General features: G+C 62.9%; 45 protein-coding genes and 1 tRNA gene (1 of these 46 running past the window's edge). 30 read left to right on the top strand and 16 right to left on the bottom strand.

The annotated features are described in order from the left end of the window. From QZZ02_RS03235 to QZZ02_RS03190, 10 genes are all read left to right on the top strand, one after another. Nucleotides 1–1,597 carry the 3' portion of a carboxylesterase family protein gene (locus QZZ02_RS03235; protein WP_291842318.1) on the top strand. 122 nt of this gene lie to the left of the window's left edge, so the window shows 1,597 of its 1,719 coding nt (coding positions 123–1,719); its start codon lies beyond the left edge, outside the window; the stop codon is at nt 1,595–1,597. A 116-nt stretch (nt 1,598–1,713) separates the two neighbouring features. Then, nucleotides 1,714–3,588: a cation:proton antiporter gene (locus QZZ02_RS03230; RefSeq protein WP_291842316.1), complete on the top strand. Its 1,875-nt coding sequence runs from the start codon at nt 1,714–1,716 to the stop codon at nt 3,586–3,588. Between the two features lie 219 nt (nt 3,589–3,807). Beyond that, on the top strand, nt 3,808–5,307 hold the full coding sequence (locus QZZ02_RS03225; RefSeq protein WP_291842314.1) for a L,D-transpeptidase family protein: 1,500 nt from the start codon (nt 3,808–3,810) through the stop codon (nt 5,305–5,307). 332 nt (nt 5,308–5,639) lie between these two features. Then, nucleotides 5,640–6,722, top strand: coding sequence for an OmpA family protein (locus tag QZZ02_RS03220; RefSeq protein WP_291842312.1), 1,083 nt, complete (start codon nt 5,640–5,642; stop codon nt 6,720–6,722). A gap of 230 nt (nt 6,723–6,952) precedes the next feature. Further along, nucleotides 6,953–8,239: a cystathionine gamma-synthase family protein gene (locus tag QZZ02_RS03215; protein ID WP_291842310.1), complete on the top strand. Its 1,287-nt coding sequence runs from the start codon at nt 6,953–6,955 to the stop codon at nt 8,237–8,239. A 79-nt stretch (nt 8,240–8,318) separates the two neighbouring features. Next, nucleotides 8,319–9,584: a hydrolase gene (locus QZZ02_RS03210; protein ID WP_291842308.1), complete on the top strand. Its 1,266-nt coding sequence runs from the start codon at nt 8,319–8,321 to the stop codon at nt 9,582–9,584. A gap of 19 nt (nt 9,585–9,603) precedes the next feature. Then, nucleotides 9,604–10,620, top strand: coding sequence for an arginine N-succinyltransferase (locus QZZ02_RS03205; protein ID WP_291842305.1), 1,017 nt, complete (start codon nt 9,604–9,606; stop codon nt 10,618–10,620). A gap of 4 nt (nt 10,621–10,624) precedes the next feature. Further along, nucleotides 10,625–12,079 (top strand): succinylglutamate-semialdehyde dehydrogenase, encoded by a 1,455-nt coding sequence (gene astD / locus QZZ02_RS03200; RefSeq protein ID WP_291842303.1) that lies wholly within the window; start codon nt 10,625–10,627, stop codon nt 12,077–12,079. Continuing rightward, nucleotides 12,076–13,416, top strand: a complete 1,341-nt coding sequence (gene astB, locus QZZ02_RS03195) for an N-succinylarginine dihydrolase (protein WP_291842301.1) — start codon at nt 12,076–12,078, stop codon at nt 13,414–13,416. The genes astD and astB overlap by 4 nt, the downstream gene beginning before the upstream one ends. 101 nt (nt 13,417–13,517) lie before the next feature. Then, on the top strand, nt 13,518–13,949 hold the full coding sequence (locus QZZ02_RS03190; protein WP_291842299.1) for a response regulator: 432 nt from the start codon (nt 13,518–13,520) through the stop codon (nt 13,947–13,949). 3 nt (nt 13,950–13,952) lie between these two features. On the opposite strand, the gene phhA is transcribed toward QZZ02_RS03190, so the two are convergent. From phhA to QZZ02_RS03175, 3 genes are all read right to left on the bottom strand, one after another. Next, nucleotides 13,953–14,834, bottom strand: a complete 882-nt coding sequence (gene phhA / locus QZZ02_RS03185; RefSeq protein ID WP_291842297.1) for a phenylalanine 4-monooxygenase — start codon at nt 14,832–14,834, stop codon at nt 13,953–13,955. Between the two features lie 163 nt (nt 14,835–14,997). Beyond that, the gene (locus QZZ02_RS03180) at nt 14,998–16,209 is read right to left on the bottom strand and encodes a beta/gamma crystallin-related protein (protein ID WP_291842295.1); all 1,212 of its coding nucleotides are present in this window, start codon (nt 16,207–16,209) and stop codon (nt 14,998–15,000) included. A 103-nt stretch (nt 16,210–16,312) separates the two neighbouring features. Beyond that, on the bottom strand, nt 16,313–18,439 hold the full coding sequence (locus QZZ02_RS03175) for an AsmA family protein (protein WP_291842292.1): 2,127 nt from the start codon (nt 18,437–18,439) through the stop codon (nt 16,313–16,315). 130 nt (nt 18,440–18,569) lie between these two features. Here QZZ02_RS03175 and QZZ02_RS03170 point away from each other — a divergent pair, with 130 nt between their 5' ends. Continuing rightward, nucleotides 18,570–19,370 carry a M48 family metallopeptidase gene (locus tag QZZ02_RS03170; protein WP_291842290.1) on the top strand — a complete coding sequence of 267 codons (801 nt, stop codon included), beginning with the start codon at nt 18,570–18,572 and terminating at the stop codon, nt 19,368–19,370. Nucleotides 19,371–19,515: 145 nt separating this feature from the next. Beyond that, nucleotides 19,516–19,592 (top strand) — tRNA-His (locus tag QZZ02_RS03165). On the opposite strand, the gene QZZ02_RS03160 is transcribed toward QZZ02_RS03165, so the two are convergent. Then, the gene (locus QZZ02_RS03160) at nt 19,571–20,305 is read right to left on the bottom strand and encodes a hypothetical protein (protein WP_291842287.1); all 735 of its coding nucleotides are present in this window, start codon (nt 20,303–20,305) and stop codon (nt 19,571–19,573) included. The genes QZZ02_RS03165 and QZZ02_RS03160 overlap by 22 nt on opposite strands. Nucleotides 20,306–20,592: 287 nt before the next feature. Between QZZ02_RS03160 and QZZ02_RS03155 the strand changes: the two genes are divergently transcribed. The 5 genes from QZZ02_RS03155 to QZZ02_RS03135 all read left to right on the top strand — a co-directional run bounded on the left by QZZ02_RS03155 (nt 20,593) and on the right by QZZ02_RS03135 (nt 25,977). Further along, nucleotides 20,593–20,829 carry a hypothetical protein gene (locus QZZ02_RS03155; protein WP_291842285.1) on the top strand — a complete coding sequence of 79 codons (237 nt, stop codon included), beginning with the start codon at nt 20,593–20,595 and terminating at the stop codon, nt 20,827–20,829. 3 nt (nt 20,830–20,832) lie between these two features. Further along, nucleotides 20,833–22,065 carry a polysaccharide biosynthesis/export family protein gene (locus tag QZZ02_RS03150; RefSeq protein ID WP_291842282.1) on the top strand — a complete coding sequence of 411 codons (1,233 nt, stop codon included), beginning with the start codon at nt 20,833–20,835 and terminating at the stop codon, nt 22,063–22,065. Nucleotides 22,066–22,142: 77 nt separating this feature from the next. Further along, nucleotides 22,143–23,531, top strand: coding sequence for a hypothetical protein (locus QZZ02_RS03145; RefSeq protein ID WP_291842280.1), 1,389 nt, complete (start codon nt 22,143–22,145; stop codon nt 23,529–23,531). After that, entirely contained in the window at nt 23,486–24,787 is a 1,302-nt protein-coding gene (locus QZZ02_RS03140) for a hypothetical protein (RefSeq protein ID WP_291842277.1), read from the top strand. Before QZZ02_RS03145 ends, QZZ02_RS03140 begins: the two co-directional genes overlap by 46 nt. After that, on the top strand, nt 24,784–25,977 hold the full coding sequence (locus QZZ02_RS03135) for a glycosyltransferase family 4 protein (protein WP_291842275.1): 1,194 nt from the start codon (nt 24,784–24,786) through the stop codon (nt 25,975–25,977). The genes QZZ02_RS03140 and QZZ02_RS03135 overlap by 4 nt, the downstream gene beginning before the upstream one ends. 21 nt (nt 25,978–25,998) lie before the next feature. On the opposite strand, the gene QZZ02_RS03130 is transcribed toward QZZ02_RS03135, so the two are convergent. Genes QZZ02_RS03130 through QZZ02_RS03120 form a run of 3 tightly spaced genes read right to left on the bottom strand, consistent with a single transcriptional unit; the run spans nt 25,999 to nt 29,194 of the window. Next, nucleotides 25,999–26,988 (bottom strand): glycosyltransferase family A protein, encoded by a 990-nt coding sequence (locus QZZ02_RS03130; RefSeq protein WP_291842273.1) that lies wholly within the window; start codon nt 26,986–26,988, stop codon nt 25,999–26,001. Continuing rightward, on the bottom strand, nt 26,985–27,923 hold the full coding sequence (locus QZZ02_RS03125) for a glycosyltransferase (RefSeq protein WP_291842271.1): 939 nt from the start codon (nt 27,921–27,923) through the stop codon (nt 26,985–26,987). Before QZZ02_RS03125 ends, QZZ02_RS03130 begins: the two co-directional genes overlap by 4 nt. Further along, the gene (locus tag QZZ02_RS03120; RefSeq protein ID WP_291842270.1) at nt 27,920–29,194 is read right to left on the bottom strand and encodes an oligosaccharide flippase family protein; all 1,275 of its coding nucleotides are present in this window, start codon (nt 29,192–29,194) and stop codon (nt 27,920–27,922) included. The genes QZZ02_RS03125 and QZZ02_RS03120 overlap by 4 nt, the downstream gene beginning before the upstream one ends. 302 nt (nt 29,195–29,496) lie before the next feature. Here QZZ02_RS03120 and QZZ02_RS03115 point away from each other — a divergent pair, with 302 nt between their 5' ends. The 3 genes from QZZ02_RS03115 to QZZ02_RS03105 all read left to right on the top strand — a co-directional run bounded on the left by QZZ02_RS03115 (nt 29,497) and on the right by QZZ02_RS03105 (nt 34,895). Next, on the top strand, nt 29,497–30,957 hold the full coding sequence (locus QZZ02_RS03115; RefSeq protein WP_291842268.1) for a WecB/TagA/CpsF family glycosyltransferase: 1,461 nt from the start codon (nt 29,497–29,499) through the stop codon (nt 30,955–30,957). Nucleotides 30,958–31,146: 189 nt separating this feature from the next. Beyond that, on the top strand, nt 31,147–33,489 hold the full coding sequence (locus tag QZZ02_RS03110) for a PAS domain S-box protein (protein ID WP_291842266.1): 2,343 nt from the start codon (nt 31,147–31,149) through the stop codon (nt 33,487–33,489). Beyond that, on the top strand, nt 33,486–34,895 hold the full coding sequence (locus tag QZZ02_RS03105) for a sigma-54 dependent transcriptional regulator (protein ID WP_291842264.1): 1,410 nt from the start codon (nt 33,486–33,488) through the stop codon (nt 34,893–34,895). Before QZZ02_RS03110 ends, QZZ02_RS03105 begins: the two co-directional genes overlap by 4 nt. A gap of 7 nt (nt 34,896–34,902) precedes the next feature. Here the strand turns inward: QZZ02_RS03105 and rpoN are convergent, their stop codons facing one another. Then, complete coding sequence (gene rpoN / locus QZZ02_RS03100; RefSeq protein ID WP_291842262.1) at nt 34,903–36,216, bottom strand: RNA polymerase factor sigma-54; 1,314 nt, start codon at nt 36,214–36,216, stop codon at nt 34,903–34,905. Between the two features lie 280 nt (nt 36,217–36,496). On the opposite strand from rpoN, the gene galE reads away from it, so the two are divergent. Next, nucleotides 36,497–37,489: a UDP-glucose 4-epimerase GalE gene (gene galE, locus QZZ02_RS03095; RefSeq protein WP_291842260.1), complete on the top strand. Its 993-nt coding sequence runs from the start codon at nt 36,497–36,499 to the stop codon at nt 37,487–37,489. A 283-nt stretch (nt 37,490–37,772) separates the two neighbouring features. Here the strand turns inward: galE and QZZ02_RS03090 are convergent, their stop codons facing one another. Continuing rightward, nucleotides 37,773–38,258 (bottom strand): DUF6491 family protein, encoded by a 486-nt coding sequence (locus QZZ02_RS03090; protein WP_291842258.1) that lies wholly within the window; start codon nt 38,256–38,258, stop codon nt 37,773–37,775. 250 nt (nt 38,259–38,508) lie between these two features. Between QZZ02_RS03090 and QZZ02_RS03085 the strand changes: the two genes are divergently transcribed. Both QZZ02_RS03085 and QZZ02_RS03080 read left to right on the top strand, forming a co-directional pair. Continuing rightward, nucleotides 38,509–39,312: a hypothetical protein gene (locus QZZ02_RS03085; RefSeq protein ID WP_291842257.1), complete on the top strand. Its 804-nt coding sequence runs from the start codon at nt 38,509–38,511 to the stop codon at nt 39,310–39,312. Between the two features lie 84 nt (nt 39,313–39,396). Then, on the top strand, nt 39,397–40,533 hold the full coding sequence (locus QZZ02_RS03080; protein WP_291842255.1) for a DUF2336 domain-containing protein: 1,137 nt from the start codon (nt 39,397–39,399) through the stop codon (nt 40,531–40,533). 85 nt (nt 40,534–40,618) lie between these two features. Here the strand turns inward: QZZ02_RS03080 and QZZ02_RS03075 are convergent, their stop codons facing one another. The 4 genes from QZZ02_RS03075 to QZZ02_RS03060 form a co-directional block, all read right to left on the bottom strand. After that, on the bottom strand, nt 40,619–41,116 hold the full coding sequence (locus tag QZZ02_RS03075) for an Hpt domain-containing protein (RefSeq protein WP_291842253.1): 498 nt from the start codon (nt 41,114–41,116) through the stop codon (nt 40,619–40,621). Between the two features lie 11 nt (nt 41,117–41,127). Next, a complete protein-coding gene (locus tag QZZ02_RS03070; protein ID WP_291842251.1) occupies nt 41,128–41,586 on the bottom strand; it encodes a response regulator in 459 nt (152 codons plus the stop codon). Between the two features lie 68 nt (nt 41,587–41,654). Continuing rightward, nucleotides 41,655–42,419 (bottom strand): NAD kinase, encoded by a 765-nt coding sequence (locus QZZ02_RS03065; RefSeq protein ID WP_291842332.1) that lies wholly within the window; start codon nt 42,417–42,419, stop codon nt 41,655–41,657. Nucleotides 42,420–42,459: 40 nt separating this feature from the next. Beyond that, a complete protein-coding gene (locus QZZ02_RS03060; RefSeq protein WP_291842249.1) occupies nt 42,460–43,518 on the bottom strand; it encodes a DUF2336 domain-containing protein in 1,059 nt (352 codons plus the stop codon). Between the two features lie 95 nt (nt 43,519–43,613). On the opposite strand from QZZ02_RS03060, the gene egtB reads away from it, so the two are divergent. The 3 genes from egtB (at nt 43,614) to QZZ02_RS03045 (ending at nt 46,506) form a co-directional block, all read left to right on the top strand. Then, nucleotides 43,614–44,891 carry an ergothioneine biosynthesis protein EgtB gene (gene egtB / locus QZZ02_RS03055; protein WP_291842247.1) on the top strand — a complete coding sequence of 426 codons (1,278 nt, stop codon included), beginning with the start codon at nt 43,614–43,616 and terminating at the stop codon, nt 44,889–44,891. A gap of 68 nt (nt 44,892–44,959) precedes the next feature. Continuing rightward, entirely contained in the window at nt 44,960–45,727 is a 768-nt protein-coding gene (locus tag QZZ02_RS03050) for a class II aldolase/adducin family protein (RefSeq protein WP_291842244.1), read from the top strand. A 23-nt stretch (nt 45,728–45,750) separates the two neighbouring features. Beyond that, a complete protein-coding gene (locus QZZ02_RS03045) occupies nt 45,751–46,506 on the top strand; it encodes a hypothetical protein (protein WP_291842242.1) in 756 nt (251 codons plus the stop codon). Nucleotides 46,507–46,512: 6 nt separating this feature from the next. Here the strand turns inward: QZZ02_RS03045 and QZZ02_RS03040 are convergent, their stop codons facing one another. Then, on the bottom strand, nt 46,513–47,040 hold the full coding sequence (locus tag QZZ02_RS03040; protein ID WP_291842240.1) for a cytochrome c family protein: 528 nt from the start codon (nt 47,038–47,040) through the stop codon (nt 46,513–46,515). A 226-nt stretch (nt 47,041–47,266) separates the two neighbouring features. Here QZZ02_RS03040 and QZZ02_RS03035 point away from each other — a divergent pair, with 226 nt between their 5' ends. Genes QZZ02_RS03035 through QZZ02_RS03025 form a run of 3 tightly spaced genes read left to right on the top strand, consistent with a single transcriptional unit; the run spans nt 47,267 to nt 51,345 of the window. Continuing rightward, nucleotides 47,267–48,079: a sulfotransferase family protein gene (locus QZZ02_RS03035; RefSeq protein ID WP_291842239.1), complete on the top strand. Its 813-nt coding sequence runs from the start codon at nt 47,267–47,269 to the stop codon at nt 48,077–48,079. Between the two features lie 2 nt (nt 48,080–48,081). Then, nucleotides 48,082–49,512, top strand: a complete 1,431-nt coding sequence (locus tag QZZ02_RS03030) for a sulfotransferase family protein (protein ID WP_291842237.1) — start codon at nt 48,082–48,084, stop codon at nt 49,510–49,512. Nucleotides 49,513–49,518: 6 nt separating this feature from the next. Then, nucleotides 49,519–51,345, top strand: a complete 1,827-nt coding sequence (locus QZZ02_RS03025; protein ID WP_291842235.1) for an ABC transporter ATP-binding protein — start codon at nt 49,519–49,521, stop codon at nt 51,343–51,345. A 52-nt stretch (nt 51,346–51,397) separates the two neighbouring features. Here QZZ02_RS03025 and QZZ02_RS03020 read toward each other — a convergent pair whose 3' ends face one another. Together QZZ02_RS03020 and QZZ02_RS03015 are read right to left on the bottom strand one after the other, a co-directional pair. Next, nucleotides 51,398–54,460: a TonB-dependent receptor gene (locus QZZ02_RS03020; protein WP_291842233.1), complete on the bottom strand. Its 3,063-nt coding sequence runs from the start codon at nt 54,458–54,460 to the stop codon at nt 51,398–51,400. Between the two features lie 392 nt (nt 54,461–54,852). Next, the gene (locus QZZ02_RS03015) at nt 54,853–55,656 is read right to left on the bottom strand and encodes a LytTR family DNA-binding domain-containing protein (RefSeq protein ID WP_291842231.1); all 804 of its coding nucleotides are present in this window, start codon (nt 55,654–55,656) and stop codon (nt 54,853–54,855) included. A gap of 577 nt (nt 55,657–56,233) precedes the next feature. On the opposite strand from QZZ02_RS03015, the gene QZZ02_RS03010 reads away from it, so the two are divergent. Beyond that, nucleotides 56,234–57,043, top strand: coding sequence for a LytTR family DNA-binding domain-containing protein (locus QZZ02_RS03010; protein WP_291842230.1), 810 nt, complete (start codon nt 56,234–56,236; stop codon nt 57,041–57,043). Nucleotides 57,044–57,671 lie beyond the last annotated feature (628 nt).

The following is a 57,671-nucleotide window of genomic DNA, read 5'->3' as shown; positions in this document are numbered from 1 at the left end:
CGAGATTGCCGGCTTCGAGACAGAGACTGGCGCCGCAGCCTGGATGGCGGTGCCCTATGCCGCTCCGCCGGTTGGAGATTTGCGTTGGCGTGCACCGCGTCCGCCGCAGGTCCTGGAGGCGCGCCTCGAGGCGTTGAGCGCCGGCCCTGTCTGTCCGCAGGTGACCAATAACCTGTCGGCCGGCGAGCTGTATGAAGTCGGCGAGCTGATCGGCTCCGAGGACTGCCTGACGCTGGATATCTATGCCCCGCGCGACGCGCGACCCGGCGATGCGCTTCCGGTGATGGTGTGGATCCATGGCGGCGCCAATGTCTGGGGCTCGTCTTCGGCCTATGACGGGTCCAGCCTGGCCAGCCAGCAGGGCGTCATCATTGTCAGCGTGCAATACCGGCTCGGGCCACTGGGTTTCCTGGCCCATCCCGCGCTGCGGGCAGATCCCGGCGTGCCCGACGATGCGGCTGCCAATTTTGCGCTGCTCGACCTGGTCGCGGCGCTAGACTGGGTCAGCGTCAATATCGGGACATTCGGTGGCGATGCCGGTCGGGTGACGATTTTCGGCGAGAGCGCAGGGGCCTATAATATCGCAGGATTGATGGCGACGCCGCAGGCTCGCGGCCTGTTCCATCGTGCCATCATGCAAAGTGGCGGCACAGAGACGGTGCCGCTCGAAATCGCCGAGCAGGGTGGCGGTACGGACGCGGTGGCCGGTCTGGCTGCGGCGGCGTCGATTGCCGGTCCGGAGGCTGATGGCGCGGCTTTGCGCGCGGCGCCGCTGGCGACTGTCTTTGCGGCCTATCGTGACGAGAGCGGGGAACTGACCTCCCTGCCACGCATGATCGAGGACGGGGTGACGCTGCGTGAGGGTGGCATTCTCGCTGCGGCCGAAGATCCGGACGGGTTCGCGCCGGTTCCCTTGATCACCGGCACCAATCGCGACGAGATGAAGCTCTATACGGTGTTTGATCCGCGATTGACCCGGCGGCTGGGTCCACTTGTCTGGTTGCGTGATCACGATGTCTATGAGGCCGCCGTTGAATACCCCAGCCGCAATTGGCGCTACAATGCTGTCGATGGTCTGCTGAACCGGCTCGCCGCGCACGGTCGCAGCGATCTTTGGGCTTACCGCTTCGACTGGGATGAAGGCGGTTCGGTCCTGGTGACCGATACGGGCGACTTGCTCGGGGCCTCGCATGCCATGGAAATTCCCTTCGTGTTCAATCATTTCGAGCTGTTTGGTTCATTCGACCGCATCCTGTTCAACGACCGCAATGAGGTCGGACGCCTGGAACTGGCAGGCACGATGGGGGCCTACTGGGCACAATTTGCGGCGACCGGTCAGCCGGGTGACGGTATCGGCATGGGTCCGGAATGGCCGCAATGGACCGATACCGGCGCTGCGCTGCGTTTCGATACCCGCGAAGGCGGCGGTCCGGACATCATGTCGCGGATCGAAAGCCCGCTGGCCATCGCGGCAGATCTCGCGGCGGATGACCGCGTCGACGACGAGGTGCGCTGCCGGATCGCGCGCGGAATGACCGCGCGTCAGCCGGCGTTGACGGATGTGTTCGACAGCGTGCTGGATTGTTCGGCGAACTAGCGCGATCGCGGTATTCGGCCGGACGCTGCGTCGCAACAAGCCACTGGTGACGCGCGCCCTGCGCGTTATGCTGTTCGGGGCGGGACATTCGGTCCGGTCGTGATTCGGCGGGTGGCATGGACTCACTCCTGTTGCAGGCAGCCATTTATCTCGGCGCCGGCGTGATCGCCGTGCCGATTGCGCACCGGCTCGGGCTGGGCTCGGTGCTTGGCTATCTGCTGGCCGGAGTTGCGATCGCGCCGGTGCTTGATCTGGTGGGTTCCGACCCTGAAAGCGTTCAGCACTTCGCCGAGTTCGGTGTGGTGATGATGCTCTTTCTGGTCGGGCTGGAATTGCAGCCGCGTCTCTTGTGGGACCTGCGTGTGCGATTGTTCGGGCTTGGTGGCCTGCAGGTGGGTGTCACCGCGCTGGCGGTGGCGGCTTTCTGTCTTGTCATCGATCTGGATCTGCGCCTGTCGATCGCGCTCGGCCTCATCTTTGCTTTGTCCTCGACCGCCATCGTCCTGCAGACGCTGGGTGAAAAGGGCTGGCTGCGCACGGATGGCGGGCAGTCTGCCTTTTCGGTCCTGCTGTTCCAGGATATCGCCGTTATCCCGATGCTGGCCCTGATGCCGTTTCTGGCGCTGCCGGGTGTCGAGGCAGCCGGTGCGGACGTGGCCGCTGCGCATGCCGGCGGGGACACGCCATTCGCGCATCTGCCGGCCTGGGCCCAGGGCCTGGTGACACTCGGCGTCGTCGGCGCCATCGTGCTCGGCGGACGCTACCTGACCCGTCCGGCCTTTCGCATCATCGCGAGGACCGGCCAGCATGAGCTCTTCCTGTCTGCAGCGCTGTTCCTTGTGATCGGGATCGCGGTGCTGATGAGCATGGTCGGCCTGTCGCCGGCGCTGGGCACGTTTCTCGCCGGTGTCCTGCTGGCCGAGAGCGAATACCGGCACGAGCTGGTAAGCGATCTCGAACCGTTCAAGGGGCTGCTGCTCGGCGTCTTCTTCATCACGGTCGGTGCGAGCATGGAATTCGCCGTGCTCGCGGATCAGCCCGGCTTGATCATCGGCCTCACCCTGGCGCTGATCGGGCTCAAGGGGCTGATCCTGCTGGGGCTTGCCTTCGCTTTCCGCATGAAGGGACGGGCCCGCTGGCTGTTCACCTTCTCCCTTGCCCAGAGCGGTGAGTTCGGTTTTGTGCTGCTGGCCTTTGCCGGCGGTGTCAACGTGGTGCCCGGGCCTGTGGCGCAGATTGCCGGCCTCGTCGTCGCCCTGTCGATGATGGCAACGCCGTTGATCATGATCGTCTTCGAGCGCTTCGTCTCACCGCGTGTCCGCCGTCCGGCCTCGCCGGAGCGTGAGGCTGACACGATTGAGGAAGAGGCGCCTGTGATCATTGCCGGGATGGGCCGGTTCGGACAGATCGTTCAGCGCTTGCTGGTGATGGATGGCTACAAGCCGGTCGTGCTGGACAATTCCGCCGCGCATATCGAAGGGCTGCGAAAGTTCGGCATCCAGGTCTATTACGGCAATGCCATGCGACCGGGGCTCCTCGAGGCGGCCGGGATTGCGCGGGCGCGTTTGCTGGTTGTCTGTACGGACAGCCGGGATCGCGCGGTCGAACTGGTCAATCACGTCAAGCAACGCTACCCGCATGTCTATGTCATAGCGCGAGCCGCCAGCCGCGAGCACGTCTACCAGCTGCGCGCGGCCGGTGCCGACCTGGCAATCCGCGAGATGTTCGGCTCCTCGCTCGACGCCGCCAGGCGTTCGCTGGAAGTGCTCGGCGAAGCGCCGGAGCGCGCCCGCCGCAAGACCGAGGCCTTCGCCCGTCATGACGAGGAAAGCCTGCAGCAATTGTTCGAGGTCTGGGACGCGGACACCAATGTCTATGACAACGAGGCCTACATGGAAAAGGCCAGGTCGCGTGTCGTTTCACTGGCCGAGATCATGGCCGAGGATATCGGTGATCCCGAAGGAAAGCCCGGGCATGACGAGGCTGAATAGCGGGATTTCGCGTTGTTATGAAACGCGCGCTCGCGGAGGTTACACGCCCGGCTAAATTGGTTAACGTGGGGACGGAAACAAAGGGGCGTTCTGGTGATTCTGTGCAGCATTCGCACCGCGGTGTCCGCCGCTCTGTGGCTGGTTCTCGCTTGTTCACCCGCCTGGAGCGTCCGGGATAACCTTCCGCCCGGTTCTGACACGGCCGGCGAAGCGGCCGAAATGATCCCGCTCGCTGCTCCGGTCCTTCCCGTTGCCGACCTCGAACGCTGGGCCTCGAGGATAGAGGGGTGGACCGGCGCGCACCGTGAAGCCATCGGTATCCGCCTGTTCGATGCGCCCAGTCACGGCCTGCCGGACCTGGATGCCTATGCGCAGGCCATTCTTGACGAACAACGCCCCGAAGCGGAACGCAACCACCTGGCCGGGCTCGCCTATCTGCGGTTTGCCGGCTGGCTTGAGTTCGGCCTGATCGATTCTGAAACACATGATCGCCGGCCATTGCTCGACAGCGAAGCGGCGCTGCTTGTCCGTCGCCTCGGCTGGGCCTTCGAGGCGGGTGATGCCGCGCAGGCGATTGATGAAAGTGTCCCGCGGGTCCGGGACTATGAGGCGCTGCGTCTCGAGATGATGCGGGTCCTGGCCGTGACGCCGATCTGGGCCGGTGTGTCAGCCGGCCCGTCCCTGGTGCCGGGTGATCACGGGCCGCGCGTTGACCAGCTGCGAACCCGCCTGACCTCTGAAGGCCTGCTGGATGCGAACTGGGAAGAGGGCGCCCCCTATGACCTGCGCCTCGAGACCGCGGTGCGTCGCTATCAGGGGCGGGCCAATCTTGCGCCGACCGGCCGCATGGACCAGGCCACGCTGCGCCAGCTGAACCTGCCGCCGGACCGGCGTGTCGGGCAACTCATGGCCAATCTCGAGCAGCGCCGTTGGCGAACACGCGAGCTCGGGCAGCGTCATATCTGGGTCAATCTCGCCGAATTCCGTCTGGAAGCCTGGCAGGATGGCGAGCTGGTCCGCGAACACGAGGTCATGGTCGGGACGCAGGCCAGTTCGACGCCCGAATTCTCCGAGGAAATGCAGTATATCGTGCTCAATCCCTGGTGGGGACTCCCGGCCGGTTCGGCGCGACCGCGATTCCAGTCCTTCCGACGCAATCCGGGCCTGGTCCGCGAGCATGGATTCCAGATCTACAATGCTGCCGGAGCGCCGGTCTCGGTCTATGAAATCGACTGGAGCCGGTGGGGCAATGACTGGCCTTACCGCATGTCGCAACCGCCGGGGCCGACAAATCCGATGGGTGAGGTGAAATTCATTTTTCCCAATCGCCACAATGTCTACATCCATGACACGACCGAGCGGGACCAGTTCGTGAGAACCCGTCGCGACTTCTCGGCCGGGTGTATTCGTGTCCGTGACCCGCTGGCCCTGGCTGCCTGGGTTCTCGAGGGCCAGGAGGGCTGGGATCGTGGCCGCATCGACGCTGTCACCGCCGGCAGTTCGCCGACCGTTGTCTGGCTGGATGATCGAATTCCCGTCCATATTGCCTATTGGACAGTTGTCGGGGATGGCGAGGGGCGGGTGCGGTACCTCAATGATCTCTACCGGCGCGATGGTAGCGTTATCGACTCCTATCTTGCGGCCTACGAAATCGGAGCCGGGGACGTGCCGCGGGTCACACGCGGGCCTTCCGGTGCCTTTGCTGCCAGTTTTGATTGAGTCCGCAGCGTCGCATGTGAAAGCGATGTAATCTTGCTACAGGTTTGGCCTCCTGAAATCTGGGGTCCGGCCTCGCGTATCGGGCTTAAGTCTTTGATAAGGCGGTTTAATCGACAAGTGATGCCACACGACGACAAATTGACTGTATCATCGTTGCAACGGGTTCGAATTTTTGCACCAAATGCTTGATTTGCCTCGCTGCGGTATGGCGCTCGCGATCTAATTGTAGTAGAGAAATTCCTAGGATTTGCCCGTGTGGGCAGTCTCCTCGTGTTCGGCATTCGGTCGAAAACGGTCAGTCACACCAAGGGAGCCTCGCTCCCGGAGGGGGAATGATGAAGAAACGGCTTTTTACGGCGGCCGCCGTTGGGGCCTTCCTGGTAGCGGGCCCCGCGTTCGCTGACGAAGGCTGGTATGTGCGTGGCGCCGTCGGTTACGGTGGCCCGGGTGACACGGATGTCTCCGGTTCGCTGAATGGTGAAATTCAGGGCGAAGGCAATTTCCGCGAAGCGGTTGCTCTCGGCTATGAATGGATGGACGGGTTCCGCCTCGAAGGCGAACTGGCGCATCGTTATAACGATACGGGCGCTGTTGGTGGCTTCGAGGACAGCCTCAGCGACTTCCAGATTTGGGCGCTGATGGCGAACGCTATCTTCGACTTCAATCCGGATGGTTCCTACCACCCATATGTCGGCCTTGGTCTCGGTCTTGCCGAAACCAGCGGCACGCTTGCTGGTTGGACGACGGGCACCATGCCTGCGAACCCGACTCCGGCGGATTACGTACTTGCCCAGGACAGCGATAACCCGTTCGCTTGGCAGGTTATGGCCGGTGTCGGTTGGGATCTGACCCAGCGTCTGACCCTGGACACGGAATACCGCTACTTCTCCACCGGCAGCAGCGATTACGCGCCGGGCGTGAGTGTCGATGGCCTTGGTGGTCACGAAGTGTGGGTTGGTCTGCGTTATTCCTTCGCAGCTCCGCCGCCTCCGCCGCCTCCGCCGCCGCCTCCGCCGCCGCCTCCGCCCCCGCCGCCGCCTCCGCCGCCGCCTCCGCCTCCGCCTCCGCCGGCGTGTGACGATGTCAGCTTCCCGGTCTACTTCGAGTGGGATAGTTCGACGCTTACGGCCCAGGCGCGTTCGGTTGTGGCCCAGGCTGCCAACCAGCGTGGTTCCTGTGACGTCACTCGTGTGACGGTTGCCGGCTTCACGGACCGTTCCGGTGCAGCATCCTACAATGTGGGTCTGTCCGAGCGCCGTGCCCGCGTTGTCCGCGACGAGCTGGTTCGCCTTGGCGTCCCGGCCAGCACGATCTCGATGGAAGCCTTCGGTGAGACGCGCAATGCGCGCGCCACTGCCGATGGTGTCCGCGAGCCGCTGAACCGTCGTACGGAAGTGGTTATCGTCCTCGATTAATCGTCGGGAACGGACACTGAAATGAGAGCGGCCCGGTGTTTGTCACCGGGCCGCTTTTTTTTGTTCCGAGCCAAGGCTTGGAAATATAATGCGCAAGCAGGGCGGTCCAGGGGCATGATTGGGCGGATTTCCCGCCATGCTGAGGACAGGCTTGACCCGCCCGGCAGCGCGGTACAAACCGGCTGAAATCTTTCGCGCCATCAGGGCGGCGAAGTGTCGGGAGAAGAATGATGAGCAAGCCGGACAAATCCTATCGCAAACGCCAGGTCGGCGGCCACACGCTGAGCCCGGAAACCCAGATGATGAGCTATGGCTATGATCCAAAGCTCTCTGAAATGTCGATCAAGCCGCCGATCTTCCTGACTTCGACCTTCGCCTTCGCGAGCGCCGAGGACGGCGCCGCCTTCTTCCGGGTGACGCTCGGTCAGGCCGAAGAGGGGGATCCCGAAGCCGCCGGCCTGATGTATTCGCGCTTCAACAATCCCAACATGGAGGTCTTGGAAGACCGCCTTGCACTCTATGATGGTGCTGAAGAAGCGGCCGTTTTCTCCTCCGGCATGGCGGCGATTTCCACGACCCTGATGGGGCTGGCACATGCGGGCTCGGTCATCCTGCAATCGACGCCGCTCTACGGCGGTACCGAAAGCCTGATCCGCAAATTCCTGCCAAATTACGGCATCAAGTCCGTCGACTTCTTTGCCGGTGCGCGCGAGGACGAGCTTCGCGAGGCGGCCGAGGCCGCGATGGCGCAAGGTGAGGTTTCGGTCATCTACACCGAGACACCGACCAATCCCACCAATGACCTTGTCGACCTCGCGGCCTGCCGCCGGATCGCCGACATGATCAAGGAGAAGCAGGGCAAGCGGCCCTGGATCGTGGTCGACAACACCTTCCTCGGACCGGTTGGGCAGGCGCCGCTGGCGCTCGGTGCCGACGTCGTCATCTATTCGCTCACCAAGTATATTGGCGGCCATTCCGACCTGATCGCCGGTTCGGCATCCGGCTCGAGCGCGGCGATGGCCCAGATCCGCGGTCTTCGCGGATATCTCGGTACCAATCTGGATGCCCATACTTGCTGGATGTTGTTGCGCTCGCTCGAGACGGTGAAAATCCGCATGGAGGCAGCCGCTCTTGGGGCCCGCAAGGTCGCGGAATACCTGCGCGACCATCCCAAGGTCGGCCGTGTCCGCTATCTCGGCTTCCTCGAAAAAGGCACGCGCGACGGTGACGTATTCCACGCGCAGTCCACAATGGCGGGCTCGACCTTCGCCTTCGACCTCGCCGATGAGAAAGCGGCCTTCCGCATGCTCAACGAGCTGCAGGTGATGAAGCTGGCGGTCAGTCTCGGTGGTACCGAAACCCTGATCTGTCACCCCGGCTCGACCACGCACCGCGGCGTCGATCCGGAGCTGCGCAAGCGCCAGGGTTTCTCCGAAGGCCTGGTCCGAATTTCGGTCGGCATCGAGAACCCGGACGATCTGATCGCAGACCTCGACCAGGCCCTCCAGAAGGTCTGATAGCGCGACCATGCGCCCCGGCCGGCATAACCTGTCGGCCGGGGGTGGACGGCTCCGTTTAAACGGCTATCACTGGCTCATGCACAACAAGCTGGACCTCAATCCGGACGAACGCGCCGTACTCGACTGGATCGATACGCGTGCCGACGGCATGATCGAAACGGTCAAGGCCTGGTCGGCGATCAATTCAGGCAGCCGCAATCCGGACGGTCTCGAGGCCATGCGACGCGAGCTCGAAACGGCCTTCGCCGAGACCGGTGGCGAGATCAGTGCGGTCGCGCTGCCGCCGACGACAGTCGTTGATCCCGACGGCACCGTTCGCGAACAGGCCTTCACGCCGTCATTTCATTGCCGCATCCGGCCCCAGGCCCCGATCCGGATCGTCATGACGGGCCATCACGACACCGTCTTTCCTGCCGACAGCCATTTTCAGGGCACGACCCTGTGGGACGACGACACGCTGAACGGGCCTGGCGTGGCCGACATGAAGGGCGGCATCCTGGTAATGCTGCACGGCATTCTCGGGCTGGAACGTTCGCCCTGGAAGGACCAGATCGGTATCGATGTCCTGATCAGCCCCGATGAGGAAATTGGCTCGCTTGGCTCCGGCCCTGTTCTTGCCGAGCTGGGAGCGGGCGCCGATATCGGCATGACCTACGAGCCCGCCTTGGCAGATGGCTCGCTGGCGGGCGCCCGCAAGGGCTCGGGAAACTGGTCCCTGAAAGTGTCCGGCCGGGCTGCCCACGCCGGGCGCGAGCATCATCTCGGCCGGAATGCCCTGGCTGCGGCCTGCCAGTTCGGGCTCGGGCTTGATGCCCTCAATGGCAAGCGACCCGACGTCACATTCAACCTCGCGCGGATCGATGGTGGCGGTCCGCCGAATGTTGTGCCGGACAATGCCGTTGCACGCTTCAACGTGCGTGTGAAAACCGAGAATGACCGGGTCTGGGTCGAAGCCGAGCTCGAGCGGCTCGTTGACGAAATCCGGGTTCGCGACGGTATCGAGGCGGAGCTGCATGGCGGCTTCACCCGCCCGCCCAAGCCCATGTCGCCCGCCAATGCGAAGATGTTCGAGTGGACGAAGGCAGCCGGATCTGCGCTCGGGCTCGATATCCGCTGGCAGGATACCGGCGGGGTCTGCGAGGGCAATAATCTGTGGGCCGCCGGCTGTCCCAATGTCGACACGCTGGGGGTACGGGGCGCCGATATCCATTCCGATCGCGAGATCGTCAAACTGTCCAGCTTTGCCGAGCGCGCCAAATTGTCAGCCGTGATGCTGATGAAGTTTGCGCAAGGCCAATTTGACGCGCGGGAAGCGCGCGCCCTGGCCAAGGGCCGGGTCTGAAAACTGATCGGGAGGGATCATGCTGATCGTACGTGCGGCCAAGCGGTCGGACCTGGATGCGCTGGTGCGACTGGCCGAGGAAGCCGGTACCGGTTTCACCTCGCTGGCCGTTCCGCCTGAAGTGCTCGAGGCGCGTCTCGCCAAATCTGTCGCTGCCTTTGCCGGACCCGGCGACAAGCAGACCGAGGATACCTATCAGCTGATGCTGGAGGACACGGAAAGCGGCCAGATCGTTGGCTGTTCGGCCGTCAAGGCAATGGTCGGAGTCTCGAAGCCCTATTGGGATTTCAAGATCATGACCCTGGCCCAACACTCCAAGGAAGCGAATCGCCGTTTCGACATGGATGCCATGCTGCTGGTCAATGACTTCGCCGGCGCGTCGGAAGTGGGAACCCTGTTTGTGTCCGAGGCCGGACGCGGAACAGGCGCCGGTCGCCTGGTTGCCCAGTCGCGCTATCTCCTGATTGCCGCCGGCCCCGACCGGTTCGGCGAGAAGGTTCTGGCGGAGCTGCGTGGTGTTGTTCACGATGATGGCTCATCGCCCTTTTTCGACCACGTCTCGCGTCCCTTTTTCCGCATGGATTTCGATGATGCGGACCGCCTGTCGGCAGCGACCGACAACCAGTTCATCCTCGATCTTGGCCCGCAACACCTGATCTATGTCGACCTGCTGCCCGAGGCCGCCCGGGCCGTGATCGGCAAGACCCACAAGGATGGCGAGGGCGCCTACAACCTGCTCAAGTGGGAAGGTTTCCACTATGATCGCTATGTCGACATTTTCGATGGTGGCCCGCTGGTCTCGACCTGGACAGAGAATATCCGCACCCTGCGCGAAAGCCGAGAAGTGACGGTGCGTGCCGCGACAACGGCTGGCGGGGCCGAGGGCATTCTTTCGACCGACCGCTTTGAAGACTTCCGGACCTGTCAGGCCCAGGTGGTCGATGATGGCGAGGTCGTGGGCGTTTCGTATGACACCATGCAGGCACTCGACCTGCACGAGGGCGACCGCGCCCGTTTCTGGCGACGCAAGAGGTAGGACCATGAATTTCATCAATGGCGAATGGCGCGACGGAACCGGCGCGAAGCTGGTCTCTCACAATCCGGCCGATGACAGTCAGGTCTGGTCGGGTCGAACCGCTTCTCCGGCGGAAGTCGATCACGCGTTTGCGGCGGCGCGTTCCGCCTTCCCGTCCTGGGGGCGTCGCCCGCTCGCCGAGCGCATCGCGATCGCCGAGCGTTTCAAGGCCGTGCTGGAAGACCGCAAGGCCGAGATCGCCGATCTGATCTCGCGCGAAACCGGCAAGCCGCGCTGGGAAGGTCTGGCAGAGGCCGGCGCCATGATCGGTAAGATCGATATTTCCGTGAAGGCCAATGCGGAGCGGGCTTCCGGGCACCAGACCGAGATGCCGTTTGGTTATGCGCGGCTGGCGCACAAGCCGCTTGGCGTCATGTTCGTTCTCGGCCCGTACAATTTTCCCGGCCACCTGCCCAATGGTCACATCGTGCCAGCGCTGATTGCTGGCAATACGATCGTGTTCAAACCGTCGGAAATCACGCCGGGCGTTGCAGAGGCGATGGTCAAGGCCTGGGAATCTGCCGGCCTGCCGGCGGGCGTGCTCAATCTGGTCCAGGGCGCGCGCGAGACCGGCGCGGCCGCCCTCGAAAACGGCGAACTCGACGGGGTTTTGTTCACCGGGTCATGGGGCACGGGCAAGTTCATCCACGAGAAGTTCGCCGGTCGGACCGGCATCCAGCTGGCGCTTGAAATGGGTGGCAATAACCCGCTCGTTGTCTGGGGCGCCGAGGATGCCGAGGCTGCTGCACGAATCGCCGTGCAGTCGGCCTATGTCACCGCCGGTCAACGCTGTTCCTGTGCCCGCCGACTGATCCTGCCTGAAGGCGAATTCGGTGAGGCCGTGATTGCAGAAATCATCCGTATTGCCGGTGCGCTTTCGATCGGTCGCTGGGATGATGAGGTCGAGCCCTTCATCGGCCCGCTTGTCTCGGCACGCGCCGCGCAGGGCGTGCTGGATGCCCAGGCTGATCTGATCCGACGCGGGGCCCGACCGATCCTGGAGGTTTCGCGCGTGCCCGGACTTGGCGATGCTTTCCTGCGACCCGGCCTGCTCGACGTGACCGGCGTTGACGTGCCGGACGAGGAAGTCTTCGGACCGTTGCTCCAGGTCACACGCGTGGCCAGTTTCGAGGCCGCCATCGCCGCTGCCAATAACACTGCCTATGGCCTGTCCTCGGGCCTGGTGTCTGATGATGAGGATCTGTGGGACCGGTTCTGGGTCGAGAGTCGTGCCGGGATCGTCAACTGGAACCGGCCGACCTGCGGCGCTGCCTCGAACATGCCGTTCGGTGGCCCCGGTCAGTCCGGCAACCTGCGGCCGAGCGCCTATTATGCGGCCGATTATTGTGCCTATCCGGTTGCCACCCAGGCGGCCCGTACGCCCGAGCGCATGGCGGTGAAAGGGGTCGACGGGGCATGACCGCGCGTGAAGCGAATTTCGACGGGCTGATCGGACCGACCCATAATTATGGCGGGCTGTCGGACGGCAATCTGGCCAGTGCCAGGAATGAAGGTCTCGTTTCCTCGCCGCGCGAAGGCGTGCTGGAAGGCCTCGCCAAGATGAAGCGGCTGGCGGATGCGGGCCTTGTGCAAGGTCTGCTGCCGCCGCATGAGCGTCCCTTCCTGCCATTGTTGCGTCGTGCCGGCTTCTCCGGCTCTGATTCACATGTCATCGAGACTGCCTGGCAGCAGGCGCCGGGCCTGGTGCGCAAAGCCAGCTCCGCCTCGCCGATGTGGGCAGCCAATGCGGCGACCGTGTCGCCGTCAGCCGATACTGCAGACCGGCGGCTGCATTTTACTCCGGCCAATCTCCTGACCACGCTGCACCGCTCGATCGAGGGGCGGCAGACGCAGCGCGCCCTGTCATGGGCCTTTGCGGACAGCACTCGCTTCGCGGTTCACGATCCGCTTCCCATGCAGGCCGACTTTGCGGACGAAGGCGCGGCCAATCACGTCCGGCTGTGCGCGGAGCAGGGCGGTGAGGGGGTGGAGATTTTCGTCTATGGCCGCACGGCTGACGAGAATTGGGCCGGCAGCTTCCCGGCCCGCCAGACGCTGGAGGCCAGTCAGGCCGTCGCGCGCTCGCACGGACTCGATCCGAAGCGCTGTGTCTTCCTGCGGCAGTCGCAAGCCGCGATTGATGCGGGCGCCTTTCACAATGATGTCGTGTGTGTCGGAACCCGCACGACGCTCTTCTTTCACGAACTGGCTTTCGAGAATCGTCAGGCGGCGCTCGATGCGATTCGTCGTGCAGCGGACGGGCTGTTCGAACCGGATTTTGTGGAAGTGGCCCAATGCGATGTCCCGATCGGCGATGCGATCACCAGCTATCTGTTCAATTCACAGCTCCTGGAGTGGCCGGGCGAGCGGCGTCTTGCCCTGATCGCGCCGAAGGAGACGCAGGAGACGCAATCGACGCGGGATTATTGCGCGGACATGGTCGCCGGCAACGGCCCGATCGGCCGGGTCGAGTATGTCGATGTCCGTCAGTCGATGCGCAATGGCGGGGGTCCGGCCTGTCTGCGGTTACGGGTCACCCTGACAGATGAGGAATTTTCCGCCGTCACACCTACTGCCCTGATGACCGATGCGCTTTACGTCGAGCTTACAACCTGGGCGCACAGGCATTATCGTGAGCGGCTGGCACCGGGCGAGCTTGGCGATCCTGCATTGCTGTCCGAGTCGCGTGCGGCGCTTGATTCCCTGACGGAAATCTTGCGGCTGGGCAGCGATTTCTACCCGTTCCAGCGCGTTTAAGGCATCGTGGAGATTGCAGAATATTCCTATTCTTCAATGCGCTACCCAAACGGGAATTTCGTGATAGTTTGCGGCGTTCATCACCTAGGGGGAGGACGTAGTTGACTGAAGCCAAGCCTGTTCCGGTAATTCTCGTTGATGATGATCCGGACGAGCACTTCCTGTTCAAGGCTGACCTTGAAGATGCGGGAATTGATTTCGAGTTCAACGGCTTTACCCGGCCCGAGGACGCGATGGGGCATCTGCGCGCGCGTGCCGGGGAGCCTGTGCTTGTGCTGTGCGATCTCAGCCTCGCTGGTAGCGACGCTCTGGCCTTCATCGGCGACACGCAGCCGTTTCTGGGAGGTGGCGCGATCGGCGTGTATTCCGGTGCGCGCAATCCCGAGATTGAAGAGAAATGCCGCGCGGCCGGCGCGACCTTTTACATCGTCAAACCGGTCTCACGGGCAAAGCTTGTTGATGCGCTGGCCAAGGGCGGCCGGATAAAGCTGGCCGAGCAGGGCAATGGCCGGGTGACGCCGGTCCTCCTGTGAGCCTCAGACCGCTTCGGCCTTGCCGGTCAGGCCGCCTGCCAGGGCGTATTCCTGGCTGCCACGCGAATACACGCGGTCACCCTCAACGACATCCGACGGCCGGTAATCCGACAGGGTCGGCAGCCTTTCGTATAGCGGCGCGAAGTCGGCATAAGTCGCCTCCATCAACTCCTCATAGCTGTCGATGACGAAATAGGACTGCTGGAAGTCGTCATAGCGATAATCGGTGCGCATGATGCGCTCGAGATCGAAGTGGATCCGGTTGGGTGATCTTGCTTCAAGGCTGAAGATCGACTCCGCCCGTGAGGAAACGATCCCGGCACCATAGATGCGGCGACCCTCGGGCGTGTTGATCAGGCCGAACTCGACCGTATACCAGTACAGCCGGGCCATGTTCTTGATCGCGTCAAATTCCAGCGAGCGCAGCCCGCCCTTGCCATAGGCCTGCATATAGTCGGCGAAGACTGGCTGGGTGAGCAGCGGCACATGCCCGAACACGTCATGGAAGATGTCGGGCTCGGGGAGGTAGTCCAGCTTTTCACCGTCTCGGATGAAGCGCCCCGACACGAAGCGCCGGTTGGCGAGATGCTCGTAGAAATCCTTCTCGGGGATCAGGCCGGGAACGGTCACGACAGTCCAGCCGGTCAGCTTTTCCAGCTTCTCGTTGACGCGGCGGAAGTCGGGAATGCCACCCTCGTTGAGATTGAGCATTTTCAGTCCGGCGAAGTGTTCCGGCGCGGCACGCCCGTTGAGCACCTTCATCTGTCGCTCATAGAGCGTGGTCCAGATCGCATGCTCCTCGGAGGAATAGCGGTCCCACTTCTGATCAATGGTGAAGTCTGCGGCGGGCTCTTGTTCAGCAACAACGGGATCGTTCACGGGCATGGTTCAGCTCCGGTCGCGCCGGGGCGCGAATTAGTTTCATATGAAACTAATATACGGCAAATCCGACGCGGACCCAATATCGCTTTTGCACGAAGTCAGCGACCCGCGCATGAAAAACGCCGCCCCCGGCCCGGGAGCGGCGCATTCATGCCACGCGGGTGGATCAGTCCGTGCAGAGCACGTCAACCAGCGCGGCGCACTGGCCCGACGAGCAGGCGCGGTTCTGGCCAATGAACCAGGTCCGGGTGCGATTGTAGCGGTCGACGCTGTAGTGAGCAGCCTGACGCATGCCGGCAGCCTGGCACATGCGATCTGCTGCCTCCTGGTCACAGCGGGCACCGTAGCCGCCGAGGCAGCGGTCAACCGCATAGCCATTGATCTCGGGGCGGGGGAAGAAGAGGCTTTCGACGCCGCGCGTGCCGCCGCGGATATCGAGACGCCCTCCGCCCGGTCCGGGATAACCACCGCCTGGGCCGCCCCAGCTGTCATCGACGCGGCGCAGCGAGGTAATCCGGTTGCGCAGGCCCAGGCTGGTGAGGTCGCGGACCTCGCCCTGAACACGCTGGCAACTGTCGGTGAAGCCTTCATCGTCGCAGACGATCCAGGTTTCACCCCGGGCCACAATCAGGCTGTCGGCGCGATCATTGAAGCCCATGCGGGACAGGTTGGAGATGTCGGCATCCACGGCGACGCGCTGGCCGTCAAAATTCACCCCGTCGAACAGGAAGACGCCGGAGCGCGGACGATCGGCTCCACCGGGTCGGCCCGGCCGGCTGGGCCTACCGGCATAATCCGGTTCAGCCGAGCTGATTTCGCCGCCCATCCCGCCACCGATATTGGCGATATCGCCATCGATCACCATGCAGGCGCCGTCGAAATTGGCATGCTGGCAGGCTACCCAGGCACCACGGCCGCTGTGGCGGACGGAGCGGGCCTGGTCGTTGAAATTGATTCGGGAAAAGTCCGGCGTGCTGGTCGAGACCACGACAGAACGCCCGGTATAGTTGGGGCCGGAATAGAAAGTCAGAGAGGGGCCGCCATAACCGCCGCCGGGACGCCCCGCCGCGACCGGGCGCAGGGAGGTGAGCTGGTCATTCATCCGGCCCATCGACGCCTGGTCGGATGAGTGGATCTCGCAGGTTCCGTTATAGTCATCGTGCTGGCACAGCTCCCACTGACCCGACACGATCCGGAAGGATGAGGTTCGATCATTGAATCGGACAGAATCGAGATTGCGGACATCGCTCGTTATCTGAACCTGGCGGCCGCGATAATTGCTGTCCTCAAACAGGATGATCGACTGCGCGGCCGCCTGGCCCGCGAGCCCTGTCAGCAGCAAGGCGATCGCCGCCTGTCCCAAGCGTTTCATGGTCATTTTTGTCTCCCCTCATACGGGTCTGCTCGTCACAGGCTCGACCCTCGCATAGCGATTGTGAATACCCGCCGGACGGTCAATTCATCCGGCATTCACCTGCGGCTTACTGCGGATCCTGTGCTGGTTGCGGATCCTCGGTGGTGTCCTGATTGCGGCTGCGGCGCTGATTGAGCAGGTTTCGGAGCAATTGTTCGGCCGGATCGCGCGGCTCGGTGCGGGTGTCACCGTCCGCGCTGGCCGCGTCGCCACCGCCTTCATTTCCAAGACCAATGGCGTCCATCAGGCCCTCGCGCAGCGCGTCGCGCGGATTGGTGGAGCTGTCACGGCCGAGCGCATTGTTCAGCGCGCCCTGCAACAGGGCCTGGCCGACGGCTTCTGTGTCGACGCCGACCGAGACATTGTTGAAACCACCACGCATGCGAATCGGGACTGTGATGCCACGCAGGTCGCGCGAGCCGCCCTGTCCCTCGATCGAGGCGACCGCCCGGGGGCGCAGCCGGTAGTCAAGCGACTGGCCGGGCAGGTTGACCGAACCGGCGCCTTCAACGCGCAGCAAGGGCGAGAGCATCAACAGGTCCTGTTGCGAAATCTGACCGCTGGCGATGGTGAAACTCCCTGTGAGCGAGGAGAAGTCGGTCGCCTGTTGCGCGCCGGTGCTGGCCGCTTCCTGGTCCTCGGTTTCGCCCGTGGTCTGGCTGCCGCCGACCAACCGGCTCACATTGCGGATTGTCTGCGCGATGTTGATGCCGACAATGGCTCCGTCGGCAAAGCTGAAATTCCCGGTCCCGCCCAGCGAGTTCATGATCGCGGCCTGGCTGTTGCCGCTGGCGGTCAGATCCAGGGTAACGGACCCGGTCCCGCGCAGTTTGTCGAAACCGGCGGCGGCTTCAAGGAAAGGCCCGGCATCCAGTCCGTCCAGGCTGGCATTGAGCGAAAAGCTGGGCCGGTTGCCGCGGGCATTGGCAACCACGCTGGCGCGGCCCTGGCCGTCATAGAGCGCGATGTTTTCCAGCGTCACCTCAAGGCGGCCATTGCGCAATTGCGCGCGCAGACGGGCATCGTTGATCTCCATGGCCTGGACCAGCAGGCGTCCAACCTCCAGACGCAGATCGGCATCAACAATCCCCAGACCGGCCAGGTCGATCGGGTCCTCGCTCCAGGGCGGCACGCCGCCACCGCTCGTCGGGGCCGGGCTTTCCGCCGGGGCCGGCAGATAGGGGTTCACGTCCAGCTCGGCCAGGGTGAGCGAGCCGGTCAGACGCGGACGATCACCGGTGAGATTGGCGGTGAGCGCGGCGGAGCCGGAGAGCGCATCAAATTCCAGGCGCGAGGCTTCGAGCCCGATTTCGCCCGGCGCGCCGGTCAGCTGGCCGACGGCCCGGAAACGCTCGATATTCTCGCCCGGAGGCAGGGGCGCGCCGGCAAAGGCGGCCAGGGCCCGGATCGAGGGTATGGTGGCGTCAAGGGCGCCGCCATAGGCCAGGCTCTCGCCCTCAAGGATGTATCCGTCAAAGCTCAGATCGGCCAGGCGACCGCCCAGCCCGAAGCTGACTGGCGTCTCGCGCCCTTCGAAGAAGTCGCGGATCGAGCCGATGACGGCATTGAATGCCAGGCTTTCTCCATCGGCATTGAGCGCTCCGGTGAGGCGGGTCTCAGCGTCCAGCGAGGGCAGGGAGACTGACAGGTCGAGCCCCGTGATGGCGCGCGATTGGGTGCCGTCGGTGAAGTAGAGGGCGCCGTTCTCGATGCGCACATCCCCCAGGCTGGCCTCGATGGGCAGGGCCCCTTCGCGGCGGACAAAGCCTTCGGACGCGGCGGGTGTCGCCGGGGTCCCGGCTGCTTCGGCGGCGGTGAAGGTCCAGTTATTGCCGGCGCGGTTCTGGGCCAGGCGGATGGTCGGCTCGACCAGCACGAATTCGGTTATCTCGACACGCCGGCTCAGGAGCGGGATGAGTCGCACGCCGACCCGCATCTCGCGCATCTCGGCGAAAGCCTCCTCGCCAAAACCGTCTGCATTGGCGATCGACACCTCGCTGGCACGGATCTGCAGGCTCGGGAAGACCTGCAGCGAGATGTCGCCTCCCAGCGAGACATCGCGATGCAGCGCGTCGCGGGCCGCGGCCTGGACCGGCTCCCGATAGGTCGCGGCGGGAATCACCGCCGGCAGGACAAAGACGGCGGCAACCGCGAGGACGACGATCAGACCGAGGGCGACAGCGATGCGTTTCATGGGAAGGAAGCTCCGAAATGGCTGAATAAACACGCTAGCAGGCGTGTTTGTCGCTTTCTTGGCGAGACGCGAAAAACACTCTGCGCTAAGATTATCGCTGATTGCGACAACACCAAAGGGGGGAAAACTCATGTCGGCAAAACCACCAGTCGATCTCGTAAGGCGTCGTGAATTGATCATGGGGCTCGCGGCCGGGACCGTTCTGCCTTTCGTCGCCGGCTGTGCCGACAATGCTGCCCTCGGGCGCAGCCAGCTCATGCTGGTCTCCGACGGCCAGCTCGCCCAGCTCTCCAACCAGGCCTGGCGCGACAGCCTGCAGCGCGAGCGCGTGTTGCGGGACCCGTCCTATCAGCGGCGCCTGCAGCGCGTGGGCGACCGGGTTGTCCGGGCATCCGGCCAGTCGCATCTCGATTGGGAATTCGTCGTCTTTGACAGCGACACGGTGAATGCCTGGGTCCTGCCCAACGGCAAGGTCGGCTTCTACAAGGGCATTCTGGACATCATGGAGACCGATGATCATGTCGCCACGGTGATGGGGCATGAAGTCGGCCATGTCGCCGGTCGCCACTCGGCTGAACGCGCCAGCCAGCAGATGGCGGCCCAGATGGGCGTGTCGCTTCTGGCCAGTGCGATCGGGTCGTCGGGCGGCGAGTATGCCCAGTACAGCCAGGATATCGGTGCCGCGCTTGGCATGGGCGTCACCTATGGCGTGATCCTGCCCTATTCGCGTGAGCATGAGTACGAGGCCGACCGGCTCGGCGTCGATTTCATGGTTGGCTCCGGCTATGATCCGCGCCAGGCCATCGATTTCTGGGTCGGCATGTCGGCGATGAATGATCACAATGTCGCGGAGTTTGCCTCCACCCACCCGTCGGACGATAATCGTGTCGCGGCCATGCGGGCGCACATCCAGGCGCGGGGGTATTCCTGATCCTGGCCGCGTGGTTGCGGCGCTGTGACGGCGCCTGCAAAAGCCCTGACAGGACGGTTGCCAGAGGGGGGCGGGGAGGCTAGTTTCCCGCGCCTCACGACCCGGTTCGCCGGGGCGGCCGCGTTATGGCCCCGTGACATCGAGTGCCGCCTTAGCTCAGTTGGTTAGAGCGCTAGATTGTGGATCTAGAGGTCTCCCGTTCAATCCGGGAAGGCGGTACCATTTTTCTTCAAAGCGATCCCACCTCGATTACCCGTGTCGTGAAGCCTCCTGGCAACTGTTTGAGCGAGCACTAGCAATCCAAACATCTCGAGCGTCTCCTCCAGCGTTGCGAGGAGGTCGCGTGTTCGGTTCGTCACGCCGAGATGGTCGGGATCGATGTGGGCGAGATACTGGCCGGTGATGAGCTCCACGCCGACGGCGCCGCTCAAATAGATCACGCCTGAGAGAATGAGATACATCGCCTGGGCGCGCTCGAGCGCGAAGAACCAGCGCCAAAGGGCCCCCCCGAGAGCGGCAACGCCGAGCACATAAGGGATCGGCCAGGCGGCGTAGGGCAGGAGCTCGGAGCCTAGATAGTAACGCAACGCCGCGTCCACGCGCTCGTGGATCGAGGCGAACTCGTCGATCGCCAGCAAGGCCAGGACGACCGACACGATGATCCATCCGGTTCTGAGGCGAGTCTCTTGAGGTGACACTTCGGCCTGCAGAAATGCCAAGCCGCTCGATGCGAGGATCAGGAGGACCGAAAAAAGGGTTGGCAGGTTTTGTTCCCGATCGAAGTGGAAGAGCGTGACAAGGCCCCATGCGTCCTCAATGTCGGCGTAATGGACAAGGCTGAGGGCGAGGGCGTTGCCGATACAGAGCGCCACGAAGGCGGTCCACGCCAGTCTGCTGGCGAGGGGGATGGGAATTGAGAGCTCGATCCGGGCCATGCTGTTTCCTGAAACTGACTGGTAGACACAGCTTCAAGTTCAGGGCCGGACTGCCTGAGCGCCTTTGGAAAAATAAGTGACGGAAAAGGTAGAGAAAAGTCGCGCGCTGGCGTCGAGGCAAATGCGCGTCTCGCAAAATGCGAGGCTTCTTCCTCGATTTGCAGTCTGCAATCCGCAACTTGCGAACAAGCTCGCGCCGCACGAATCTAAGTCGTTGAAATTATGAATCTCTGGGATCGGTCAGCGCTGGCCCCGAGCTTGCGCCTCCTAAACCCAGGAGGTTCGTCATGCGTACAGATTTCAAAATCACATCGCCCCGCCAATCGCGCCAATTCGACCGCGCCTTGTTCGACTATCTCAAGCTTGCTTACGAGCGACCGGCATCGCGCAGCGTTTTCGTGGAAGGTCGTCCCGACGGCGAAACGACGATTAAGACTATTGACTGCAATTGCCCAAAGATGGCGCGCGAACTTGCCGCCTATATCGCCGACGCCCTGGCGAGCCGACCGGCCCACGGGATCTGATCGATGTGCCGCCGCCTCATCCCGATCCTCGCCCTTGCGCTTGCATCCTGCGCGACTGCCTTCGAGGAGCCACGCAACACTGTCGATCTGACAACGCAAGGCTATACCTCGGCTCGCCGCCCGATGACCGGTGTTCGCGAGATTCCGCTCAGCGGGCAGGGGCGCTACGGCGATCTCGCTGGCTGCGCGGATGCGGATTTACCGATGTCCCCCCCGGAGAGCGTGGCCTTTGCGGCAAGCGCCGCATTGGCCATGCCTCCACTCTCGCCCGGCGACATGCTGCGGATGACATTGCCGGCCGGAGAGGCGTTCGAAGGGACGTATATCGTGGCGCCAGACGGCACACTGACCGTGCCGCACCTTCCACCGATCCGGGCCGCCGGCTTCACAGTTGAAGTGGTCGAGGCGCTCGTCGCGCGGATGTTCGTGGAAGAAGGGATGTACCGTGCCGGCTTCCTTCAGCTCGACCTCGATGTAGCGCAATGGGCACCGGTCCAGGTGCATGTCTCCGGCGCGGTTTTTCAGCCCGGTGATCTCTTGCTGAACGATCGCAATGCCGAGCTGGTGCAAAACTCCCGCGTCGAAGCCCAAGGCGATGTCACCTCCGGTCGAACGCTGGTTTCTGCGCTGTCTTCAGCCGCGGGCCTTCGTCCTGATGCGGATGTCCGTCATGTTGTGCTCGTGCGCGACGGCCAACGGCAGATCTACGACCTGTCCGGCGCTTTCACGGGCCAGCGCGTGGCCGATCCGATGCTGGCGACCGGCGATCAGATTCATGTCCCCTCGCGCGGCTGTTTCCAGGAAGCCTTGGCGCGCCCGAGCCGCATCACTGTGCCGGGTATCCGGGTCTTCATGTCCAACCTGACGACACCCGCTTCGTCGAACTCCCAGTCCGCGATCAATAGCCAAAGCACCAGCCTGCCCTATGGAACGCGCTTCCTGCAGGCGCTGGTGACGGCGAATTGCGTCGGCGGTACTCAGGCGACCAATGCAGATCGCTGGGCGGTACTGATCTCGCGCAATCCAATCACCGGCCAAAGCGAAGTCATAGCGCGGTCGATAGAGGGCCTAGTGCGCCGTGCCGACCGCGACGCGTTCAACCCGATCTTGCTGCCGGGCGATGCGCTGGCTTGCTATGACAGCCACGTTACCAATGTGCGTGATGTCATTAGCGCCTTCAGCGGCGTTCTGACTCCGGCCATCAATCTGACTATTCTCAGCGGTGCCGCGCGATGAAGCGCCCGCTGATTCCCAATCCGCCGGAGCCACCGCCTCACGCCGACCCTCGCAATTCGCAGCGTGAGACGGACTACATGATCGCGCGCAGATCGCTCTTAGGGCGCCTGATCGTGGGCTCCGGCGGACCCCGCCGCTGGCTCAGATATCTGTTTGTGCTCGTCGTGGGTGCGGTCTTTTTCGGTGGTATCGCTGCGACCTATTACGTCACCTCGCCGCGCACCTATGTCAGCGGCTTCACCCTCATCCTTCCCGGATCCGGCGCCGGGGCGAGCGTCAATCTGACCGACCTCGGCCAGGCCACATCGGCGACGTCCTCCGCCTTCTCCAGCGCCTCCTTGAGCCCGACGGAAAACTACAAGCGGCTACTTCAGTCTGACCGCGTGCGCGGCGCCGCCGCTGCGGAATCCGGTATGCCTGCCCGAGACTTTGCGACGGCTCGTGTTCGTCTGGTCGATCAAACGCCGCTGATCTACGTGCGCATGACAGAGACAGATCCCGACCGGGTCTATGCGTCCGCCAACGCCCTTTTGTCGGCCTTCCAAGCCAATCTCGATGCGCTTCGCCAGGAGGAGCTGGATGCGCGGGATTCGGCGTATCAAGAAAGCCTTGCGGGCTATGAGCGCAATGTTATCGCAACGCGCCAGGCGGTCATCGAATTCCAGGCTGAGAGCGGGCTGATCTCGCTCGATCAATACCAATCCCTGGTCGCCGAGACCGACGCATTGGAACGCACGCTCGCTGTCACCCTCGACCGGGCGCGGGCTCTGTCCAATCGATCAGGAAGGCTTGGTGAGCTCATCGACTTGCCGGAGGAAGTCGCCGCGCGTGTACTTGTCTTGCGAGGCGATGCCGTCTTCGAGGCGCTGATCGAGCAATTAGCTGCGAGCGCGGCGCAAATCGCCAGCTTCGAAAACATGTACGGCCGCAACCATCCAGAGATGCGCGCCGAGACCGAGCGCCACGCCGGTCTGGTCGATGCCTTGGCTGCACGTGGCGAAGCCTTGCTCGGCGTCGCCGGCTACGGGCTGTTGCGTCTAGCCGATATCAATCTGGACGATGAGCGCGCCCAGCTTCTGCGCCAAGTCGTCGATCTTTCGGCGGAAGCCGAGGGTGCGCGCGCGGAAGCCCGCTCGCTGCAGGATCGGCTTTTCAGAAATGAGCAGCGCGTTGAAGCGCTTGCACCGGTCGCGGCGCGTCTGGACGCCTTGCTCCGCGAGCACCAGGTGGCCGAGACCGTCTTCGCTTCCGCGCTGGCGCGGCTGGATATGTCGCGCGCGGACGTTTTCGCGTCATACCCGCTGGCGCAATTGCTGGAACCGCCGGCGCGTCCGGAAAGCCCATCATCGCCGTCCAAGAAGATTGCCGCACTCGCCGCATTCGGCGGGTTTTTCCTCTATTGCATGGGAGTATTGTTGCTGTGGCTGCGCCTGCCGCTGATCCGCGCCCTGTGGAAGATTATCTAGTCGCGCTGGCGCTTGCGGGCACCTGGCCGGTCTACTTCCTCGGAGGGCTCTACGTTCTGGGACCGGTCCTGGGCGTCTTGCTCACGGCCATCGTCCTGGTGCGCAAATACGTCCGCACGCCAACCACGCCGCGCCCCGCACCACCGCCCGTGCCGATCGGCGTCTGGTTTTGGATTGCCGGCATGGGGCTTATGCAGATCGCGCTGCTGGGGGGACATTGGAGCTATGAACTTTCCGCAGGCCAGACCGTCAAGTCGACAATCGGCTGGGCCAAAGGCTGGGCACTTTTTGCGATGTTCATCTTGGCCGGGGCTTGTCTGGATATCCGCTTCGAAACGGTCATTCGCGCCACAGGTCTGACCGCGCTCATCTCCCTCCTGCTGACCCCGGTCCTTTATCTCGCGCCGATGGCGGGATTGCCCGAAGTGCTCTTCGTCTCGCCGCTCAAAGCGATCGGCGGACCGGGGCCGGAGTTTTTCGCGGTCCAGCTCTACTCCATGGATCCGGCAGACGGGCTTCCGCGCTGGCGCTATTTCACGCCCTGGTCGCCGGCGGCCGCCCTGATCGGCAATCTCTACTTGATCCTGGCGATCGAAGACCGGCGCGTGGTCTGGCGCATTATCGGGATTGTTTCAGCCATTGCGATCATCGTGTTGTCGAAATCACGCCTGGGATTGGTGACCGCGGTTCTGGTCTGGCCAAGCGCATTCGGCATATCGCAGCTTCGCCGCAGCATTCTGTGGCTCGCTGCGGCCGTGCCGGTCTTCTTTGCCGGCCTTTTCTCGCCTGTCCTCCTGGCCCAGCTGGGCGCGGCCTATGACGGCTTTCGCGGCATGCGGGCGAACTCCACACGGGTTCGCGAGGCGCTTGGGCGTATCGCCATCGACCGCTGGTGGCATGAGGCGCCGGTCTGGGGGCATGGCGTGGTCGAGCGTGGGCCCCACTATGTCGAGTACATGCCGATCGGCAGCCACCACACCTGGTTCGGGCTTTTATTCGTGAAGGGGATTGTCGGTGTTGCGGCATTGGCCATTCCGCTGCTGTGGAGCCTTCTGGAATTCGCGCTTCTGTCCCTGTCCAGCCGGATGGGGCGGGCCGCCTTGGCGATCACCATTCTGCTGGTTCTTTTCACCGTCGGCGAGAACCTGGAAATCCTGACCTACCTATTCTGGCCGGGCCTTGTGATCATGGGAATTGCCATGCGCGAGGCCGCCGAGAGGCGTTCATCCATCATTGCTGCAGCGAGGGCATCATGACCCGACCCATTCGCCCCTTCCTCTTCGTGCCGCGCTATTGGCCCGGTCTCGGTGGAGCCGAATTGCATTCGCGCCGCTTGGCACATGAACTCGCCCGGCATGTCCCTATCGAGGTTGGGCGGTGTTGCTCGACTGAAGAAGCGCCAACCGATTTCGCCTTCGCCACCGCGAGAGCAGCGCGCATCGAAGACGGCGATGTCGCTGTGCATACACTGGCGCCGGCAGGCGCAGCCCGAGCGTTGCTTTCACCCCTCGCGAAGGCGGCGCCGAAATCCCGGCTGGCGCGCCTCCTGTTCGCCCGGGCGGCACGCGCGGTGATCACAGAACCGTTCCGCCGCCTCGTCGGGAACGCATCGATTGTGCATGCGATCTACAACGGCTTCACACCGGGCGCAGAGGCTCTTCAGTCGCTCGGCCAACCCTTTGTCTTTACGCCGCTGGCGCATACGACCAAGCCGGACGGCACCGCTTGGTCTTCGCCGGGCTTCAAACATCTTTACCGCAAGACGGACGCGCTCATCGCCATGACGGAGTATGAGCGCGAATGGCTGATCGGGCAGGGCGCGCAGTCCTCGCGGGTGCATGTCTGCCCGATGGCGCCGCTCTTTGAGAGCGATGTGCCGGACCCGGTAGCGCTCAGGGCCCGGTTCGAGCTCGGGGAGGCGCCTGTCATCCTCTTTCTGGGCCGTACAGCGGAATACAAAGGCTATCGCACGCTGCTCGATGCCGCGTCGCAGATCTGGGCGCAGCAGCCTGAGGCGCGACTGGTCTTCGCCGGACCTGTGACGCCCGAAGCCGAGGTTGCATTCCGGTCTCGGCCCGATCCGCGTATCATCATCACCGGTACACTGAGCGGGGCTGACAAGAAGTCCGTGCTGGCTGCGTGCGATCTGTTGTGTGTGCCCTCGACCGAGGAAAGCCTGGGGGTTGTCTTCCTTGAGGCCTGGTCGTTCGACAAACCCGTGATCGCAGCCGACATTCCCGCCATGCGGTCGGTAATCGAGGATGGAGAGGATGGTGTTCTGGTGCGCCAGGACGCGACGGCCGTTGCAACGGCCATCACCGATCTTCTCGGGCGCCCCTCACGTGCCAAGCGCATGGGCCAACAAGGGGCGCGGAAAGTGGACGCTCAGTATAATTGGGCGGCCATCGCCGATGCGCACCTCAGGATTTATCAATCCATTATCTAGGTGCGCACCGGCTCCGCGCCGTCAGCTGGATGTGGCGCTGGCAAGGGCCGCGGATTCGAGCTTGCCGTACAGCCGTGCCGGCATCAGCCGGAGTGCCAAGGCAGCCGCGAGCGTGGTTGCTGTCTTCACTGGCTCCTTCAGCACGGCGAGCGGTGCTTTCAGGACGGACTTGAAGGCCAGCTCGATCGCGAGGCCGCGGTCGCGCATGCGGATTGCGCGTCGCGCGAGATAGCGCAGCTGGAAGGCTTCGGCAGAGGCTTCCCAGCGTCGTGCGAAGCTGGGCGCCAGCGTCCGGACATTGTCGCGGACATAAACCCAGCTCTCGAATTGCCTGACGACATCGGCTGAGAGGCCGGATTCATTGATGCGATAGGCGGTGAGCGGGCCGGGAATGCCTTCGAAGGTCCAGCCGGTCAGAAGTGCGATCCGCAGCCAGCAATCGATGTCTTCAGACTGGCGCAGGTTCTCGTCGAACCAGACCTGTTCGCCGGGGCGGAAAGACGGCCGTGCAATCTCATCGAACGCTGCCCGTCGGATCACGGGTGTCGAACCATTGCTGACCGGATTGCGAAGATAAACGTCCTTCGACTGAATCCCGGTGAGCTTTGGTGCCTGGTCGATACCGATATCCCTGCCGTCATCGTCGATGAGTCGGGCGCCGGAATAGCTCACGCCCACCTCGGGCCGCCGGCGCAGATGAGAAAAATGCCGATCGAGCTTCTCCGGGTGCCAGAGATCGTCGGAGTCGAGGAACGCGATGATCTCGGCGCGGGCATAGCGGATGCCGGTATTGCGAGCGCCGGCGAGCCCGCGATTCTCCTGACTGATGATGCGAATGCGCGGGTCGACGAACTTCCGGCAGAAATCGATCGAGCGATCCGTGCCGCCGTCATCGACGATGATCAGCTCGAAGTTTTCGAAGGTTTGCGCCAGGACGCTTTTGGCGGCGATCTCGACATAGCGCTCGACATTATAGACCGGCATGATGACGGAAATGGCGGGCAAGGTCATCGGACATACTCCTTGAGTTGCGGAATGGGCAGAAGCAGGGCGAGCGCGGCGGCGAAGGTCAGGCCAACGCGGCGCGGCATCCGGATAAGGATCAACGGATCCCTGAGCAAAGCCTGGACAATGCTGTTCAGCGCCGTGGCAGGCAGGCCGCCGCGCAGGGCTCGACGGGCCTGATTGCGATGGAAATCGGCGATGAGGCCGTTCCAGCGAGGGCGCACCAATTCCGGTGCAATGGCACCGGCGCGGGCCATGAAACAGCGCCAGCTCTTCGCGGTTCTGGCGAGGTCGGCGGATCGAGATACGCCGCCGATGCTGTAATCAAGCAAAACCTGATCGAGACCTTCCACGGTCCAAGGCGAATTCGCCGCAGCCCGAAAAAGTAGGTCCTGATCTTCCAGGTAGGCCATTTTTTTGTCGAAGCCGCCGAGACGCTCCAGAAGCACGGCGCGTGCGACGATGTTCGATGTCGTACAGACGGGGTTTTCAGAGAGCAGGTGTTCGGGATCCAGGGTATCGAAGTGGGGTGACGGTTCGGCCCCGCGCGTGCCGTCCGGACGCATGAAGGCAATACGGGTGAAGACCACTCCCGCTTGCGGATTCCGGCCGAAGTGGCCGAGGCATGCTGACAACCGCTGGCGATGCCACAGATCATCAGCGTCGAGGAAGGCGATGATCCGGCCGCGCGCGCATGCTATTCCGTTGTTTCGCGCTTCTGCCGGGCCGGCATTTTTCTGGGCGATGACGCGGATGCGGTCATCGCGGGCCGCAAGCTCATCGGCAAGGTCGAGCGAGGTGTCCGTCGAGCCATCATCGACCAAGATCAATTCCCAGTCCCGGAAGGTCTGCACTTGGACCGAAAGTACCGATTTACAGAGCGTCTTTTCGGCGTTGAAGATGGGCATAATCACCGAGACGGTCGGGTTCCGGTTCATCATGAGGCCTCCTTGGGCATAAGGCACGGGGCGTCCTCGCTGCATAGCGTCTGAACGACCGGGTACAGGGCGAGCGCGGTAAGCGTGGCGGCGAGGGTGAGGGCGATGGCGGCGGCGATCAGGCCGGCCTGGGCGCCCATCACCAGCCCGCCAAGGCACGTGAGGGTCACGGCACTGACCGCAAGCAATTCCATGCGAGGCCGACCGCTGGCGCGTAGCAGAAGCGCGCACCCGTCAGCGAGAATTCTGGCTGGGCCGCTGAGGCACAGAATGGCGATCAGCGGGACCGCGAAAGCCCACTCCATGCCGAAGACGATCGGCACGTAGATCGGGACCAGCGAGGCCTGGATCAGGAAGAGGGCGGCGAGCGGGGCGCCCGCCGTCTTTAGCCCTTTGTTGAACGCACTGACGGCGGAACCTGTCCGGCGGAACGCTTCGCAGAGATTGGGATAGAAGGCGCCGTTGAAGGCGATCGACAGCGCGGAAGACAGGCCGAGCCCGGCATTGAAGGCAAAATAGTAGATGCCCAGCAATTCGAGTCCGCAGACGGCGCCGATGATCAGCTTGTCGACATGCAGGCGCATCGCATTCAGGAGTTCCGAACCTAGCACGGGTCCTGCAAAGGACAGAAGCTTGCGCGGCGACGCGAAACCGGCCCCGCGGTCTGGCCGCCAAGGGCGCCCCCACATAACGCCGACCAGCCAGATCGGCGCCGTCACGAGCTTTGGCAGGACTATTGCCCAGGCGCCGAACCCGGTCAGAGCGAGCCCAGCAGTCAGCAGATTGTCGATTGAGACCTGGACTGCATTGACCGTGGCAAGGCGGCGCATGTTCTGTGCGCGCTGCAACGCCCAGCCGTGCGGTATGCCCGGAGGCATGATGAGGTAGACGCCGGCCAGGCAGACGATCATCCAGCCGATCTCGGATGAACCGGTCGAGCGTGCGACGATGTAGCCGACCAGACACTGTACGCCGGCCAGCAAGAAGCAGGTCACCCATCCGGCCAGATGCGCGGTTCGGATCAGCGCGGGCAGCGCTGAATTCTTTGAAGCGATGACTGCGGCACCGACGCCGTTTTGATTGAACACTCGAACCAACTCGAAGACGGTGATGGCAATCGCCGCGGCGCCGAACTCAAGCGGTGTGAGCATGCGGGCCAGCGCGATCGCGGCAAGGAGGCGCGTGATCCGTGACACCATCTCGCCTGAAGCAAGCCAGCCGACATTCTTCAGGAGGGTGTGACGCCCTAGGATGTTTCTGGTCGTGTGGATCATTGTCGCGTCCTTTCGCTGATCCACAGAGTTCAAGTCCGGCGCCATTCCCGCGCTCAGAGGGATTTTGTAGTTGTTTGAAAGGGTTGGCGGTTCAGTCGAGCGATTGTTCTCGGTTTCGTTCCGCGATCTGCGAGACCCCTGCCGCATTGCGCGAGACGGCGTATCGCATTTTCGGATTACGGGCGCGGCAGCCCAATCCGCCGCAGAAGTAATTATATAAATAAATCAGTAAATTGTGGGTCTTCCGACGTGTTTGGACCTGGCTGTGAAGTCCGTTGAGCAACCCAATATGGAGTTGTTTGATGGTTGATGTGTTTTTGAGTTCGAATGTCCAAGCCCTCGCGCCTTTGGCGCGCTTTCAGCCTCAAGCCTTGATCGACCACACTTCCTGTCACGAGCGATTTGGCACGGTGGTGGATGTGCTCGGCTTGCCTCTCTTGGCCATGCGTCAGCGCGAGGTGGTCGACGCGCTCGTGGCCCGTGTCAGTTGGGGCATCAAGACGCGCATCGCGTTCGTGAATGCCCATTGCGCAAATGTTGCGTCCGGCGACTGGCAATATCGCCAGGCTCTGCTGTCCTGCGACGCTGTCCTCCCCGACGGCATTGGCGTTGAGATTGCCAGCCGACTGGGCGGCGAGCCGGTGGTGGACGATCTCAACGGGACGGATCTCTTCTTCCCGCTCTGCGAAGCATTGGCTGCGGCGGGCAAATCCGTTTTCTTCCTCGGCGGACGGCCGGGCGTGGCTGATGCGACGGCCAACGCTGCGAAGGCGCGCATACCCTCGCTTAAGATCGCCGGCAGCTATCACGGCTATTTCGGACCCCAGGATGAAGACGCGATGATCGAACGCATCAACGCCTGTCAGCCCGATGTGTTATTCGTGGCGATGGGCGTGCCGGCTCAGGAGACCTGGCTGGCCCGTGTGGCGGCGCGGATTGATGCGCCTTTGGTCGCGGGCGTTGGAGGTCTGTTCGATTTCGTTTCCGGGGCCACGGCGCGTGCGCCGCGATGGATGCGGCAGGCTCGGCTGGAATGGGCCTACCGGCTTCTCCAGGAGCCGCAGCGCATGTGGCGGCGCTATCTCGTCGGCAATGTTACCTTCCTGAGCCGGGCGCTGAGCTATGGCTGGCAGAAGCGCCGGGGGGCGCGCCGCCGCTCTATAAGCAACGCTCTGAAACGGGCGCTCGATGTCTCCGTTGCAACAACGGCGATTGCGGGTTTGTCGCCGCTTCTGTTGCTTGCCGCGCTCGCCATCCGGCTGGAAAGTCGTGGGTCGATCCTGTTCCGGCAGGAGCGGGTCGGAAAGAATGGCGACACGTTCGAGATGCTCAAATTCCGCTCAATGTATACCGATGCTGAGAAACGCCTCGACTCGCTCATGTCCGCGAATGATCGCAATGACGGCGTGACCTTCAAGCTGAAGCAGGACCCAAGGGTCACCAAGGTTGGGCGTTTCATCCGCAAATACTCGATCGACGAACTTCCGCAGCTGTTCAACGTGGTGCGCGGAGAAATGTCGCTCGTCGGGCCGCGTCCGGCGTTACCGCGCGAAGTGGCCAAGTATTCGGCACAGGATCGCGGCCGGCTGGCGGGTAAGCCAGGCATTACGGGCATCTGGCAGGTGAGCGGCCGGGCAGATATCCCGTTCCAGCGCATGGTGGAATTGGATGTCGAGTATCTAAACACACGATCGCTCTTCACTGATATCGCCATCCTGGCGCGCACGCCGCTGGCGGTGATCATGGCAAAGGGTGCCTACTAGCCTATCCATAAAGCCAAAAAACGGTTGCAATATGCGAAGAATGATCGTTGCATATTGCAATGACTTTGCAAAATGCGTTTTTTGCAGGATGTGAATCGCCCCCTAAGGCGTTGAGACGCTGTGGCTGGTCTGTTTTCGCAGGGCGGGCTCAGGCTTGCAGACAGTTCTTCCGTGCGAGGGAGAACCGTCATGAGCAGAGCAGAAAGCCACAGCCAACCCGCCGACACCAATCCTAGGAGCGAAGTCTTGGGAACGCGTGAGCGCAGGACAGAAGAACGTGAAGCGGCCTTGCGCGCAGCGCTCGTGCAGGCGGCGCTGGATTGTATCGTCATTATCGACTCCGACGGTTTGATCGTGGAGTTCAACGACTCCGCCGAGCGTACGTTCGGCCACATGCGCGACGCTGTACTCGGTCAGCCCATGGCGGAGTTGATCATTCCAGAGGCGCTGCGGGGCGCACACGATGCAGGTCTGGCGAAGTATCTAGCCAGCGGCGAGCACGCTGTGCTGGGCAAGCGGATCGAGGTGCCGGCGCTGCATGCAAGCGGTCGGCAATTGCTTGTTGAGCTGGCGATCATCCCCGTCCATCTGAAAGACCAGACCTATTTCACCGCCTATCTGCGCGACATCACAGAAAAGAAGGCCGATGAAGCGGAGCTGAAGCGGTCGCGCCAGCGTTATCGCGATTTGTTTGAACGCTCCGGCGATGCGATCTTCATTCATACGCTCGACGGAGAGATTGTGGATGTGAACGCGCGCGCTGAAGAGCTCGTGGGCTGGGACCGGCAGGCCTTGGTCGGCATGCGCTTGCCCCGACTTCACCCCGAAGCTGATCACCCAACGGCGAGAGACGCGATCAAATCCGTCCAGGAGGCGGGTGAGGCACGGATGGATATCCGCTTTATTCATCGCTCCGGCGTTGAAATCCCTACCGAGGTGAATGCGCGCGCCTTCGAGGCGGATGACCGAACGCTGGTGCACGGCGTTGTACGCGACGTATCGGAGCGGGCGCTAACCGAGGCGGAGCTCCGCATGGCGAAGGCAGAAGCGGAGCGGGCAAGCGCCGCCAAGACCGAGTTTCTCGCCAATATGAGCCATGAAATGCGAACGCCGCTCAACGGCGTGATCGGCCCGCTCGGCCTTATCAAACGCGACGGGCTGGCGGACGAGACGGCACGTCTGATCGATCTTGCTGAACGGTCCGCTGAGAGCCTGTTGACTTTGATCGATGCAGTGCTGGACATCAGCCACATCGAATCCGGGCGCGTGGATTTGGATGAAGAGCCTTATTCGCCCAATGGTCTGCTTGAACAGGTACGTGAAATTTTTTCCAACTCCGCTGCGGAGAAAGGCGTTTCACTCGAGGTCGCATCCTTGCCCACGGATCTTCGTCTGATCGGCGATCCGGGGCGTGTTCGGCAAATCCTGTTCAACCTCGTCGGCAACGCGATCAAGTTTACCTCGGACGGGGGGGTTACGGTCGACGCCCGATTGCGCGGCGTTGCGCCGGATCAGGAGATCAACTTCATCGTGCTCGACACCGGAATCGGCATCGCAGAAGATGTTTTGCCAAAATTGTTTTCCAGGTTCGAGCAAGGCTCGGGCTCGCCATGCGCAGTGAGCCAGGGCGTCGGGCTTGGCCTCGCCATCAGCCGCGAACTCGCGGAGCTGATGGGCGGTCAGGTCGATGCGACAAGCCTGCTCGGCGCCGGCAGCAAGTTCAGTGTTACGCTCCCTGCCGTGCTTAGCCAGCGGGAGCAGGCCGAAGATGCCAACCCTGCGGCACCTGCGCTGCACCTGCATGGGCGCGTCCTTCTTGCCGAGGACAGCGAAACCAATGCGGCTGTGGTCGCGAGCATGCTGGCCAAGCTCGGGCTCGAACCGGAAATTGTCGCGGATGGCGCGGCGGCCGTTCAGGCTGTCGACAGCGGGACTTACGATCTCATCATTATGGATGTCGGCATGCCGGTAATGGACGGTCTGGAGGCCTCGCGCCTGATCCGGGCCGCGGGTTACGCGACACCGATCATCGCATTGACGGCGCATGCCTTGTCGGAGAACCGCAAGCAGACGCGAGCGGCCGGGATGAATGGGTTTCTCACCAAGCCTATTCGGTCAAAGGACCTTTCGCGCGAGCTGGAAAAATGGCTGCCGCGGGCCGAAGCCGCACATCATATCGTTCTGAGTGCCGCCCATATCGACGAGCAATGGGATGGCGATGCGGCCGGCTATGCCTTCGTGCTTCGCATTTTCGTGCGCGAGTTGCGCGAGCGGTTGGGGCGGATTTCCGAAAGCCTGCTGGCCGGGGATACGGCCAAGGTTCAGTACGAAGCGCATGCGATCAAAGGCGGTGCCAGTAATGTCGGCGCGGACGCGTTGTCGCATGCCGCGGCCCGGCTTGAGCAAGCCTGCAGTACCGACAACCGGGGCCGCCCGAGCGACAGTTCGATCGCGGACTTGAAACGGGCAGCGGAGCTCTTCTTGCCCGCAGCGGAGACAAGTCTGGCGCAGATTGAGGGAGCAAGCGGATGAGTATCGGACGTGTCCTGATCATCGAAGACAGCCCGTCTCTGGCGCGAACCTATGAGGCCCAGCTCAAGCGCGACGCCGCCGCGATCGAGATCGCCGAGGACGGGGCCGCTGGCGAACGGGCAATGGGTGCGGGCCGTCCGGACTGCATCCTTCTCGATCTAAACCTGCCGGATGCCAATGGCATGGATCTACTGCGGTCCTGGCGCGCCTCAGAGGTCACGACGCCGGTTGTTGTCATTACAGCCAATGGCTCGATCAACGCGGCGATCGAAGCGATGCGTGAAGGTGCGACGGATTTCCTTGTAAAACCCTTCGGGGCCGAACGCCTGATCACGACGGTCAAGAACGCCGTTGAAAAATCCAAGCTCGAGAAGGTCGTTAAAGCCCTCGAACAAAGCAGACCGAAGACCCAATTCGCAGAATTCATCGGTTCATCCTTGCCGATGCAGGCCGTCTACCGCGTGTTGGAATCTGCTGCACCTTCGAACGCCGGCATTTTCGTTACAGGTGAAACCGGTACCGGAAAGGAGCTCGCGGCGCGGGCCATCCATACATCCAGCGGGCGGGCGGGCCGGGCATTCATCGCGGTCAATTGCGGCGCGATCCCGAAAGACCTCATCGAGAGCGAGTTGTTCGGTCATGTGAAAGGCGCGTTCACCGGTGCGACATCGGACCGGGCCGGCGCGGCTGAGCTGGCCAATGGAGGTACGCTTTTCCTGGACGAGATTGGCGAGATGCCGATCGATCTGCAGCCCAAACTCCTGCGCTTCCTGCAGACGGGCACTTACGCGCGCGTCGGCGATAGCCGGATCCGGCAGACCGACATCCGCATTGTTGCGGCGACCAATCGCGATCCGTGGGCTGCGGTCCGCGCCGGCCGGTTGCGGGAGGATCTCTACTTCCGCCTCAACGTCATTCCCGTCGAGCTGCCGCCCTTGCGCGACCGGGCCGGCGATATCCTGATGTTGGCGGATGCTTTTCTCGGCCGGTATGCGGAAGAGGAGGGGCGGGCCGATCTCAAATTCGCTGAAGATTCTCGCCAGGCGCTTTTGCGGCATCATTGGCCCGGCAATGTGCGTGAGTTGGAGAACCTTGTGCGGCGTTGTGTCGTGCTTGCCGCTGGCGACGAGATTGACGCATCCGACCTATCGCTGGGTGAAGCTCAATCGAGCTATTTTCCGCCCGTCTCCGTTGAACCGGTTCCGCCTTCATTCTCAGCGGTGAATGCGGGTGTCGCTTCAAGACCGGCGCCCGCCGGCATTGAACCGCTCTGGATGGTGGAAAAACGCGCCATCGAGCACGCGATCGCGCTGTGCAGCGACAATGTCACCGAAGCGGCCAAACAGCTCGAAATCGCGCCGTCGACGATCTACCGCAAGCGCGAGCAATGGTCCGAGAAAGCCTGATCACGCCTCACGCGGCCGCGACGGCATAGGTGGCGAGGCGCGCCCGGTCGCGTGAATTTCTCAAGCCCAGCTGTTCACGGTGTTTGGCGACCGACCGCCGCGCGATCTGAATGCCAATCTCCCGCAATGCCTCTGATATTGCACTGTCGGACATGGCACCGGGCGTAGCCTCATCGCCAATCAACTGACCGATCCGGGCCCGGACCGCGGCTGAGGACGTTTTTGCGTCCTCGGCATTCTCGCTCAGCGCTGTTGAGAAGAAGCTCCGCATCGGCAGAACGCCGCGTGGTGTGAGGATGTGCTTGTGCGCAACCGCACGGCTGACCGTCGACTCGTGTAGCTCCAGTTTTGCGGCGATCTCGCGCATGGTCAGCGGGGCGAGATGTTCTCTCCCGTCGGTCAGGAAGCGGTATTGGCGTGCGATTGCCAGGCGGGCAACGCGCAACAGGGACTGGCCGCGCTGCTTGAGGGCGCGTTGGAGCCAGTCGGCTTCCGCTTGTTTGTCGGCCAGGAACGCTTTGGCGGAGGCAGGCAGTGCCGCGTTTGATCGCCAGTTGCGGTAGGTCCCCTCCGCGACCAAGGCGGCGTGTGGGTCCCAGGTAAGGTCAACCGCCCATTCGCCCGTTGGGGTTAGCCAGGCGCAAAGATCCGGCGTGATCTCGATCGGATCGCCCGGATCAAACCGGTGCCCAGGATGCGGATCGAGCATGCGGATATGATCGACCATCGCGCGCAGCTCGACCTCATCGATTCCGCATCGCCTGGCGAGTGTGCTGGCAGTCGATGTCGCGAGCTCGTCCAGATGAGCCAGCAGGCACGCCCATCGCGGGCACGCGGCCCGTTCCGGATCCAGTTGAAGCTGGAAACACTCGACCAGCGATCGCGCGGCAACCCCGGCCGGTTCGAAACTCTGCACGAGCCTGAGCGCCTTGTCGGCCGCCCTGGCGGTCGACAGGGCGGCCCAGTCGTCGGCGTCCATTCGCCCGTCGGATGCTAGGTGCGCGATGATCTGTTTAGCCGTGTCTCGAACCGTCGGCATTGCGCCGGAAAGAGCGAGCTGCTCCAGCAAATGACTGCTGAGATGACGCGGCGCCTCGGCGCGGCTCGCCCAATCAGTGTTTGCCGCCGAACCGGCTCGAGCCCGTGACCAGTTCGGCTGGTTGGTGATCAGCGGGTTCGCTTCGCAGATCTCCGCAACCTCCCGCTCGAGCTCGTCTTGCGAGAGCCCGAGCAGATGCATGGTTTTTTGCATCTGCGGCGACAGCGTCTGCCGGATGGATTGTTTTTGCGACACGCCAAGGCGTTGAGAAAAACTGCTCATGGGAACCTCCATGGCCAGTGTCTATGCAATCGGTGTGATTTGTAAATAGCCTTTAAAAACAAAGGATTAAATGTCTTGCGGCGCATTCTGCAAGGGCGGGCATGGCGCGCTGCAACGGCAAGCGTCGCGTAATGCAAGCCCGGCGCCTCGGCCTTTCCCGCCGGTGCGCGCGATGGGCTAGGCGTAGCAAGCGTCCTGGGGCTTGTCCGGCGTCCGCTCCCGGCTCGGTCATCGACTTGCAGCGTTCAACGTCATCAAGGCCGAACGCGAGAGGTGAAAGATGGCGAAGACAGTGCTTGTACTCGGAGGTGCTGGTTACATCGGTGCCCATGCGGCCAAGGCGCTTGCCGGGCGCGGCGATCTGCCGGTCGTACTGGATAATCTCTCTTCCGGACGGCGTGACTTTGTTCGGTGGGGGCCGCTGGTTGAGGCCGATATACGTGATGGCGCGGCATTCGACGCGGTTTTTAAGACCTACCGCCCCGACGCCGTCATGCATTTCGCTGCCTCCATCGAAGTCGGTATTGGGGAGCGCAAACCGATCGAGTTCTGGAACAATAATGTCGCCGGGTCCTTGAGTGTTCTCTCGGCGATGCAGCGGAACCGATGCCGTTCGATCGTCTTCTCCTCCACATGCGCGGTCTATGGAACGCCAAGCCTGCTTCCTTTGCGGGAAAACCACCCGCGCCGGCCGATCAACACCTACGGCCAGACCAAGCTGGCGGTGGAGTGCGCACTGGAGGACGCCGCGCGGGGAGGGATCATCGACTTCGCCGCGCTTCGATACTTCAACGCCAGCGGCGCCAGCCCGGATGGCGATATCGGCGAAGAGCACGAGCCGGAGACGCACCTCATTCCCAATGCATTGAAAGCCGCTGCCGGTATCGGTGGCCCGATGCAGGTCTTCGGGACGGACTACGCCACGCGAGACGGAAGCTGCGTCCGCGATTTCATCCACGTCGACGACCTCGCCGCGGGTCATCTCCTCGCGCTGGACCGATTGAGCGAGACTGGCGAGAGCTTTGCCTGCAACCTCGGGACAGGCCGTGGTGTGACGGTCTTGGAAGTTCTCGATGCGGTCGAAGCTGTCGTCGGACGACCCGTCCCGCGCAAGCTGTCCGGCCGCCGCCCAGGCGACGCGCCCGAGCTCTATGCAGATGTGGGATTTGCGCGCGACCATTTGGGCTTCAGGCCACGCAGCTCGGCAATCGGCCAGGTTGTTCAAGACGCGTGGCGGTATCACGCACCGCGGTTCACACCGGTCGCGGCTTAGCCGGGTATGGCTGGCTCGCAGCAGTCGTCCTCAGGTGATCCGCGAGGGCCCCGCTTTGGCAGATTTGTCCATTTCACACTCTGCGCGAACGCTATTGTCCCGATACGCTCTTTGAGTGCCCCGTTTTAGACCCAACCCGCTGATTTCCCACAGCCGCATCCAGTTCTTGAATCTAGAGGTCTCCCGTTCAATCCGGGACGGCGGTACCATTTTCCTGACGGGGTATCGCCCATGAGAAAGCCGGCCGGAAGGCCGGCTTTCCTGTTTCGGACCGCGCTGTGGTTCAGCGGCGCCGTGATCCGGCGTCGCCTTCTGCTTCGGCCGCTGCTTCCGCCCGCGCCGCGATCAGCGCGCGGGCCGCGTCATTGCTGTCGACTTCCTCGATCGTGTCGAAATAGCAGCGCCCGTCTTCGGTCTGGACGAATTCAAAGCGCGGATTGTGGATTGTTCCGAACGTGTCAAGGCTGAGGCCGAGCCGCTGGCTGGAACGCAGTCCGAAACAGCGCCGCTGCAGCGTTACCAGATAGCGGCGGCTGGCCCCGGCGCGCAAGACGATGTGCTGGCGGTCCAGTACGGCATAGCCATTGATATTGCGCAGTCGCAACGGGCGGTCCCGTTCGGCGGCGGATTGTGTCGCGGCGGGCTCGGCATCGGCCTGGCCTACGCCTGGCTGGGTCGCGAGTGCGGGGGCGGAGGCCAGCAGCAGTAGGCTGCCGGCTGCAGCAGCGATGGCGGCAAGACCGCGTGAGCGGTTTTCAAAGCATGTCATGCGTCGTCTCCTTCAAGGCGTGAGGCCCGTGCACGGGCCTCGTGTCGGGTCAGACGTCCCTCACATGTATTATTGGGTCATCCGGGGGCGCTTGCAAGCGGTCAGCGGGGCGCTGTTAACGCCGGGTTAGCCACGTTTGCGTGAGTCTGCACAGGCGATTCGGTCCTTGCGAGTCGCCACGATCCGGCAGCAACGCCCGCGGAGACGAACCTTGGTCAGCCCCGTCGACACTCACAGCCAGGATTTCACCATGCGCGCCATTCGCCAGGCCGCGCAGGAGACCGGCACGGACTTCAACTTCCTGGTCGATACTGCCGCGCGGGAAAGCAATTTCGACGTGCGCGCGCAGGCCCGGACCTCGAGCGCGGCCGGCATGTTCCAGTTTATCGAGCAGACCTGGCTGGGCGTGCTGGCCCGACGTGGCGCCGATCATGGCTATGAAGCGGCGTCACAGGCGATCAGCCAGGACGCCAATGGCCGCTTCACGGTGAGTGATCCGGCGCAGCGCCAGCAAATCCTTGACCTGCGGTTCGACGCCGTCGCTTCGGCCCGCATGGCGGGCGAGCTGGCAGCCGAGAACAATGCCGTGATTGAATCGCGCATCGGCCGTCCGGCCTCCAGCGGCGAGCTTTATGCGGCTCATTTCCTCGGCGCCGGCGGCGCGGCCGAACTGATCAATGCGGCGCAGGACAATCCCGACCAACGCGCCGATACGCTTTTCCCGGCGGCGGCCCGAGCCAATCGTCCGATATTCTTCGAGGGTGGTCGTCCACGCTCGGCCGCTGAAGTGCTCGCCGTGCTGACGCATGAGGGCAATGGTCATGAGCGGACCAATACGCGGCGCCTAGCGGCTGCCGCCGCTGTCCAGGAGGTCGGCAATATGCTGGCCACGCCGCTTGATAACAGCTCGGTTTCGCCATCGCCGGTCGTTCGCGCGTCCGTCGCCTCGATACGATCCAACCTCCAGGTTGGGAACGGTGAATTGTCGCCCGCCCTGGTGGAAATCCTCGCCTCGCTCGATGCGCCCCGCAGCGGCCGCAGTCGCAACTCGTAAACGCAGCACCCCTGCGGCAAGCTTTCATTAAGCATGCCGGGGCTAGACTTCCTGTCCAGCTGCCTGTCTTGAATCGGAAGTCCGATGAGTGTCGTTGCCCTTCGTAACCGTCTGACAAATGATGATATTCGTCGCCTGGTGCGGGGTGAGAATGATGAGGTGAGGGCGATGGCGGCGCGCAAGATCTGCCGCCGGATGGATGGCGCCTCGCTGACTGAGGCCGAACGCGCCGCTGCGCGCGACATTCTGGACATGATCGCCCGCGACGCGACGGAACTGGTCCGCCGGGCCCTTGCCATAACGCTGCGTCAGTCACCGAACCTGCCTCGCGACATCGCCCGCAAGCTTGCCGCCGATGTTGACGGTGTGGCAACGCCGGTGCTGGAATCCTCGCCGGTCCTCACCGATGACGATCTGTTGACCGTGCTCGAGACCGCTGACACTGCCAAGCGCTGCGCCATCGCCAGGCGCGAACATGTGGCGCCAATCATCGTGCACGAAATCCTCGATAGTCGCGACGAAGCCGCCGTGTCGATCGCGGCCGCCAATGATGGTGCCCAGTTCGATGATGCCGCCTATCAACGCGCCTTTGCCGAGTTTTGTGAAAGCAGCGGCGTGATGGACTCCTTCGTCGCGCGCTCGCAACTGCCGCTCAGCGTCACCGAACGCCTGATCGCCCATGTCAGCGATGTGGCGCTGAACAGGCTCGTCAAGACGCATGCCCTGCCGCCGCAGCTCGCGGTGGAGTTGTCTGAAGGTGCCCGCGAACGCGCGACGCTCGATCTCGTCGACCAGGCCGGCCTGGCGCACGATCCCGAGCATTTCGTCCAGCAATTGCGGCTCAACAGCCGGCTGACGCCCTCGCTTATCCTGCGCGCCCTGCTGCGCGGCCATATCGCGTTCGTCGAGCATGCCTTTGCCGAACTGGCGGGCGTCACCCATTCGCGCGCCTGGCTGCTTGTTCATGATGCCGGTCCGCTCGGGCTGCGCGCTGTCTATGATCGTACCGGCATGCCGTCGCGGCTCTACCCGGCGGTGCGGGCAGCGCTGGACGTCTATCACGGCATGGAAGTCCCGCAGGACGAGATCGGACGGGCTCACTTCCGCCGCATCCTCGCTGAACGCGCGATTACGCGCTTCCAGGGCATTCCGGAGGAAGACCTGGACTATGTTCTCAGTCGTTTCGACGAGGATGTCGCTGCGCTTCAGGCTGCCGGCTAGTCAGCGTTTTCTCACGCCCGCCAAAAGAAAAGCCGACGCTTTGGCGTCGGCTTTTTTGTCTGATCGCACGGGCTGAGGTGCGCGATCAATCGTCTTTCCACGGCTCGGCAAAAGCCGCGGTCTGGGTTTCCAGCTCGCCGGCCAGTTCGGCGGCAACCGGGTCGTTGTCGTCGCGGATATTCTGCGACAGTGCAGCCCGGATCGCGCCGACATGGGCGAGGGCGAGGCCGGTCGGTGCCTGCGCGCGCTTTTCAGGCATGTCGATCATCTTGGTCAGCGACTTGGCGAGACGGGTGATGATCGGGAATTCATAGGTCGTCCCGAGACCGCGCAGGTCATGGGCGCGGACGAATAATTCTTCGCCTTCGGCACCCTCGAGACCCTTGTCGCGGACGATCCTGGCGGCGGCTTCCAGCTTGACCACTTCTTCTTCCAGCCACTGGCCGAAATCCGATCGCAGGTCCTTGAGGGCCTCCTCGGCCTTCTGGATCATGTGCAGATCGCCCTGGCTGACGGGGCCGCCAACCTTGATTTGCAGCATGTTCGGCGCGGAGATGACTTCCACATCCTTGTTACTGGCCATGAGACGTCCTCTTAGCTGGCAGTCGCGAGTGAGGCGTTCGTATCGCCAGTCCGCGTATTCTGGTTCGTACCGAGGGTCTCGCGCAGGGTCTGGGCGAGGTTGGCCGCGGTGAAGGGTTTGGTCAGGAAAGCGTCGACGCCGGTCTGACGTGCCTGGCGGATACGCTCTTCGGCGCTGTAGGCCGACAGCATGATGACCGGCAGTTGCGGGGCCGGGCTGTGGCGCCGGTCGCGCAAGGTGCGAACGAGGTCGAGCCCGTCGCGCGGTTTCATCTTCCAGTCGGTAATCAGCAGGTCGACCGGCCGGGCGCGCAGCACGTCCAGTGCGCGTTCAACCGTGTCGGCCTCGATCACGCGCCCGCAGCCGAACGCCTGCAGGGATACCCGCAGTGCGCCGCGCAGGGCAGCACTGTCATCCACCAGGAGAACGGTGAGACGCGATAAGGTCGTGTCCAGCGCGAAGTCGGTCATTTCGGGTCCGCTCGAAGGCAATGTGTCGCCAGACTGGCACGGCTTGCTTAACGCCAGCCTAAATCCGGTCAGTTTTCGAACTGCTCGACGAGAATACGCTCAGCCAGATCACGACCTGGGTCGAACAGCATGGTGAGCGTGACATCATGCGCTTCTACCACATCGACCCGGGCGACCTCACGGAATTCCTGGTTGTCGGCCACGGCCGATACCGGGCGCAGCGAAGGCTCGACGATCTCGAAGCCGACCCGGACATTGCGCGGCAGCAGCGCGCCGCGCCAACGACGGGGCCGGAAGGCACTGATCGGCGTCAATGCCAGGACAGTTGAGTTGAGCGGCAGGATGGGGCCGTGGGCCGACAGGTTATAGGCGGTCGATCCGGCCGGCGTGGCGACCAGCACGCCGTCAGCCTGAAGCTCGGCCATCCGGCTCTTGCCATCGATCGTGATCTTGATCTTCGCCGTCTGCCGCGTTTCGCGCAGCAGCGAGACCTCATTGATGGCCAGTGCTTCGAAGGGCTTGCAGTGAATGTCCTCACCGAAGGCCCGCAGCGGATGGATGCGGGCCCGCTCTGCCTCGGCGATGCGCTGCGTCAGCCCGTCTTCCCGAAACTCGTTCATGAGAAATCCGACCGAGCCGAAATTCATGCCATAGACGCGTGCGCCGGTCCGGATAGACATGTGCAGCGCATCCAGCATCAGCCCGTCACCACCGAGGGCGACGATGACGTCGGCTTCCTCGATCGGCACATGGCCATACAGGTTCTCAAGGCGCGACTTGGCGGCCTTGGCCTCTGGTCGGGGACTGGCTAGGAAGGCAAGAGAGGCGGTGATGGGAGCGCTCGAAGGAAAACCTGATGAAACAGGTTCTTATTCAAGCCCTCGTGCCCATCTGGCGCAAGACCTTCACCGCTTTTTCCGGACCATACATGCGGAACACATTGGCGGCGGCCGCCATGGCATCGCCCTCAAGGGCCTGGTGGATGCGGCCCGAGCGCTGCAATGCCTTGTGGATGATCGGATAGGCAGTGCGGTCCAGCTGCGCCGCCTGGCAGGCCATGGCGGCGGCGCGCACGCCATTCATCGCAAGGGCAATGCGCCATTGTGAGGCCTTGATCTCGCACAGCGATGCAATGGCGTGGTCGAACACGGCTTCCTTGCCGGCCTTCAGCGCATCCATCGCGAAACGCCCGTTCAGCTTGCCGTCCGCCTTGGCGTCCTGGACTTCGCGAGCGGCGGCCTTGTCGACATCTTCCGGTGTGGCGCCCAGCGCGGCTTCCACGGCGAGGCTTTCGACCTTGGTCTTGTCGAGCCCGAACCGGCGGTAAAGTTCCTCGCGCCAATTCTCCGGCAGCATGATGCAGAGCTGGGTCGCGTAGTCGGTCGAGAGGTCATGCCGCCGGGCGAGTGCTTCGCGAAGCTTGGGATGCTCGCGCGCCACATGTAGGCAGACTTCAAGTGTGTTCTCGGAGATTTCGGCGGTATCATTGTTGGCCAGGGCACGAAGCACGATGGCTTCGCCCGGCTTGGCCAGGGTATCTGTCACCGGCAGGCAGAGATTGGCGCGCATGGCGAGATGGCGGCGATGGTCAATCGAGCCGGACTCTGCCAGTTCAACCATGTCCTTCTGGGTCAGAAGGTCGCTTTTCTCGATAATGATGGCCGAAATCTCGATCTGGTCGAAGGCGAAGTGGCGGATCGCTGAATGAGGTGCCCAGTCGCAGCCTGCCAGCTTCTTGGCCATTGCAACCTTGGTGTCCAGATCCGACTTCGTGGACAGGGTGATCAAAAGGTCCCCGGCGATCGGTTCTGCCGATGGCGAAAGCGGTTGCGCGACGCACATTTCTGTCACGCTCAGCGCGAGCTGCTGGCGTTTGTCGGGATCGCGTACAGTCGCGAGAAGGTGGAGCGCGTCAGCTGGTTTTGCGGCCATGGTCTTGATTTGCGAACGGTTACATTGATCTTTATCGATGACACGGACGCCTTGAAAACTTCTTAATTCGGGCCGCGGCGAGAGGGGGGTCAGACATGGATGACATGAGACAGGTGTCATTGCTCACACGCTACACGGCCGTCCGGGATCGCACGCAATCCCTGGTCGCGGGCCTGAGTGCTGAGGACATGCTGGTCCAGACCATGCCTGACGTCAGTCCGACCAAATGGCACCTCGCTCACACGACCTGGTTCTGGGAAACCTTCCTGTTGCGGGAAAATCTTGAGGGATATCAGGAATTTTCACCTGAATTCAATTACCTGTTCAATTCCTATTATGACGGGATCGGAGAGCGCCATCCACGGCCTGAGCGCGGCTTTCTGAGCCGACCGAGCCTGTCGGAGGTGATGGATTATCGCGCCCATACCGATGCCGCGATGGCGCGTTTACTGGCCGTTGACCAAGATTCCAAGAATGCGCGGCTGGAGCCTTTGATCCAGCTCGGCCTGGCGCACGAGGAACAGCACCAGGAACTCATGTTGACGGACATCAAGCATGTGCTGTCGCGGCACCCGTTCGCACCGGCGGCCTACGCGGGCGGCGACGCCGGCGAGGCGGCGCCTGTCGGGGAGCCCGGCTGGGTCGGCTTCGATGGTGGAGAGGTCGCGATCGGTATCGAGGCGGGGGGATTTCATTTCGACAATGAAGGTCCGCCGCACAAGACGATCCTGACTCCTTATGCGCTTGCCGATCGCCTCGCGACCAATCGCGATTATGGCGATTTCATTGCTGACGGGGGATATACGACACCCTCGCTCTGGCTGTCGGATGGTTGGGCTCGGGTCCGATCCGAGGGCTGGAGCGCGCCACTGTATTGGCGTCGTAGCGAAACGAGGTGGGAAGAGTTCACCCTGCATGGCCAGCAGCCGGTCACCCCTGACGCGCCCGTCATTCATCTCAGCTATTATGAGGCGAGCGCGTTTGCCGAATGGAGCGGGGCGCGTTTGCCCGGTGAAGCGGAATGGGAGCATGCGGCGCGAAAATGCCGGGGAGCAGACGGCCGCTTCGCCCAGGCCGGCATATCGGCGCATCCATCAGCTGCGAGTCCGCCCGGATCAGGCCCGACCCGGCTTCGTCAGATGTTCGGCGATGCCTGGGAGTGGACGCGGTCCGACTATTGCGCTTATCCGCGCTACCGGCCGGCGGCGGGCGCTGTCGGCGAGTACAACGGCAAATTCATGAGCGGGCAGTATGTGCTGCGTGGCGGATCCTGTGCCACGGCGCCCGGACACGTACGGGCGAGCTATCGCAATTTCTTCCCGCCCGAGGCGCGCTGGCAGTTTTCCGGGGTGAGACTGGCGCGCGATATTTGACGGCGCGCGTCGCAGGTCCGATCCTGCGCGGAGTTGGCGATAACGATACAATCCATGGGGAGAACATCATGGACGATCAAGCAAGCATTTCGGTCAAGGACCAGGTTTCGGCCGAGGAATGGAAGGCGCGGTGCGATCTCGCAGCGCTTTACCGCCTCGTGCGCATGCATGGCTGGGACGATCTTTTCTTCACCCACATCTCGATGCGGGTGCCAGGGCCTGAAGAGCATTTCCTGCTGAACCCGTTTGGCCTGTTGTACGAGGATGTCACGGCGTCCAACCTGGTGAAGATCGATCTCGACGGCAATGTGCTGCCGCCGTCGCAATACGGGATCAACCCTGCCGGTTTCACGATCCACTCGGCCATCCATGCGGCCCGCCATGATGTTGCGGTGGCGCTGCACCTTCACTCCGATGCCGGCGTGGCCGTTGCGGCTCAAAGGGGCGGTCTGCGCCCGATCTCGCAACTGGCGATGAATGTCTTCAACGATGTAAGCTATCACGACTATGAGGGCATCGCGCTGGAAGCCGAGGAAAAGGAACGTCTCGTGGCCGATCTCGGCGACAAGAATCTCATGATCCTGCGCAACCACGGGACGTTGTCGGTTGGCGACCACCCGTTTAGCGCGTATATTCGCATCTATCTACTGGAGCGTGCCTGCAAGATCCAGGTCATGGCCCAGGCGGGTGGAGAGCTGATCGAATGGGACGAGAAGATGCAGGACCGCGTCTTCGGGCAATCCGGGGAGATCTCGTCCAACGAGTTCTTCAAGGAGATTGCCTGGGCTGCGGTGCTGGATCGGGTTCGTCGCGAAAGCCCCGGCTTCGACGTCTGATATCAATCGTCTGTCTGGCCGGCGTGTCGGGAGGTCTCCTGGCGCCGCCGGCCGGAGCAGGGGCTTGGCCGCAGCCGCGCGGTGAGGGTCTGCTGATTGTCACCTCGCTCATCGATCGGGCCGACACAGCTTATGACGCGGATCGCCGGCGCGCTGATGACGGATATTTTTACAAGGATGAAACGGCCGCCTATGTCGAATACGGGCTGACCGCGCGCGATACGCTGGTCGCCCGCATCGCCTGGCAGGATGTTCGACGCCAGCGCGGCCCCTCCCGTGACGCGGCGCAGGGATTGTCTGCCAGTGAGGTCGCCTGGCGTCGCCAGGTTTGGCGAAGCGGTCCGATGATCGCCTCCCTGCAGGCGACAGCCTTGATTCCCGGACGCGGCGAAAATGTTTCGAACCAGGCCTTCGGCTCCGGCGAAATGGCCGCTGAAATCCGCTCGCTTCTCGGACGAAGCGTGGGCGAGCGAGGCTTCGCCGAAGCCCAGGCCGCCTGGCGCTGGCGGGATGGCGATTATCTCGACGAAGCCCGATTCGATCTGACTGCCGGCTGGCGTTTGACCGATCGCTGGCAGGTTCTGGCGCAGAGCTTTTCGGTCTGGAGTGTCGAGTCTGACCGGCCTGGCGCCCGCAGTTTCGACCAGCACAAGGTGCAGCTTTCCGTGAGCCGTGAAATGGGCCGCCAGACCTGGCAGCTCGGTGCATCGCTCACGCCGAGCGGCCGCAATGCCATCGATCAGCGCGCCGTCTTCCTGTCGGTCTGGCGGCGATTTTGAGGTCGGCTATTCGCCGGCTGTCTCGACGGCGATGTAGGCGATGACATCACGCCGATCCTCGGCATCGCGCAGGCCGACAAAGCTCATGCGATTGCCGGGCACGAGCGCGCGGGGATTGGCGATCCAGGCGTCCAGCGTTTCAAGGTCCCAGACCAGGCCGGCCTCCGAGAGCTGGCTGGAGTAGGCAAACCGGTCGGCACTGGCCGCCGCGCCGCCGATCAAGCCGTGCAGGTTCGGCCCGACAGTGTGACGTCCCCCCGCGTTCAGCGTGTGGCAGGACTGACAACGCCGGAATTGCCGGGCGCCGTTCGTGAGGTCAGCCCCGGCATAGGCGCTTCCAAGACTGGCGAGGATGGCTTCGGCATCCGGGCTCATTTCCTGCGCGTTGGCAGCTTGGACGGATTCGACCGCGACCGCGGTGTTGGTGGCAGCAGGGCCCGTCGCGGAAGCGCCGGTATTTTCGGTCGGTGCCGGGTCGCCGCCGCAGGCGGCAAGCGCCAGGGCCGGGAAGATTGAGAGGAGGGCGCGTGACATTTTGGGATCCCCGATTGCATACACTCAGCCAGTTATAGCTCTGTGAGATTGCATCAACATGCGGCACGATGACACCAGGTTGCAAAGGCGGGTTGCATGTTCGGGCTTGAGCAGGACTTCGCAGCTTTTTCGCTTGTCTCGTGCAACGCAATCGCGAAGAAGTACTCCGGGGACCCAATAGAGGCATCGGGACAGGATGCATGACCGATCACGGCTGTCGGCCGTCATGATATGTGGAGCCGGGCATTCCGGCTCGACGCTGCTGGGCATGATACTCGGCAGTCATACCGATGCTTTCTACATGGGCGAAGGCGGCAAGGCGCGCTATCTCGGTGACGAGAAGAAGCCGCTGCGCAAGCGTGTCTGCAAGATCTGCGGCGAGGACTGTCCGGTCTGGACCGGCTTCGAGTGGGACGGCAGCGAGCCGCTCTATGCCCGGGTCGCCGACCATGTCGGCAAGTCCGTCATCATCGATTCCACGAAGGATGAAGACTGGATCGACACGCGTGCCGCCGAGGTTCGCAGCGGTGGAGGCACCCCCGTCCTGCTCTTGCTCGGTCGCGACGGCCGGGCGGTCGTCAATTCGCGTTTGCGCAAGTATCCCGATCGTGACCCGGGCGAGCAAATCCAGGCCTGGATCGACAAGATGGCGACGGCACAGGCGCTTTTCGACGCGTTCGACGGACCGAAAATGCGCATCCGGTATGAAGACCTCGCCGACAACAGTGCGGCGACGATCAAGGCGCTCTGTCACCTGATCGGGATCGACTACCAGCCTGCGATGGCAGACTTCAGCGCCGCGGAGCACCACGTGCTCGGCGGCAATAGCGGAACCCAGTTCATTGCTGCGCGCTCGCGCTTCGAGGATCCGGACGAGGCCTTTGTCAGCCTTGGTTCACGTACGCGCGATTACTACGAAAACCATTCCGGCGGAATCGAGCTCGATTTGCGCTGGAGGACTGAAATGAAGCCCGAACACCTCGCCCTGTTCGAGCAGATGGCTGCAACGGCCAATGCGCCGTTTCAGTGGGGGGAATGACGATGGCGAAAGTAGACCTGGTTTTCCGTCAGATCGACGAGCGCACGCGCGATGTCGCGCTCGCGCTGGCGATCGAGAACATCCAGCCGGACAATGTCCATGTGATTGATGATGTCCGGCCCTTTACGGAATGCGTCGCACAGATGCTTCGCATCGAGCATGACTGCGATTATGTCGTCTATGTCGATGCTGACTGCCTGATCCTCGAGAATATCCGGCCTTTCATCGACAATTGTGACGCGCCCTATGTGGATGCCTACGTGTCCGACCGTTTCCGTGGTCGGCTGCATTGCGGCGTGCATATCACCCGTATCGACCTGGTGCGGGCCATGGCGGCGATCGAACCGCCGGCCGATGACCTCAAATATGTGTTGCGTCCGGAGTCCCGCCTGCGCAACCTTGCCATGAAGCCGATGGGCTCGGCCAAGCAGTTCCGCAATTTCGATATCCTGCACGATCATTTCCAGTCCTATCACCACATCTTCATGAAATACGCGCTGCGCGAATTGCGCAGCCGGGTGAAGGTTCAGCGTCAGAGGCTGACCCGTTCGATGAAGAAATGGGTGACCACGGATGGCGATTTCTGCGACCTCACCATGGCCCGCCACGCAGTCGAATATGCCCGGCGCATGGTGCCGCAGACAGCGACGCCGGACGAGGTCCATGCCTTTATTGCCGACCTGCCCAAACATGCTGAAGCCGAGCTGGCGAAACTGGGGCTCGGCAAGGAGGCGCCCTTTGCGCGCGCTGATCTCGATGCCTGGCTCGACGCCAATTCTGATCGCGTCGCCTATGGCCAAAAGGCCGACAAGCCCAAGGTTTTCGGTCTCGGCCTGTCGCGGACCGCGACGCGCAGTCTGACCGCCGGCCTGCAGATGCTCGGCTTTGACTGTAACCATTACCCAATCGACGAGGATACCTATATCGAGATCGCCAATGCGCAGTACGACCTGACGCTGCTGCGCTATCATGATGGTCTTACCGACATCACGACGATCCCGATCTACCAGCAACTCGACAAGCAGTATCCGGGCTCGAAATTCATTCTCACCGTGCGTGACAAGGATAGCTGGCTCGGTTCTGTGTCGCGGCACTATTACAACCGGCCCGCCTTCAAGGATGTCGAGGATCCGGACGAGGAAGTTCATCTCCGGATGCGCCAATTCCTGCGAGCTGCGGTTTATGGCTGTTACAATTTCTGCCCGGACCGTTTCTCCTGGGTCTATGACCAGCATGTGCGCGATGTCATGGCCTTCTTCAAGGATCGCCCGGACGACCTCCTGATCATTGATATCTGCTCAGGCGAAGGGTTCGAGAAGCTCGCCCCCTTCCTCGATCGCCCCGTGCCGGCAGAGGCCTTCCCTCACAAGGGTGCCGTGTTGTCGCGCAAGATGGCTGAGGAAGCCGAGGCCCAGAAGGCGCGGGTTGCCTGATCCTTCATGGCAGACGCTGAGCCGGACAATGCAAACGAACCGGTCCCGCCCCTGCGGGACCGGATCTCGGCAGCCGGCCGGACGCTGGCCATCATTGCGCGGACGCGCCCCGGCCTGACGATCGGCATCGCGGCCCTGACCGTTCTGGCGGCCCTGCTGCCGCCGGCCGCTCTTTATGTTTCGAAATTGCTCATCGACGGCGTCGTTGCGGCAATCGGGTCAGGGCTCGAATCTGATCGCAATGCGGCGCTTCGATGGGTGGTGATTGAGGCCGGCCTGCTTGCCCTTCTCCTCGTGGTGCGCCGGGGACTGGTCTTCCAGAAGGCCCGGCTTCATGCCGAACTCGGCTTTGCGGTCGCCCGCCTGATCCTCGACAAGGCCAACCGGTTTGCCTTGGCACATATCGAGCATCCTCGGGTTCAGGAGATGCTGATCCACGCCAAGCAGTTTGCCGCAGCGCGTCCCTACGGCTTGATCGTGCGAGGTTTCGACGTCCTGCAGGCCGCTGTCACATTGGTGTCGATCACCGCCCTGCTGGCGGCCACGGCCCCCTGGTTGATCATTCTGATGCTGGTCGGCGGATTGCCGGCCTTCATCGGTAATCTCCGTTTCTCCGGCGACGCCTATCGTTTTTATACGGCCCGGTCGCCGCAGATGCGTGAGCGCAATTATCTCGAAAGCCTCGTGACCAATGAGGCGGCGGCCCGCGAGAGGCTTCATTACGGGCTGGGTGATCCTTTGCTCGGTCGTTTCTCCGACCTGTTTCACGACATGCATGATGGCGATCGCCGCCTTCAGGGCCGCCAGGCGGTCATCGGTTCGCTGCTCGGCATTGCCGGTTCAGCCATATTCCTCGGCGGCAAGCTGTGGATCGTCATCGTTACCATCGGCGGCCGATTCAGCCTTGGCGACATGACCATGCTGATCGGCCTGCTCAAACAGGGCCAGAACGCGGTCAACGCGCTGCTCGGAGCTTTCACGGGCAGTTTTGAGGATATCCTCTACGTGACCCGCCTGTTCGCGCTGCTCGACCTTGATGAGGGCCGGTCCGCCGGCACGGCGACGGCGGGGCCGGTGCCTGGCGACGGGTTGCGCTTTGATTCCGTCAGCTTTTCCTATCCGGGGACAGCCCGCCCGGCGCTGGACTGTATCAGCTTCCAGCTCACGCCCGGCATGCGGCTAGGCCTGGTCGGGGTGAACGGATCCGGCAAGACGACGCTGGTGAAACTGGCGGCCGGCCTGTACCGCCCGGATTCAGGCCGCGTGATGCTCGACGGGCTCGACCTTGCTGCCTGGGAGCCGGGCGCCTTGTCGAGGCGGATCGGGGTAATGTTCCAGCCGCATGTCAACTACAAGCTCTCGGTCCGTGACAATGTCGAGTCCGGTGTCGGTATGGCGACCCTGTCACCGGATGCGATGGAGCGGGCGCTGGCCGCAGGCCTGGCCCGTGAACTCGTCGATGAGCTCGACAATGGCACCGAGACCCGGCTCTCGAAACGCTTCGCTGAAGGTGTCGAGCTTTCTGGAGGGCAATGGCAGCGACTGGCCATGGCACGGGCCCATGCCAACGAAGCCGCCGATATTCTCATTCTCGACGAGCCGACGGCGGCCCTCGATGCCGAGGCAGAGGCGGCCTTCATGGCCCGGCCACGCGTTCCCGGTCGATCACTGATCCTGATCAGCCATCGCCTGTCCAATCTCCGCACGGCCGACCAGATCATCATGCTCGAGGGCGGGCGCATCATCGAGGCGGGCACTCACGAAGCGCTGATCGGGCAGGGGGGAGGCTATGCCGAACTCTTCGCCTTGCAGGCCGACCCCTACCGGACATGAAAACGGCCCGCGTCAATGACGCGGGCCGTCCCCCTCATGCATCGAATGCGGCCTAGAAGCGCTTCGACACGTTGATGAAGAAGCGACGACCAATCTGGTCATACCCGCCACCCGACGGCACATTGCGCGAAGTCAGGCTGCCGAGGCCGACGCCCTGGGCGCTGAGATCCTCGTCGATCTGCGGCGGATCTTCATTGGCGACGTTCTGGATACCCATCGTTACGCGCCAGCTTTCCTGGGAAAGCGACACCGAGATGTCGTGATACTGGGCGGACGGAACATCAAACTGCGCCGAGGTGCCGGTGCCGATGAAGTTCGGGTTCTCCGTGACATTGACTTCGCCGATCCAGCGCGCCCGGTGGAAGAAGGTGAGATCACCCCAATCCGTCGACGTGAAAAGCCGGTTGGTGAAGGTGCCACGCCACTCCGGATTGCCGAGCGTATTCAGCGACTCGTTCACATTGGTCACACCACCCAGCGTGATCGTCGTGGTGATGTCGGTCGACTGGGTCAGCGCCGCATCCGAGGTCAGCGTGAAACTTTGACCAAAGGCGGTGAAGTCCTTGTTGAAGCGGATATTGTAATCCAGGCCTTCCGACGTGTTTGAAGACACGTTGAACGGCGTGGTGTCCACTTCGACCAGGTATTGCGTGTTCGGGTCACGCACGCGGCGCGTACAGAACGGATCGTTCGGGAAATTGCCCGAGCGATAGCAATTGCCGAGGATCTGCCCGGCGGTCGGAACGAGGATCGAGTCGGTGACCTCGATCTCGAAATAGTTCACGCCGAAGGTCAGGTCGAAGGCGTCCGTGAAGGGCTGCTCGATCACGAAGCCCAGCGAGATCGCCTCGGAGGTTTCCGGATCAAGACCCGGATTGCCGGAGCGGAAGGCTTCGAAGCCCGATGTCCCGGTCACGCCGAGATTGCGCGGATCGACGCCTTCAGCCGTACAATTGTCCAGCACGATCTGGGGACGACCGTCCAGATCGCCGATACCGTCGCCATTGCTGTCCGGCCCGGGCGAGTAAATCGGCAGGTTGGTGACCGGATCGGTCGCCACTGCGGTCGCCGGAACGCCGCAGGGATCGTTGACGAAGCCGACAAAGCCGGACTGGCCGCCAAGGAAGAGTTCACGCAGGTTGGGTGCGCGGAAGGACGTACCAGCCGTGCCGCGCAGGGTCAGGAAGTCGACCGGAACCCAGCGCATGCGAGCGCTCCAGGTGGAGTTCTGGCCATAGAATTCATGGTCAACCAGGCGAGCCGCCGCCTCGAACGTGACTTCACGCGCGAAGGGACGATCCTGGATGATCGGTGCCACGACCTCGCCGTAGACCTCGAACAGTTCCACAGAGCCGGCGGATGACCGGTCCTTGAAGAAGTTGAGACCAAGGCCGCGCTCGGCGACTTCGCCCGAACGCGAATCGAGCGACTGTTCGCGCCATTCCGAACCCAGCACAACAGAGACTTCGCCATCCAGCAGCTCAAAGAGCGGGCCGGTCACGAAACCGCCGAGAATGCGCTCATCGACAAAGGTTGTGATCTCGCGCTGGCCACGCAGCCAGTCAATGCCAGCCTGGCCTTCGTCGAACGCCGAGTCAGCGCCGTACAGGCCCTCGGACCAGAAGTTGATTGGCACACAGGTTTCAGGCGTGCGCGACTGGAAGAAGCCGTCCGGAGTGGGAACGCCACAGACCGGCAGGCCGCTTGTCGGGTCGATCGTTGCCGACGCCGACAGGTTGAGATTCTCTTCCAGTGTCACCGTACGCGAGGAATAGCCCATGGAGCGCGTGTAGCCGGCGAAGACTTCATAGTCCCAGCTCGGTGCGCCCATGAAACCCAGATCGCCCTGCAGACCGTTGTAGGTCCGCCACTGTTCAAGCTCAACCGAGGCCTCATTGTCCCACGGCGCCATCAGCAGGATGGAGCCCCGTGCGCCAAACGGATTGAACGGGTTGTCGGCGTTGAAGTCGACCGTGAACTGGGCCGGACCGCCATTGAAGAAGGTCTGGCGGTTGGAGAAGGAGGTCTCGGTGAAGAAGTTTGAACCCGGGAGCCAGTCGTCCAGGTCATAGGTTGCGCTCAGGAAGAAGACGGAACGCTCGAACTCCGGGGACTCATACGTGTTGACGACGCGGGAATTGTTCAGCGCCTGGTCCGAGAAGCCACCGGCGAGCGGGCCGCGGCCATTGACGAAACCGGCCACGCCGATATCCGAGTCGGCTGCCGAGGTGCCCGGAGCCCCGTAGAACAGGGCGAAGCTTGGCAGAAGAATGCCGAGGCCGGACTGGAAGGCGTGGCCGGTGCCGCAGGTTTCCGTCGTCGTGCCATCACCATTGTCGATGATGTCGAAGGAGCAATACTGCCCGCCATCGCGGGACATCCAGTCGCGCTGGGTGCCGGTCAGTTCTTCATTGCGGACGAGTTCTGCGGCGAAGACGAAGCTGGCGCGGCCTTCGCTGCCGCCGACCAGGAAGTTCGCGCTCGACTGCGAGCCACCACTGTCTTCCGGGATCGTCGTGAAGGCTTCGACCTGGAGGCCTTCGAACTCGGTACGCAGGATGATGTTGGTCACGCCGGCCACGGCGTCCGAACCATAAACCGACGAGGCGCCGTCAAGCAGGATGTCGACACGCTGGATCATCGAGGACGGGATCAGCGAGACGTCCGGGAAGGAGGGTGCACCTTCAACACCGGCGGGCGCAAAGCGGCGACCATTGATCAGCACGAGCGTGCGGTCCGCAGCAAGGCCGCGCAGCGAGACGGCCTGGCCGCCCGGGCCGGCATTGCCGACAAATTGCGCGTTCGTCTGCAGGTCGAGCTGTGCGCCCTGGACGACAGAGGTCGAACGCAGGATTTCACCGACATCAATCAGACCCGCTTCCTGGATCGTGTCTTCATCGATCACCTGCAGCGGCGAGGTCGAGGTAAAGCTGTTGCGGCGGACGCGCGAGCCGGTGACCACGATGCGGTCTTCGTCTTCGCTCGTCTCCTCGTCGGTCGAGGTCACGCTCGCCGGTTGCTGCGCCATGGCAGGTGACACCAACAGACCGGCCGCGGCAAAGCCGGCCAGGATGGTGGATCGCAGGATTCGCGATTTGAACTCTTCGTCTCTCATTATATCCCCTCAGGAGTGACGGCCCCGGCAATTATCTGGAGCCATTTTGAGTTGGCCCGGTGGTCGGCGTCCTCGAGGAGGCAGCCGCCCAGGCAACGCCGCAGTGCGGACGCGTGGGGCGGATAGAGCGGAATGGGCTGAACACAGTGACAGGCCAATGTTGCCAGCCGCGGGCGGGTGTCGCGAACGGGGGGGCGAGCCCCGAATGACGGGAAAATGGCGACAAACGGGCCGTGGATCGCCCGGGGTGTAGCGTCCGGGCGTTGAGGGTTAAGCCCCTGCTGCCGGGGTTCGCCCCCGAGCGCCCGACATGGCAATCTCGTCAGGTTCCGGACAGGCGGGGTGAAGGCGGGGCTGGTAAGCTCGGCCCGGCGGCGGGTGCGCGCTTTGGTCTAGGCTTGGGCGCGCGCGGCCAGGCGTGGTGAGGTTTTGCTGGCCAGATAAGCCTCCAGAAGCTCAGCGCCGCGGGCGCTGACCGGGAAAGTGTGGCCCGTACGAAGCGAAACCCTGGCAATCCGACCGCGTTCACGGGCGCAGGATGCGATTTCCGGACCGCTGACCAGATGTGACCGGTGGATATGGATGAAGTCCATTTGGGTGAGCTGCACGACCAGTTCGGACAGCGTTGTGCGTTGAAGCCATTCGCGGTCGCTGGAAATGAAGGCGACGTAATTGCCTTGCGCGCTCACTGCGACGATGTCGCCGATATCGAGGATGTCTTCCTGGTTGCCGGCTCGCAGGACGATACGGTGACGGGTTGTCTGCGATGAATGGCTGCGTTGTCGGATCGAACGCGCGTAGGCGTCGCCAAGCAAAGCGGTCATGGCGATCATGACGGGGTCCCAGACCCAGTTCGCGAGGGGGATTTGCTCGAGCACGCGGGCGGGCGGGGCGCCCAGAAATGGCGCGTAGACAAAAATGATGTGCAGGTAGATCGCGAGAATGGCGAGGCCGGCGAGCAGGACCAGTTCGCTCAGTGCGATGGCGATTGGTGTGCCCATGAGCGCTTGGCGTGCCCGCGTGATCGCGACCGTCGGGAGAATGGCGAGCCAGGGGATCATGATCACAGCCTGGGCCTGGACGATTTCCACGATCGTGTGGTCGACGCCGAGCCGCGACATGTCGATCGTGGTAATGATCGTGAAGCCGATGAGCAGGCCGAGCCACGCACCTGTTGTGATGAACAGGATTTTCATCCACCGCGCCGGCGGGAGTGCGTCGCATGCATGCCACCACGATTGGATCATCTGGCCCTCACAGACCCTACGGATAGCGCCCGCGGAATGTGAACGGGTTTTCCGGGAGGTTACAGTCTGTACATCTCGCCTCTGCACATCGCGCCACAGGCATCCGGATAAAACGGCAGCCGGACAAAAAGTTGCGTGCGACACCGCTGGGACGTCGCACGCAAACAGTAGGGATAAGGGCTCGTGACTGCCCAAACGTGTCCGGGATCGAAGAAACCGGATGACACGCCGGACCAGGAGACCAGTCTGCCAGGCGGGTCGCCAGCGGATAGCAACCAGTGGCGGCAGCGCGCGACAAATCGCGTGATGTCTGTCGAGTGGCTGGGTTTTGTCGACGAATGGACCCGGTCATTCGCATCAGATTCCCGCCCGTTCGGCCCACCTCAGCCTGTGATAAACACGAAATCGCGTCATTCGCACCAGAAGCCGGCCGGTTTGTCATTCCGCTCGCCGGATCATCTTCCTTCCATCATCAATCACGAGATACCCTATCTAACCAATTGATTTGATTGATGGAGAAAATGTAATGCGGTGCGTGATCCTGGAAAGTCGCCCTCTTGCGCGGGCCCACATCGCCCGTGCGGTGCAGCGTCATTCCCAATTCCGGGTAGATCTTGCGACCGCTTCCATCCAGGCGCTGCCGGCCGCCTGCGAGAACGAGGAAGCCGATGTCCTGTTTCTTGATGCCGACCATCCCCGGCTCGAAACGGCTCTCGCGATGATCCGTGATCTGGGAAGTCGGGCGCCGGTGATTGTCATGATGAGCGATTTTCCCGAGCGGGCGATCGAGGCGTTCGATCGGGGCGCCAGCGATTTTCTCCTGCGCCCGATCGCGGTCGAGCGCTTGTCGGTCACCATGGATCGCCTGCGTCATGTTGTACAGGACCGCCGGGCCCAGGCCCGCGCGGATTTGCTGGAGGAAGCCCTTGCCGATCTGCGTCATCGGGCCGGTGCGACTGCCGCGACCGAAACCGGCCGCGATTTCTGGGTCTCGGGCCATGGCGCCCGCGTCCGTATTGGTCAGTCCGAGATTGTCTGGCTGGAGGCGGCACGCGGATATGTCTATTTCCACCTGCGGTCGCGCAAATTGCTTGAACGCATGACCATGAAGCAATTGGAGGCCCGCCTCGATCCGGTGCGCTTCCTGCGGCTGCACCGTTCTGCCATCGTCAATGTCGACGAGATTGCGGCTGCCTTGCGTGACCGCCACGGGCTTTTCGCGGTTGAACTCACCAATGGCGCACGGGTCCGGGTTGGTCGCAAGTATCGCGACGGGCTGGCCGAGCTTATGCAGAAAACCCAGGCGCAGCCGCGCCCGGATCACCAGGCTGCCTGACCGGAGCTGCCTGCCCGGCCCGTGATGTCGTCCGTGCTCAGGGCCTCATCCGATTCCTCCTCCGATTCCTCCTCCGATTCTGGGCCGCCGCCCTGCTGCTGGCCTGCCGTTTCGCGCTCGTCATGGCCGGACATCCATGATCACGCCGTATCCGGCACGCCGTGGGCCGGTTTTTGCTCTGCGATGCAGTCCGCAAAGCCAGGCAGGGCAGGGCTTGTCGGCAGGAACTGCAGCGCGTTGCAGATTCCCGCACATTCCTCGATTGACTTCAAAAAGCCCGGGCCCTAAACCTCGCCCTCCTCGCAGCGGGGGCCACGGAAAACGGGGCGCCGGCGACGAGGGGAGGGCGATCGCTCTTCAGGCTTTCCATAGGCGCATTTCATGTCAGGCGCCGGCGATGATTTCTCCGGAAAACAACGCTGGCCACGGCGCGCTGCAGAAACCCTGAGAAACGCGATTGACTTCGCAGATTGGGCGGCTTAAACACCGCCCTCCTTGGCCGGGGCGGCATTGATGTTTTGCCCTTTGGCTATCGGATTTGGCGGCCTTGTGCTGTTTGGGTCCGGCTCTTTGACATTGTTGTTATGGAAAGAGAAACGCAGGCGACGGTGCTCTGCGGTGGGTCAGA

Origin of the sequence: Maricaulis sp. (assembly GCF_015665295.1) — a bacterium.
Lineage (GTDB): Bacteria > Pseudomonadota > Alphaproteobacteria > Caulobacterales > Maricaulaceae > Maricaulis.
The sequence above is the reverse complement of the archived record's forward strand: the minus strand, read 5'-3'. Positions and strand labels throughout refer to the sequence as shown.

Coding starts and splice junctions, on each gene's coding strand:
- QZZ02_RS03230 (WP_291842316.1), top strand. CDS start 1,714: ATGGACTCACTCCTGTTGCAGGCAGCCATTTATCTCGGCGCCGGCGTG.
- QZZ02_RS03225 (WP_291842314.1), top strand. CDS start 3,808: ATGATCCCGCTCGCTGCTCCGGTCCTTCCCGTTGCCGACCTCGAACGC.
- QZZ02_RS03220 (WP_291842312.1), top strand. CDS start 5,640: ATGATGAAGAAACGGCTTTTTACGGCGGCCGCCGTTGGGGCCTTCCTG.
- QZZ02_RS03215 (WP_291842310.1), top strand. CDS start 6,953: ATGAGCAAGCCGGACAAATCCTATCGCAAACGCCAGGTCGGCGGCCAC.
- QZZ02_RS03210 (WP_291842308.1), top strand. CDS start 8,319: ATGCACAACAAGCTGGACCTCAATCCGGACGAACGCGCCGTACTCGAC.
- QZZ02_RS03205 (WP_291842305.1), top strand. CDS start 9,604: ATGCTGATCGTACGTGCGGCCAAGCGGTCGGACCTGGATGCGCTGGTG.
- astD (WP_291842303.1), top strand. CDS start 10,625: ATGAATTTCATCAATGGCGAATGGCGCGACGGAACCGGCGCGAAGCTG.
- astB (WP_291842301.1), top strand. CDS start 12,076: ATGACCGCGCGTGAAGCGAATTTCGACGGGCTGATCGGACCGACCCAT.
- phhA (WP_291842297.1), bottom strand. CDS start 14,834: ATGCCCGTGAACGATCCCGTTGTTGCTGAACAAGAGCCCGCCGCAGAC.
- QZZ02_RS03180 (WP_291842295.1), bottom strand. CDS start 16,209: ATGACCATGAAACGCTTGGGACAGGCGGCGATCGCCTTGCTGCTGACA.
- QZZ02_RS03175 (WP_291842292.1), bottom strand. CDS start 18,439: ATGAAACGCATCGCTGTCGCCCTCGGTCTGATCGTCGTCCTCGCGGTT.
- QZZ02_RS03170 (WP_291842290.1), top strand. CDS start 18,570: ATGTCGGCAAAACCACCAGTCGATCTCGTAAGGCGTCGTGAATTGATC.
- QZZ02_RS03160 (WP_291842287.1), bottom strand. CDS start 20,305: ATGGCCCGGATCGAGCTCTCAATTCCCATCCCCCTCGCCAGCAGACTG.
- QZZ02_RS03155 (WP_291842285.1), top strand. CDS start 20,593: ATGCGTACAGATTTCAAAATCACATCGCCCCGCCAATCGCGCCAATTC.
- QZZ02_RS03150 (WP_291842282.1), top strand. CDS start 20,833: ATGTGCCGCCGCCTCATCCCGATCCTCGCCCTTGCGCTTGCATCCTGC.
- QZZ02_RS03145 (WP_291842280.1), top strand. CDS start 22,143: ATGATCGCGCGCAGATCGCTCTTAGGGCGCCTGATCGTGGGCTCCGGC.
- QZZ02_RS03135 (WP_291842275.1), top strand. CDS start 24,784: ATGACCCGACCCATTCGCCCCTTCCTCTTCGTGCCGCGCTATTGGCCC.
- QZZ02_RS03130 (WP_291842273.1), bottom strand. CDS start 26,988: ATGACCTTGCCCGCCATTTCCGTCATCATGCCGGTCTATAATGTCGAG.
- QZZ02_RS03125 (WP_291842271.1), bottom strand. CDS start 27,923: ATGATGAACCGGAACCCGACCGTCTCGGTGATTATGCCCATCTTCAAC.
- QZZ02_RS03120 (WP_291842270.1), bottom strand. CDS start 29,194: ATGATCCACACGACCAGAAACATCCTAGGGCGTCACACCCTCCTGAAG.
- QZZ02_RS03115 (WP_291842268.1), top strand. CDS start 29,497: ATGGTTGATGTGTTTTTGAGTTCGAATGTCCAAGCCCTCGCGCCTTTG.
- QZZ02_RS03110 (WP_291842266.1), top strand. CDS start 31,147: ATGAGCAGAGCAGAAAGCCACAGCCAACCCGCCGACACCAATCCTAGG.
- QZZ02_RS03105 (WP_291842264.1), top strand. CDS start 33,486: ATGAGTATCGGACGTGTCCTGATCATCGAAGACAGCCCGTCTCTGGCG.
- rpoN (WP_291842262.1), bottom strand. CDS start 36,216: ATGAGCAGTTTTTCTCAACGCCTTGGCGTGTCGCAAAAACAATCCATC.
- galE (WP_291842260.1), top strand. CDS start 36,497: ATGGCGAAGACAGTGCTTGTACTCGGAGGTGCTGGTTACATCGGTGCC.
- QZZ02_RS03090 (WP_291842258.1), bottom strand. CDS start 38,258: ATGACATGCTTTGAAAACCGCTCACGCGGTCTTGCCGCCATCGCTGCT.
- QZZ02_RS03085 (WP_291842257.1), top strand. CDS start 38,509: ATGCGCGCCATTCGCCAGGCCGCGCAGGAGACCGGCACGGACTTCAAC.
- QZZ02_RS03080 (WP_291842255.1), top strand. CDS start 39,397: ATGAGTGTCGTTGCCCTTCGTAACCGTCTGACAAATGATGATATTCGT.
- QZZ02_RS03075 (WP_291842253.1), bottom strand. CDS start 41,116: ATGGCCAGTAACAAGGATGTGGAAGTCATCTCCGCGCCGAACATGCTG.
- QZZ02_RS03070 (WP_291842251.1), bottom strand. CDS start 41,586: ATGACCGACTTCGCGCTGGACACGACCTTATCGCGTCTCACCGTTCTC.
- QZZ02_RS03060 (WP_291842249.1), bottom strand. CDS start 43,518: ATGGCCGCAAAACCAGCTGACGCGCTCCACCTTCTCGCGACTGTACGC.
- egtB (WP_291842247.1), top strand. CDS start 43,614: ATGGATGACATGAGACAGGTGTCATTGCTCACACGCTACACGGCCGTC.
- QZZ02_RS03050 (WP_291842244.1), top strand. CDS start 44,960: ATGGACGATCAAGCAAGCATTTCGGTCAAGGACCAGGTTTCGGCCGAG.
- QZZ02_RS03040 (WP_291842240.1), bottom strand. CDS start 47,040: ATGTCACGCGCCCTCCTCTCAATCTTCCCGGCCCTGGCGCTTGCCGCC.
- QZZ02_RS03035 (WP_291842239.1), top strand. CDS start 47,267: ATGATATGTGGAGCCGGGCATTCCGGCTCGACGCTGCTGGGCATGATA.
- QZZ02_RS03030 (WP_291842237.1), top strand. CDS start 48,082: ATGGCGAAAGTAGACCTGGTTTTCCGTCAGATCGACGAGCGCACGCGC.
- QZZ02_RS03025 (WP_291842235.1), top strand. CDS start 49,519: ATGGCAGACGCTGAGCCGGACAATGCAAACGAACCGGTCCCGCCCCTG.
- QZZ02_RS03020 (WP_291842233.1), bottom strand. CDS start 54,460: ATGAGAGACGAAGAGTTCAAATCGCGAATCCTGCGATCCACCATCCTG.
- QZZ02_RS03015 (WP_291842231.1), bottom strand. CDS start 55,656: ATGAAAATCCTGTTCATCACAACAGGTGCGTGGCTCGGCCTGCTCATC.
- QZZ02_RS03010 (WP_291842230.1), top strand. CDS start 56,234: ATGCGGTGCGTGATCCTGGAAAGTCGCCCTCTTGCGCGGGCCCACATC.